47 protein-coding genes and 8 pseudogenes (2 of these 55 running past the window's edge) are annotated in these 57,671 nt (G+C 56.3%); 26 read left to right on the top strand and 29 right to left on the bottom strand.

Features of this window, described 5'->3' with window-relative positions:
- Both GFM02_RS16700 and GFM02_RS16705 read left to right on the top strand, forming a co-directional pair.
- Positions 1-641, top strand: the 3' portion of a protein-coding gene (locus GFM02_RS16700) for a transcriptional regulator (protein ID WP_017991538.1). The gene continues 22 nt to the left of window position 1, outside the view; 641 of the gene's 663 nt are visible here — the last part of the coding sequence; its start codon lies off the left edge, out of view; the stop codon is at positions 639-641.
- A gap of 131 nt (positions 642-772) precedes the next feature.
- Positions 773-1,321 (top strand): hypothetical protein, encoded by a 549-nt coding sequence (locus tag GFM02_RS16705; protein ID WP_003551745.1) that lies wholly within the window; start codon positions 773-775, stop codon positions 1,319-1,321.
- Positions 1,322-1,544: 223 nt separating this feature from the next.
- Here GFM02_RS16705 and rpoN read toward each other — a convergent pair.
- The 10 genes and pseudogenes from rpoN to GFM02_RS16755 all read right to left on the bottom strand — a co-directional run bounded on the left by rpoN (position 1,545) and on the right by GFM02_RS16755 (position 14,311).
- A pseudogene (gene rpoN / locus GFM02_RS16710) lies at positions 1,545-2,989 on the bottom strand (RNA polymerase factor sigma-54).
- A gap of 335 nt (positions 2,990-3,324) precedes the next feature.
- On the bottom strand, positions 3,325-3,648 hold the full coding sequence (gene fdxB / locus GFM02_RS16715) for a ferredoxin III, nif-specific (protein WP_003551748.1): 324 nt from the start codon (positions 3,646-3,648) through the stop codon (positions 3,325-3,327).
- A 369-nt stretch (positions 3,649-4,017) separates the two neighbouring features.
- On the bottom strand, positions 4,018-5,337 hold the full coding sequence (gene nifN / locus GFM02_RS16720; protein WP_168283875.1) for a nitrogenase iron-molybdenum cofactor biosynthesis protein NifN: 1,320 nt from the start codon (positions 5,335-5,337) through the stop codon (positions 4,018-4,020).
- A 53-nt stretch (positions 5,338-5,390) separates the two neighbouring features.
- Entirely contained in the window at positions 5,391-6,812 is a 1,422-nt protein-coding gene (gene nifE / locus GFM02_RS16725) for a nitrogenase iron-molybdenum cofactor biosynthesis protein NifE (protein WP_168322222.1), read from the bottom strand.
- A 50-nt stretch (positions 6,813-6,862) separates the two neighbouring features.
- A complete protein-coding gene (gene nifK / locus GFM02_RS16730; RefSeq protein WP_168322223.1) occupies positions 6,863-8,404 on the bottom strand; it encodes a nitrogenase molybdenum-iron protein subunit beta in 1,542 nt (513 codons plus the stop codon).
- A 97-nt stretch (positions 8,405-8,501) separates the two neighbouring features.
- Positions 8,502-9,998: a nitrogenase molybdenum-iron protein alpha chain gene (nifD, locus tag GFM02_RS16735; RefSeq protein WP_003551756.1), complete on the bottom strand. Its 1,497-nt coding sequence runs from the start codon at positions 9,996-9,998 to the stop codon at positions 8,502-8,504.
- 96 nt (positions 9,999-10,094) lie between these two features.
- The gene (gene nifH, locus GFM02_RS16740) at positions 10,095-10,988 is read right to left on the bottom strand and encodes a nitrogenase iron protein (protein ID WP_003551759.1); all 894 of its coding nucleotides are present in this window, start codon (positions 10,986-10,988) and stop codon (positions 10,095-10,097) included.
- Between the two features lie 589 nt (positions 10,989-11,577).
- Entirely contained in the window at positions 11,578-13,176 is a 1,599-nt protein-coding gene (locus tag GFM02_RS16745; protein ID WP_017991536.1) for an asparagine synthase-related protein, read from the bottom strand.
- A 73-nt stretch (positions 13,177-13,249) separates the two neighbouring features.
- Complete coding sequence (locus tag GFM02_RS16750) at positions 13,250-13,408, bottom strand: hypothetical protein (protein ID WP_003551761.1); 159 nt, start codon at positions 13,406-13,408, stop codon at positions 13,250-13,252.
- Between the two features lie 348 nt (positions 13,409-13,756).
- On the bottom strand, positions 13,757-14,311 hold the full coding sequence (locus tag GFM02_RS16755) for an acyl-homoserine-lactone synthase (protein WP_003551763.1): 555 nt from the start codon (positions 14,309-14,311) through the stop codon (positions 13,757-13,759).
- A gap of 544 nt (positions 14,312-14,855) precedes the next feature.
- Here GFM02_RS16755 and GFM02_RS16760 point away from each other — a divergent pair.
- Positions 14,856-15,551: a protein RhiA gene (locus tag GFM02_RS16760; protein ID WP_003551764.1), complete on the top strand. Its 696-nt coding sequence runs from the start codon at positions 14,856-14,858 to the stop codon at positions 15,549-15,551.
- A gap of 121 nt (positions 15,552-15,672) precedes the next feature.
- Positions 15,673-16,260, top strand: coding sequence for a tail fiber protein (locus GFM02_RS16765; RefSeq protein ID WP_080635933.1), 588 nt, complete (start codon positions 15,673-15,675; stop codon positions 16,258-16,260).
- Between the two features lie 757 nt (positions 16,261-17,017).
- Here GFM02_RS16765 and GFM02_RS16770 read toward each other — a convergent pair.
- Positions 17,018-17,761, bottom strand: a complete 744-nt coding sequence (locus GFM02_RS16770) for a helix-turn-helix transcriptional regulator (protein WP_003551769.1) — start codon at positions 17,759-17,761, stop codon at positions 17,018-17,020.
- Positions 17,762-18,258: 497 nt separating this feature from the next.
- Positions 18,259-18,909 (bottom strand): outer membrane protein, encoded by a 651-nt coding sequence (locus tag GFM02_RS16775; RefSeq protein ID WP_003551771.1) that lies wholly within the window; start codon positions 18,907-18,909, stop codon positions 18,259-18,261.
- A 937-nt stretch (positions 18,910-19,846) separates the two neighbouring features.
- On the opposite strand from GFM02_RS16775, the pseudogene GFM02_RS16780 reads away from it, so the two are divergent.
- The 4 genes and pseudogenes from GFM02_RS16780 to GFM02_RS16795 all read left to right on the top strand — a co-directional run.
- A pseudogene (locus tag GFM02_RS16780) lies at positions 19,847-20,041 on the top strand (SfnB family sulfur acquisition oxidoreductase); the annotation flags it as partial.
- Between the two features lie 313 nt (positions 20,042-20,354).
- On the top strand, positions 20,355-21,209 hold the full coding sequence (locus tag GFM02_RS16785) for a calcium-binding protein (RefSeq protein WP_003551775.1): 855 nt from the start codon (positions 20,355-20,357) through the stop codon (positions 21,207-21,209).
- Between the two features lie 356 nt (positions 21,210-21,565).
- Entirely contained in the window at positions 21,566-21,910 is a 345-nt protein-coding gene (locus GFM02_RS35725) for a Mu transposase domain-containing protein (protein ID WP_373423257.1), read from the top strand.
- A pseudogene (locus GFM02_RS16795) lies at positions 21,831-22,340 on the top strand (ATP-binding protein); the annotation flags it as partial. The gene GFM02_RS35725 and the pseudogene GFM02_RS16795, both read left to right, overlap by 80 nt.
- Here GFM02_RS16795 and GFM02_RS16800 read toward each other — a convergent pair.
- From GFM02_RS16800 to GFM02_RS16835, 8 genes and pseudogenes are all read right to left on the bottom strand, one after another.
- Positions 22,319-22,677: pseudogene (locus GFM02_RS16800) on the bottom strand (IS110 family transposase); the annotation flags it as partial. The pseudogenes GFM02_RS16795 and GFM02_RS16800 overlap by 22 nt on opposite strands.
- 205 nt (positions 22,678-22,882) lie before the next feature.
- Positions 22,883-24,331: an efflux transporter outer membrane subunit gene (locus tag GFM02_RS16805; protein ID WP_168322224.1), complete on the bottom strand. Its 1,449-nt coding sequence runs from the start codon at positions 24,329-24,331 to the stop codon at positions 22,883-22,885.
- Positions 24,332-24,498: 167 nt separating this feature from the next.
- The gene (locus GFM02_RS16810) at positions 24,499-24,984 is read right to left on the bottom strand and encodes a MaoC family dehydratase (protein ID WP_003551781.1); all 486 of its coding nucleotides are present in this window, start codon (positions 24,982-24,984) and stop codon (positions 24,499-24,501) included.
- A gap of 77 nt (positions 24,985-25,061) precedes the next feature.
- Positions 25,062-26,888: a glutamine--fructose-6-phosphate transaminase (isomerizing) gene (gene glmS / locus GFM02_RS16815; RefSeq protein ID WP_003551783.1), complete on the bottom strand. Its 1,827-nt coding sequence runs from the start codon at positions 26,886-26,888 to the stop codon at positions 25,062-25,064.
- 573 nt (positions 26,889-27,461) lie between these two features.
- Entirely contained in the window at positions 27,462-28,034 is a 573-nt protein-coding gene (gene nodL / locus GFM02_RS16820; protein ID WP_003551796.1) for a nodulation O-acetyltransferase NodL, read from the bottom strand.
- 592 nt (positions 28,035-28,626) lie between these two features.
- On the bottom strand, positions 28,627-29,838 hold the full coding sequence (locus GFM02_RS16825; protein ID WP_003551798.1) for a beta-ketoacyl-[acyl-carrier-protein] synthase family protein: 1,212 nt from the start codon (positions 29,836-29,838) through the stop codon (positions 28,627-28,629).
- Positions 29,839-30,117, bottom strand: coding sequence for an acyl carrier protein (locus tag GFM02_RS16830; RefSeq protein WP_003551800.1), 279 nt, complete (start codon positions 30,115-30,117; stop codon positions 29,839-29,841).
- Positions 30,118-30,762: 645 nt separating this feature from the next.
- Positions 30,763-31,695, bottom strand: a complete 933-nt coding sequence (locus GFM02_RS16835; protein WP_003551803.1) for a LysR family transcriptional regulator — start codon at positions 31,693-31,695, stop codon at positions 30,763-30,765.
- Positions 31,696-31,953: 258 nt separating this feature from the next.
- On the opposite strand from GFM02_RS16835, the gene GFM02_RS16840 reads away from it, so the two are divergent.
- The 6 genes and pseudogenes from GFM02_RS16840 to GFM02_RS16865 all read left to right on the top strand — a co-directional run.
- On the top strand, positions 31,954-32,544 hold the full coding sequence (locus GFM02_RS16840; RefSeq protein WP_168322225.1) for a NodA family N-acyltransferase: 591 nt from the start codon (positions 31,954-31,956) through the stop codon (positions 32,542-32,544).
- Positions 32,541-33,191 carry a chitooligosaccharide deacetylase NodB gene (gene nodB, locus GFM02_RS16845; RefSeq protein WP_003551807.1) on the top strand — a complete coding sequence of 217 codons (651 nt, stop codon included), beginning with the start codon at positions 32,541-32,543 and terminating at the stop codon, positions 33,189-33,191. The genes GFM02_RS16840 and nodB overlap by 4 nt, the downstream gene beginning before the upstream one ends.
- Positions 33,192-33,213: 22 nt before the next feature.
- A complete protein-coding gene (gene nodC / locus GFM02_RS16850; RefSeq protein ID WP_003551808.1) occupies positions 33,214-34,491 on the top strand; it encodes a chitooligosaccharide synthase NodC in 1,278 nt (425 codons plus the stop codon).
- Positions 34,492-34,528: 37 nt separating this feature from the next.
- Positions 34,529-35,563: a nodulation factor ABC transporter ATP-binding protein NodI gene (nodI, locus tag GFM02_RS16855; RefSeq protein ID WP_168322252.1), complete on the top strand. Its 1,035-nt coding sequence runs from the start codon at positions 34,529-34,531 to the stop codon at positions 35,561-35,563.
- A gap of 3 nt (positions 35,564-35,566) precedes the next feature.
- Entirely contained in the window at positions 35,567-36,346 is a 780-nt protein-coding gene (locus tag GFM02_RS16860; protein WP_168322226.1) for an ABC transporter permease, read from the top strand.
- A gap of 3 nt (positions 36,347-36,349) precedes the next feature.
- Positions 36,350-36,650: pseudogene (locus GFM02_RS16865) on the top strand (DUF982 domain-containing protein); the annotation flags it as partial.
- A gap of 96 nt (positions 36,651-36,746) precedes the next feature.
- Here the strand turns inward: GFM02_RS16865 and GFM02_RS16870 are convergent.
- The 9 genes and pseudogenes from GFM02_RS16870 to GFM02_RS16910 all read right to left on the bottom strand — a co-directional run bounded on the left by GFM02_RS16870 (position 36,747) and on the right by GFM02_RS16910 (position 45,207).
- A pseudogene (locus GFM02_RS16870) lies at positions 36,747-37,478 on the bottom strand (hypothetical protein).
- 139 nt (positions 37,479-37,617) lie between these two features.
- Positions 37,618-37,824, bottom strand: a complete 207-nt coding sequence (nifT, locus tag GFM02_RS16875) for a putative nitrogen fixation protein NifT (protein ID WP_017991528.1) — start codon at positions 37,822-37,824, stop codon at positions 37,618-37,620.
- A 134-nt stretch (positions 37,825-37,958) separates the two neighbouring features.
- Entirely contained in the window at positions 37,959-38,153 is a 195-nt protein-coding gene (locus GFM02_RS16880; protein WP_003551816.1) for a 4Fe-4S binding protein, read from the bottom strand.
- Positions 38,154-38,168: 15 nt separating this feature from the next.
- The gene (gene nifB, locus GFM02_RS16885) at positions 38,169-39,662 is read right to left on the bottom strand and encodes a nitrogenase cofactor biosynthesis protein NifB (protein WP_017991527.1); all 1,494 of its coding nucleotides are present in this window, start codon (positions 39,660-39,662) and stop codon (positions 38,169-38,171) included.
- A gap of 191 nt (positions 39,663-39,853) precedes the next feature.
- Positions 39,854-41,404 (bottom strand): nif-specific transcriptional activator NifA, encoded by a 1,551-nt coding sequence (nifA, locus tag GFM02_RS16890; protein WP_168283908.1) that lies wholly within the window; start codon positions 41,402-41,404, stop codon positions 39,854-39,856.
- A gap of 195 nt (positions 41,405-41,599) precedes the next feature.
- Positions 41,600-41,896 carry a ferredoxin family protein gene (locus tag GFM02_RS16895; protein WP_003551823.1) on the bottom strand — a complete coding sequence of 99 codons (297 nt, stop codon included), beginning with the start codon at positions 41,894-41,896 and terminating at the stop codon, positions 41,600-41,602.
- Between the two features lie 11 nt (positions 41,897-41,907).
- Positions 41,908-43,215 (bottom strand): NAD(P)-binding protein, encoded by a 1,308-nt coding sequence (locus GFM02_RS16900; protein ID WP_003551825.1) that lies wholly within the window; start codon positions 43,213-43,215, stop codon positions 41,908-41,910.
- A complete protein-coding gene (locus tag GFM02_RS16905) occupies positions 43,202-44,338 on the bottom strand; it encodes an electron transfer flavoprotein subunit alpha/FixB family protein (protein ID WP_003551827.1) in 1,137 nt (378 codons plus the stop codon). The genes GFM02_RS16900 and GFM02_RS16905 overlap by 14 nt, the downstream gene beginning before the upstream one ends.
- A gap of 17 nt (positions 44,339-44,355) precedes the next feature.
- On the bottom strand, positions 44,356-45,207 hold the full coding sequence (locus GFM02_RS16910; protein ID WP_003551829.1) for an electron transfer flavoprotein subunit beta/FixA family protein: 852 nt from the start codon (positions 45,205-45,207) through the stop codon (positions 44,356-44,358).
- A 1,056-nt stretch (positions 45,208-46,263) separates the two neighbouring features.
- Here GFM02_RS16910 and GFM02_RS16915 point away from each other — a divergent pair.
- The 12 genes and pseudogenes from GFM02_RS16915 to GFM02_RS16970 all read left to right on the top strand — a co-directional run.
- Complete coding sequence (locus tag GFM02_RS16915) at positions 46,264-46,935, top strand: hypothetical protein (protein WP_003551831.1); 672 nt, start codon at positions 46,264-46,266, stop codon at positions 46,933-46,935.
- A 3-nt stretch (positions 46,936-46,938) separates the two neighbouring features.
- Positions 46,939-47,772, top strand: coding sequence for a hypothetical protein (locus GFM02_RS16920; RefSeq protein ID WP_168322227.1), 834 nt, complete (start codon positions 46,939-46,941; stop codon positions 47,770-47,772).
- A gap of 325 nt (positions 47,773-48,097) precedes the next feature.
- Positions 48,098-48,244, top strand: coding sequence for a hypothetical protein (locus tag GFM02_RS35165; RefSeq protein ID WP_003551834.1), 147 nt, complete (start codon positions 48,098-48,100; stop codon positions 48,242-48,244).
- 458 nt (positions 48,245-48,702) lie between these two features.
- Positions 48,703-49,194: pseudogene (locus GFM02_RS16930) on the top strand (IS5 family transposase); the annotation flags it as partial.
- 401 nt (positions 49,195-49,595) lie between these two features.
- The gene (ccoN, locus tag GFM02_RS16935; RefSeq protein ID WP_168322228.1) at positions 49,596-51,218 is read left to right on the top strand and encodes a cytochrome-c oxidase, cbb3-type subunit I; all 1,623 of its coding nucleotides are present in this window, start codon (positions 49,596-49,598) and stop codon (positions 51,216-51,218) included.
- 8 nt (positions 51,219-51,226) lie between these two features.
- Positions 51,227-51,961, top strand: coding sequence for a cytochrome-c oxidase, cbb3-type subunit II (gene ccoO, locus GFM02_RS16940; protein WP_003549661.1), 735 nt, complete (start codon positions 51,227-51,229; stop codon positions 51,959-51,961).
- A gap of 8 nt (positions 51,962-51,969) precedes the next feature.
- A complete protein-coding gene (locus tag GFM02_RS16945; protein WP_049732173.1) occupies positions 51,970-52,122 on the top strand; it encodes a CcoQ/FixQ family Cbb3-type cytochrome c oxidase assembly chaperone in 153 nt (50 codons plus the stop codon).
- 1 nt (position 52,123) lies between these two features.
- Complete coding sequence (gene ccoP, locus GFM02_RS16950; protein WP_168322229.1) at positions 52,124-52,987, top strand: cytochrome-c oxidase, cbb3-type subunit III; 864 nt, start codon at positions 52,124-52,126, stop codon at positions 52,985-52,987.
- An 11-nt stretch (positions 52,988-52,998) separates the two neighbouring features.
- The gene (locus tag GFM02_RS16955) at positions 52,999-53,187 is read left to right on the top strand and encodes a hypothetical protein (RefSeq protein WP_168283864.1); all 189 of its coding nucleotides are present in this window, start codon (positions 52,999-53,001) and stop codon (positions 53,185-53,187) included.
- Between the two features lie 209 nt (positions 53,188-53,396).
- Positions 53,397-54,932 carry a cytochrome c oxidase accessory protein CcoG gene (gene ccoG / locus GFM02_RS16960; RefSeq protein ID WP_348643975.1) on the top strand — a complete coding sequence of 512 codons (1,536 nt, stop codon included), beginning with the start codon at positions 53,397-53,399 and terminating at the stop codon, positions 54,930-54,932.
- Complete coding sequence (locus tag GFM02_RS16965) at positions 54,929-55,414, top strand: FixH family protein (protein WP_168322230.1); 486 nt, start codon at positions 54,929-54,931, stop codon at positions 55,412-55,414. Before ccoG ends, GFM02_RS16965 begins: the two co-directional genes overlap by 4 nt.
- Positions 55,411-57,671 (top strand): annotated as a pseudogene (locus tag GFM02_RS16970) (cation-translocating P-type ATPase) (it continues 23 nt past the right edge of the window). The gene GFM02_RS16965 and the pseudogene GFM02_RS16970 overlap by 4 nt, the downstream one beginning before the upstream one ends.

Genomic DNA, 57,671 nt, shown 5'->3' on the forward strand with positions numbered 1-57,671 from the left:
TTGCCGTGGAGTTCAAATCAGGTCGGCGAAAACTGAATTCCAAACCGAACTCGATTTGGGGAGACACCGATCTCAAGTCCGTTGCTCAAGATCTGCAGGACGAGGCAATGCCATTTATGTCACTAGCTCCTCACGCAAAAAGTAGCGAGATGCTTGTATCCGGAGAAGAACAGGCCGGGCCGTTATTGACACTGCCGATTGAGCAGGAGAAAAATGCATCGGCTTTACAGGAGACCATAATGGCCGACGAAAACGATACGATGACCAATGCTAACACGCCGGCCGCCGCGGCGCCCGATGTACCGAAGAAGGTGCGCAAACCTCGCGCCAAGAAGGTGGTCCCTGCAACGGCCCCAGTCACCGTTTCGGCGGAACCGGCAGTTGCTTCGGGTGCCGCAGTTGGAAAACAAAAAAGAGGACGTAAGGCAAAGCCTGACGAAGGTACGCCGAGTGCCAAGCGCGCGCCTGTCAAACGTGCTCCGAAGGCTGTGTCGACAGCGGCGGCACCGTCGGTGGCGGCAGTTGATGAGATCGCGGATCTTCTGCAGCTCGAAGAGGAAAACCAGAGACTGCGCAAGCTGCTGGCGGAAAAGCTCCGCGCTGAAAATGCCGATCTGCGAAAGCGACTGAACCTCGGTTGATCGGCAGCAGACGGTCACGCGCTGGCCGCACTCTCATGCTTATTGAAGTGAATATTTTGGCGGCGGATCCTTCTGCCGCCGACGTTTTTGCTCGCAGTTTGCATACGCAGTAGAATTCGAGGTCGAATAAAATGGCGTCTCCATGGAAACTTCTTGCTGGGCTGGTGTCACGGCGACGCCAGCAGAAGCAAGAACGCGGCTCGACCGATGATGTGAAGCCGGACGTATCATCCATCGCCGAGCTGACTGAAGCGCCGGCCGACAATCGGTTGAGCGCCGTGGATCGTGCGGCCAACGAAAAGCCCTTCATTCACGAAGAACGCGAGGCGGTGTCAGTGGACCCGCATCATGCCGAGGAAGCGGTAAGCATTGTTGACGATACCGCAGATGTCGAAAGCGCCAGGCCCGTGGAAGCGGCTGACCCGGCTTTGTCCAATGAGGCCGATACAGCCGCGCATGCAGCACCAAAAGTCTTTCGAGTTGGCGAAGGTCAAACGCGAAAGCGCATGCGGGGCAAGAAACCGGAAACTATTGCAGTCGTTGTCCCACCCGCTCCCACCGCTTTCGGCGATGCAATCAATCTCGACGAAGAAATCAGGCTTCTCCGGTACCAGTTGGCACGCAAGCTTCAAATGCAAAATGCACAATTGAAGAGGATGCTGGAACGTTTCGAACGCTGAACCTGTCATAAACCCATGCTCCGGACCTTGGGCATGAGCGGCGTGTCAAACGCATTTCCTAGCTTGGCCACAAACGCACTTGGAGGGAAAGCCCAAAGGGGCGTTTATCGCGGTTCAGCGGCGCCTCGTCCTCGGTCAGACATTGGTATGGAACATTTGCGTAGCCGAACACGGAGACCGACGCATTGCGGCAGCAGCAGCTCCCGCGATCTTGGCAAGGGACTCAGAAGCCGGCGAGCTTGGCGAGCGCCCGCTTCTCGCGGCGGCGCTGGACCGAAGAGGCGATGTTCATTGCCTCCCTGTATTTCGCAACCGTGCGGCGGGCGAGATCAACGCCGCCCTTCTTCAGCATGTCGACGATATCGTCATCGGAAAGCACCGCCTCCGGGCTCTCCTGCAGGATCAGCGCACGGATCTTGTGACGCACGGCCTCGGCCGAATGACTGTCGCCGCCCGCGACCGCGCTGATCGAGACAGTGAAGAAATATTTGAGTTCGAAGAGGCCGCGCGGCGTCAGCATATATTTGTTCGACGTGACGCGGCTGACGGTGGATTCATGCATCTTGATCGCCTCGGCGACCGTTTTCAGGTTCAGCGGGCGCAGGCAATCGACGCCATGCAGCAGGAAGGCGTCCTGCTGGCGGACGATTTCACTGGCCACCTTCATGATGGTTTTTGCCCGCTGGTCGAGGCTGCGCGTCAGCCAGTTGGCGCTCTGCAGGCAATCGGAGAGGAAGGCGTGGTCCTCGCCGTTCTTCGTCACACGGGAAAAATAGGACTGGTTGACCAGCACGCGCGGCAGCGTATCCGGATTGAGCTCGACCAGCCAGCCGCCGTCCGAAGAGGCTCTGACGACCACATCCGGCATGATCGCTTCGGAAACACCTGCCTCGAAACCGCTGCCAGGCTTCGGATTGAGCTGACGGATCTCGCCGAGCATGTCGAGAAGATCTTCCTCGTCGACGCCGCAGAGCCGCTTCAACGTGGCGAAATCACGCCGCGCCAGGAGTTCGAGGTTTTCGACCAGAGCCTGCATGGCGGGGTCATACCGGTCCTTCTGCCTGAGCTGGATCGCCAGGCATTCGCAGATAACCGCAGTCGTCGAGCTGATCGACGAAATTCTGCGCGATCAGCCGGTCGGCCATGTCAGGCAGGACGAAGGGGATCTGCTGGGCGAGATGATCACGCAGCGACACCTGGCCGGCGACGAAATCGTCGAGATCGTAATCGGCACCCTCGCCGCTGCCCGGCATCGATTTCCACTGGCTGACGAGCTCCGGCGCATCGAGGCGCTGCGGGGCACCGTCATCAGGAAAGATATTGGTGTAATTGGCGTCGAGTTCGTCGTTCAGCCGGCTCGTGCTGGCGCTGCCGCCATTGTCATACCAGTCGCTGGAGAGCGCCTCGGTGCGGTTGTCGTAACCGTCATCCGACCCGGCATCCTCGGGCTGATGAGCGTACTCTCCATCTTCGGATTCGCCGCGCTCGCCGGCCGCCTCGCCGTCATTCGACGGAAATTCGAGCAGCGGGTTCTTCTCGACTTCCTGGGCGATGAACTGGGTGAGTTCAAAATGCGTCATCTGCAGCAACTGGATGGATTGCATCAGTTGCGGTGTCATCACCCAGGGACTGGGTCTGGCGCAGGAAAAGATTGGCGGATTGTTTCACAATAAAGTTTCACTTAATTCGCGAGGCCATGCCCGATCTTCTCAAGTCGCGACAGTTGCTTTCGGCGACGCTGAGAAATCACCTTACTTTCGGAGAGGTAGGTCGCGGCTTGATGCACACTTCAATGTCTCCTCTCTCTGATCGTCGGCTTTCGACGTGGTGTTTCCAGTAACCACTGCCTCCGAAGCAGATCGGGTACCCCAGAAGGATCTTCGCGTCGCATTTTCCGGATTTACTTTCACGCAAAACTGTCATGCTACCTTCTCCGCGCGTTCGACCGATGCGGTTGTCTCGCACTGGACCGCGCCGGGGGCTTATACCGCTCGGAACGGAATTCAAGATTCGAGCACTGAACGATGATCGACGGCGATATGAGTCTGGCAGTTCTTGGGGCAGACGCGGCCGCACGCTCCGCAGCCGATACAGCGTCCGGGATAATCAATGACCATGATCACGCGACTGAGCTCACCATTAAAGTCGTCTTCGCCATCGCAAACACCGAGCATGTCACCTGCCTCATCGATGCCGTGGGGATGCATGACCTCGCGTGAGCAAACCTTGAAGCAGCGACCGCAGCCGATGCACATCGCAGGGTTGATCGAATTCAGATATTCCGGCATCCATCGGGACCCGTCGCGAGTGAAGGATGAGCTTTTCATAGATTCCTCCGATTTATCGTGTTCTGCCGATGACAAAAGCGCTGAGGATGGCACGCCAATTGTCAGACAAACGCGAGTTGGCAGCTGTCTAACGCCGCAATCTTTACACCAGTGCAGTCCTCCACCTTCGCTTCTGTCTCTTCCGATCTTGTATTTTCGAACCCAGCGGCTTGCACGAAGGTCCTCGAGTTGCATGTCGCGTCAAATCGTCTGACCGATTCAAACTGCGCTGTTAGTCCCTTCATGTCTTGTGTGGCGATGGCTATTCGCGAAGTGCCCACCTGCCTTTTCGTCTGCGTTGATAGTCCGCTTGAAGAGCGAGACGCGACGAATTGATCTCATTATTGCGTTTCCCGGCTGTCGGTTGAGTCAATTGGGCCAGGGGTTCGGAGGGTGATTAGCCTGAATGATGTTCGCGAAGTCGAAGATCAAGTCGCGGGTTCCCCGGTATAACACTGTAAGCTTGTGCTGGCTGCCGAAGCGGTCGAACATGGGGAAACCCACCCGCATCAGCGGAACGCCGAGACGTCTGGCAGCTTCTCGGCCGTGCGAGTGTGTGACGATAAGATCGGCCATTGCGGCGAGACTTTCCAGATCACTGAGATCGCCGACTTTGACGGTTTTCGCCGGTACCATCTCGAGCGCCTTCGAAGTGCCGGTCGTGGTGACCGCGGCCGCAATTTCCGCACCCATGGCAGTAAAAAAGTTGGAGAGCTGGAAAAGTTGATCGGGCTCCGAAGCGATTGCGATCTTCTTGCCTGCCATATGGGAATGTCCGTCGAGCATGGCATCCTGCAACTGCATTCGGTTGCGGCGGACATTGAGCGGTGTCTGTTTGCGTGACATAGCGGCAAGCACGCGAATGAAGCGATCGACGTTTTCTAGGCCCGTCAGCGATCTAAACAGCACGTACGGCACACCGGTCAGTCTCTGCAGCGCTTCAGCCGGTCGCCGCATATGCTCACCGATTGCGATACACTGCATCGTCGCACCGAGATCGCGGATCTCCTGCAATTTCGTGCCGCCATTCGTTATCGGCATCCATTCTTCGGGGATGGAGCCGTCGAGCGCTCCGGATACGTCGGGCAGAATAACCGGGTCGAGGCTGAAACTTACGGCCGTTTCGCGCAGATGTTCTATGTCAGCAACCGTTAAGTTCCAGCCAGGCAGTATCGCGATCTTCCTCCGATTGCGATACTGCTTGTCAGGTCGCGCTATTGCCTCGATCACGGCGGTAACAGCTTTAGACCAACCCTCCTCTATGGCGCCGTCAAAGTCAGGCGTGTTGGCGACTACCACTTCGGTGCCCACAAGTTCTATCGCCCGCCTGCGTTTGATGTTTTCGACGTCACCGACGACATCCTCGTCGCGGGCCTCTACCGATGCGGTCGTGCATATCCCGATCAGTCGTGGCCTTGTGCGGGCTTTGAGGCTGAGAATTGCCTCTTCGAGACGATCCGCGCCGCCGACGATTATCGCGGCTTCGTTCATCGCCGTGGTTTGCAGCGGGATCGCTTCATTGAAGTGCCTCACGAGCAGTGCGAGCGCGAAGCTCGTACATCCCTGGCTGCCATGGAGCAGAGGTATTGCGCCGTCGACGCCCAGATAGGCGAAGGCAGCACCAAGCGGCTGAGACGACTTCAGGGGGTTGACCGCCGCCGACTTGGTTTGAGATACGACGCGTGCCATAGTACGACCTCAACATTTTTTGCGAGTGATCTCGCGGTTTTGGTTCGACGCGCTTACGCATCCCTTTTCGCTCGCTTTTCAACGACCAAGGCCGGCTCCCATGGCGCCGGCTCGCGCACCTGCGGCCATACCGGATTGTGGATTGCCAGGTCAATTTGTCGAGCAAGTTGCACCATACCCTCATAGCCAGCGTAAGCGTGATGACGCTCCTGGTTGATGTCAAGCCAGGGCAGTTTTGCCTTTAGCGCTATATACTGGGTGCGTCCGCCCGACAACATGATGTCAGCCTTTCTCTCGAGTAGAAGCGAGAAAAGCTCGCGCGTCGACATCGACTCGAACAGGAGGTTCTCCTCCTTCAGGGTCTGTTTCACTCGCTCCCTATCTTCGAGCGTCGATTTCTTGACTGATGTGCCGACGATCTCCATGCCGATCTCCATCAAGGCATGGACGACCGACCAGGATTTCACGCCGCCTGTATTTAGAAGCACGCGCTTGCCCTCAAGGCGAGGTCGGTAGGCTTCCAGCCTCTTCCACACCTTTTCCTCTTCTTCCGCTACTAGGATTTCCGTGCGATGCAAAAGCGAGGGGTCAGCACCCTTCTTTACAAGCAGATCGGCGATCCGCCGGAGCGCCTCCGAGGTGCCGGAGATGCCATAGAAGGAGCCCTCGAAAAACGGAATGTCCCAGCGTTCCTGCATCTTACGTGCCAACGTAACGAACGCTGTCGAACACACCGTCATCGCCGCGCGTGAGCGGTGGGCGGAGGCGACTTGCAGATATCGCGCGTCTCCGGGAATACAGGCGCGGACGCGGATGCCGAGCCTATGCAAGAGCGGCTTCACCTGCCAGAACTCACCCGAGAGGTTAAATTCGCCGAGTATGTTGATGTCGCAAAGGCCCGGTTCATCGGGCTCAACCGTACCTATGACATGCTTGAGCAGCGCCTCGCCCGCTAGCTTGTTGCCGAGGTTTTTAGATCCGACAAAACCTGGTGCATTGACCGGCACCACCGGTAAAGCAAATTCGTCCGTCGCTCGCTTGCAAACAACGTCGATGTCGTCACCGATCATCGCTGTAACGCAGGTTGAATAGACGAAGATTGCCGCGGGCGCATACCCATCCTTGATTTCCCGGATCGCTTTAAAGAGCTTCCGTTCACTGCGTCCCATTACAATGTCGATTTCCGTAAGATCAGTCGTGAAGCTCGTGCGCCAAAGTGTTGGACCTGACGACGCAGCGCCACGGTTGTCCCAGGAATTTCCCTCGCAGGCGAGCGGACCGTGAATCAGATGTGCGACATCGGTGATCGGCTGCAGTGCGACCTTGGCGCCGTCGAAAGCGCAACCGCCGACGGCCGTTCCCGGGGCCATTGGCCCCGCGCAATTCCTTCGGCGCTCCTTAGGACCCTTGCTGCCGCTCCTTTCACTCGCTAGTTCGTGGAAGGCATCTTTGATTTTGGCGTTGAGCGCGGACATTCGTCTGCCTTCATATCTGGTTGAGTGAAAGGCCTGACCGGCCGCCTCTCTTAGCGAGTGAGGTCATACGAATAGTCTGTCACACCCGCGTGAATTGTTTCGCGATCGAGGTTGTCGAAGATCTTGTCGAGGATCGCCGTTAAAAGACGCAGTCCGCCCTGGTAGCCCATGAGGGGGAATCGATGATGATGGTGCCGGTCAAAAATTGGAAACGTCAGCCGAACCAGTGGGGTACCGGTGTCCCGTTCGAGATACTTCCCATAAGAATTGCCGATCAGGAGATCCACGGGCTCAGTGAAAAGTAGCGAGCGCATTGCCCAGAGATCTTTGCCTGGCCAAACCTGTGCATTCTTCCCGAAGGGCGAGGATGCGAGGAGTTCCTTCATCTCGGCTTCCCAAGCCGAGGTGCCGTTTGTGGCGAGGCAGTGGGTTGGCTCGCCGCCGGTCTCCATGATGAAGCGCGCCATCGCATAAACGAAATCTGGATCGCCGTAAATCGCGTATTTTTTTCCATATAGCCAAGCTTGGCTGTCCGCCATCGCATCGATGAGTCGACCGCGCTCCAGGCGGATCGCCTCGGGAATTTCTCTGCTGGAAATCTCCGATATCAACATCAGAAGTTCGTCGGTAGCTTCGACGCCGAGAGGGTAGCGGAAGGAGATCGTCGCTTGTCCAACATCTCTGCAGTAATCTAACGTCTTGCGAGTGTTGTAATGCTGCAGGGACAATGTCCACTCCGCGTCCAACGCCGCCTTCACGTCATTGATTTTGGTCCCGCCATCATACATCCGAAATTCGCCATCGGAGGGCGTATCAAACTGATCTGATGCGTCCTGGATAAACATGTAAGTCACTTGCATCAAGTCGAGCAGGCGTTTTAATTCGCGATTGTTCCCAACGCAGAAGCCATCAAATCCAGGAATGATGTTGATAGAAGCGGTGGCTTCACTTCGCGCGGCGCCCTTCCAGAAATTCTCCAGCACACCTTTTACCATGCTGTCGTAGCCATCGACATGGCTGCCGACAAAGGCAGGCGTGTGGGCGAAGGGGACATCGAAATCGCGCGGGACCGAACCTTCACTTTTGGCGTTTTCGATAAAACCATGCAGATCATCTCCGATGACCTCGGCCATACATGTGGTCGACACCGCGATCATCTTCGGGTTATAGAGTTTGTATGTGTTGGCGAGACCGTCGACCATGTTTTTCAAGCCGCCAAATACAGCGGCGTCTTCCGTCATCGATGACGAGACCACCGATGACGGCTCCTTGAAATGGCGCGATAGGTGCGATCTGTAGTAGGCAACGCAACCTTGGCTGCCATGGACGAACGACATCGTTCGCTCGAATCCCGCCGCTGCGAAGACCGCGCCGAGGGGCTGGCAGGCTTTGGCTGGATTGACGACAAGGGCTTGGCGGGCCAAGTTTTTCTCGCGGTATTCCCAGCTCTTCGTGAATTCGCGCTGGTCCGACACGACCTGATCCGTGTGTGGGCACTCGAATTTCAGCTTTTTTTTGGCCAACATCTTCCTGTATTCCGGCTCGCAGAATAGGGGCGCGTGGTCGAGAGTTTTCTCAGCTGACTGCGGCATAGGGTCACCTCTTTCGATCTGGCCGCGGCTCAAGGGCGGTCCAGAAACATGCGTCGCTTAAGCCGTTGCGCGTTTTTTACGCGCGAACGCTATGTTCTCACCCAGCAACCGCCGCCAAAGCGCGGTCATTTTTCCAGGGCGCGTCGTAGAGACCCCAAACTGGATTGTTGATGGCCATGTCCATGTCCCGAGCGAAAATCGCGAAGCCGTCATAACCGTGATACGGACCAGAATAGTCCCATGAGTGCATCTGACGGAATGGAATGCCCATTTTCTGCACCGGGTATTTTTCTTTAACGCCGGACCCGACGAGATCGGGCCGAATTCCCTCAATGAATTTCTCAAGTTCATAGCCAGTCACATCGTCGTAGATCAGCGTGCCTTCTTTTACATAATGGCCAGTGCGCTGATAGTCGTCGCCGTGACCGAATTCGTAGCCGGTTCCTACGATTTCCATCCCGAGGTCCTCATAGGCGGTGACGACGTGACGAGGACGCAATCCCCCGACGTAGAGCATCACCCGTTTGCCGGAAAGGCGCTGCCAGTATTTGTCGATTACGGCCCAAACGAGGGGTTGGTATTTGGCTATGACCTTTTCGGCTTTTTCTTGGATCTCCGGCCCGAAGTGCTTGGCTATGTCGCGCAGCGAGGCATCGATTTGGGAGTGTCCAAAGAAATTGTACTCCATCCAAGGGATGCCATATTTTTCCTCCATGTGCCTGGAGATATAATTCATCGACCGATAGCAGTGAATGAGGTTGAGTGCCGCTCTCGGCGCGCGCTCCACTTCGGCGAGAGTTGCATCTCCGGACCAGTTGCCGACCACGCGCAATCCGATCTCCTCGAGCAGGATGCGCGAGGCCCATGCGTCGCCGCCAATGTTATAGTCGCCTATGACATTTACGTCGTAGGGACCTGGATCGAATTTTATGTCTTTCTTGTCGAAGACCCAATCTCGAATTGCGTCGTTGGCGATGTGGTGGCCAAGCGATTGCGACACGCCACGGAAGCCTTCGCAGCGTACCGGCACGACGGTCGTCGCGTGTTCTTTGGCCTTTTTTCGCGCTACGGCCTCGATATCGTCGCCAATCAGGCCGATCGGACATTCTGATTGCAGGGTGACGCCATTGCTTAGCGGAAAAAGTTCAGCGATCTCATCGATGACCTTTTCCAATTTCTTGTCACCACCGAAAACAATGTCCTTTTCCTGAAAATCGGATGTAAATTGCATCGTTACGAACGTGTCGATGCCCGTCAGGCCGACGTAATAGTTGCGACGTTGCGACCAGGAATATTGACCGCAACCCACAGGCCCGTGTGAAATGTGAACCATATCCTTGATTGGTCCCCAGACGACACCTTTCGAACCGGCATAGGCGCAGCCGCGGATCGTCATCACGCCTGGAACAGACTTGATATTCGACTTTACCTCGCATTCGCTAATCGCGTTTGGGTCCTCGCCGGCGTCCTTTTCGCTCGTTGCCAGGCTAAGGTGTTTACTTCGGCGTTTCGCTGCTTTGTCCGGATATTGCGACAGCACATCCGCTATAAGCTTCGCATGTAAATCACTGTCATTGGCGTATTTGAAGGTCATTAACCCAACCCCTTGGAAAATCCGGCTGAAGCCACATCGGCGAAACCTCCCTCACGGGATGGCGGGCGCCTTGCGTGTCGCTGCGCGTCAGTGTGATCACTGGGCAGCTATCAACTTGGCATCCCTGGCTTGAAGTTCGGCAAGCATCTGCTCATCGGTTTTCATGATCCCGAAATCGAGAAGCATGTCCTCAAGTTCTTCCATGGTGATGGGGGTCGGGATGGTGCCTTTGCCCGAATTGTCATGTATTCTTTGGGCAAGTGTCCGGTACTCGGCCGCTTGCTGAGAGTCCGGCGCATATTGGATCACCGTCATCTTTCTAAGCTCGGCGTGTTGGACAATGTTGTCGCGTGGCACGAAATGAATGAGCTTAGAATTGAGTTTGGCAGCCAGCGCTTCGGCGAGGTCGAGTTCGCGATCGGTTTGACGCTCGTTACAAATGAGGCCGCCCAGGCGTACGCTGCCGCCTGCAGCATATTTCAGGATGCCCCTGGCGATATTGTTGGCGGCATAGAGCGCCATCATCTCGCCGGACATGACGATATAAATTTCCTGAGCTTTGTTTTCACGGATCGGCATCGCGAAGCCGCCGCACACAACGTCACCGAGCACGTCATAAGACACGTAGTCGACATCGTTGTAGGCGCCGTTCTCCTCGAGAAAGTTGATCGACGTGATAACGCCGCGTCCCGCGCAGCCGACGCCTGGCTCCGGGCCGCCAGACTCCACGCATTTGATACCTTTATAGCCTACCTTGAGCACGTCTTCGAGTTCAAGATCTTCAACCGAACCTCTCGTTGCAGCGAGATCAAGAACCGTATCCTGGGCCTTCGAGTTCAAGATCAGGCGCGTAGAATCGGCCTTAGGGTCACAGCCGACGATGAGGATCTTCTGCCCATGGTCCACAAGGGCGGCTAGCGTGTTTTGGGATGTAGTGGACTTGCCAATGCCGCCCTTTCCATAGAATGCGATCTGACGCAGAGCTGCCATGTTTGGCGTTCCTTCATGTGTTCGAGGCAATGCGGTTATCCCGCAACGTGGATGCGGAGGCCGTTCCGCTGCCTCGCTATAGCTCACAAGATTCGTGCCAAGCAGGCCGATAGAGATGACGAACAATAATTTACTGCGATTCCAGTTATGTGGGCGCAAAGATGCGGGATTGAGAACAGGAACGCTTGTCACGTAACCGACAAAGGTGATGACAATGTCGAATATCTGACCAGCCGACAGGATGTCTCATTTATCCATGTGTAGCTTCTAGGACCATTGTTCGAACAGCCTGTATCCCATCACCAGACCAGCAGTAACGAATTCTGATCGCTTGCCGCAAAGGGCTGTTTCCGGCGATGATCAAGCGTCATGTCACTCGACTACGCCACGGCTAGCGATCCACTTCACGAGGAAGATGTCATTGACGCGGCGTCTGGGCGCGAGCGATGGCAAATGTTCATATAAGTCTCGCTCCAGAAGCACGACATTTCAAAGTGGCAGCGAACCCATCGGCCTCGTTCCGCGGCGATGCACGGGTTACCAATTCCAGGCGTGTTGAGGTCCCCGCTGCGTTAGCGGGTGATCTCCTTCAAGTTCCGTCAATTCGCCGAAGCATGTGTTCAACGTTAATTGCGTGGAAGATAAAGCCGAGCTCGCCAAGCGGAGAATCGTATCGGATGTCGTCTATTGTGGCGATCAGGCGGTCAGCATCGATCAGTCCCAGTTCATGCAGCAGGCAACGGCGGGATAATTGACTAGTGATCTCGCTAGCACCGATAGTCAGCGAGCCGGTCAGATAGTGTTCGAAATTTTCTCTTGTAGAAACTCCGAAGAACCGTTTTGGATATCCAAGCCGTTCCAACATCCGGCGATGCAGCGCCTTTTCGTGCCTCCAGGCCAAAGGCAAACTCCGATAAAATCGTACGGCTTCTGGCTGGGCGAATGGGCTAATTGGCCATATGCCATGGCTCGCAAACAAAGGAGCCCGCGCGGCGTGTGCCTCCAGTACCGAGATCGGCAGAATAGGAAAGGGTGCCCGATCGCAGCTTGCTGCATAGTCGGGCAATTGGTTTTTGAGCACCAGCGTCATGGCGGAGGGAAAGATCGCAGGAAGGAATGCATCGCTAACATTACGAGCGAACTGCTCGTGATTTTGCTCGAAAGCATGGGCCATTAGCAACTCATCACCGCCTGTACCGGTTGCGACCGCCCGCGGGGCTGAGGCAGTTGCGAGCGACTTCAATAGTTGATGGAGAGGCCGCTGCAGATCGGCATTGTAGGGAGCGGGGACGTAGTCGCTACTCACTTCGAACCCACACGGAACCATTGGTATCGTGTCAACACGCAGCGTTTGGTCGCGAAAGCCGAAGTGCTCGATTGCTATTTCGCGCCGCGAAGTCTGTTGACTACGAGCTGGTCCCTCGACCTCCAAGGCATAGGTTTGCAGGGCGTCAGGATGCTGCCCCGCCAAAATGGCGGCAACGACCGCCGAATCCAATCCTCCGCTGAATTCGCTAGCCGTGAGAGCGGGCGTGAGCGGCCAGCGACGCAGCAGGGTGTCGATCAAATGGCATGCTGCGGCGGCAACATCGGCCCCATCCACAAGTGGGGTCGGAATGAAATACGGTGCCGGAGGGGGATATTTCGTCTCCACGGCTCCCATCCTGTCGATGCAAAGTGACGCGCGCTCCGTCAGCATGAAAACACCGCGAAACATCGTGGTTGTTGCATAGGGGAGCGTCCCCACAAGACGCAGGCCAGCTCGGTCCGTGTCGACGTCGGCGAGAGTCATGCCCGAATAAAAGTCCGCTATCGACCAGGAGAGATCAATGCGCTCGCCGCTGACCTTCATATAAAGTGGCGCAACACCCCCATGTCCGGCGCTGAAGGTCACCGTGCCGGAATGGCGATTGATCGAAATTGTCTGATAGTCCAATGGCCATCGCCCAAAAGCACAGAAATCATGCGCTCGTTCTATCGGCCAATCCCTGAGTGCCACAACCTGCCCATTCGCTTCGGCGGAACGCTCGCGACAGATCAGGACGATTTGATCAGTGGTGTCCCACCGGAAGCTCTCGAGCAAAGGATGGTCTAGGATCTTGATAGAGATGTTGGGGTAGGGCAGCGAGTACATCGGGGGCTCAGCCACGCACTCGAGATGACCTCGGTCAATCGTTCCCTTGAACATGAGTGATCGCTTATTTGATGAAAATCTAAAGGGGCAGTGACCGCCGCCTTGGCGACGGTCACACGGACGAAACTTAAACGTCCAGTTTGTCCATGTCGCCTGGCTTGCCCCCCTTGATCATGGCAGCAATTTCTGTAGTCGAAGGGGTCGATCCGACGCGCGGCGTCTTGGCAAAGACGCTCAACTCGCTGCCGATTGGATCAATTGGCTTGCGGGTAGTTATCGTTTCCATGTTATGACTCTCCTTTGGTTTTCCTCGCCGTCCCCCTAAGGGGCCAATGACGCGATTGACTGAGGTACACTGTCGCATGCCGTTCTAGGGTGGCATGGACTGCGAAATTATTTGGCTGCAATCGATCCGGGCGGCTACGCGGTTGGCTCTCTGACCTAAGCATTGAGCGTACGACAATCGCCCGGTAAAGAAGCGGGTCTGATTGTGATGTGGCGCCGCTTGTACAACAGAAATCCAGGCAGGGACTCGTGCTCGCTTATGAGCCGGACTGGCGGCGAATTGGTGACCAAAACTTCCTGAGCCGTAAGGTTCAAACATCGAGCGGAATTCCCTATGCTAGCTAATTGCCTAAAACGTCTGCGGAGAGGACGATGGGATGACTTCGAGCGGCACGACTAATTCTTTTTCGAAAATGCTAGGCTCTGAGAGGATGTGTGTTCGCCACCCATTGGTGCGCAACGAGTTTATCAGCTTTGGGTGCGTTTCGCCGATGAGCGAGGTGATTCCGGCAGCACGGCAAAACTCCATCAACCCGATCATCAGAACACGCGATATTGGAATCCCGTCAATCTTTTCGTCACCGCTTGCAATCGCCCACCGCGTCCATTCGAAAACGTCGTGCGACCTTGGCCACTTTTGACCTCGCATGATTTGCGGGTAGACGGTTGATAGAAGATGTGGCTGCACAGTAGGAAGGAGCCGAGAATACCCGATCACCGCATCGTTCTTGAGAACGCTAAAATGAATAGCGCAATCGTGATCAAACTGATCTATTTCCCGTCTGTCACTCTTGCGTAACGCCTCCCACCCACGTCGTTCCACAAATTGCTGGTGTCGAAATCGCCAGATTTTCTCCATGATTACGGCGTTAGCCCGAGAGTGCCCAATGCAAATCTTGATCATCGCTCGCTGACCCCCGGATCACTATGCACGATCTTACTGTCCTTCAAAATGAGTAGAAATACTCATCTCTGCGCCAGGTCGCGGAACCATAGTTTGAAATCAGACAATCCCGCGCGGCATGGGAAATGGCGGTAACGGAAAGATCGCCAAAACGGGCTCAAGAATGCCATCATCTCGTACCGCTAGAGTAAATTTGCAGAGCATATGGTGTGCGTCAAAGACGCCAGGGACTCGATCAAGCCGCCTCTCAGGCCGCTTTTCGTTGATGGGATCACGTTAGAAAGCCATCTCGGCCGGTGCTTATCTGCTACCGACCAAATAGACTTCGGCCGCTCTTACCGTCCCGGGTTTCGGGGGCATGCCTATGGGTTAATCGTGGTCTGTCAGGGAGTAAATCTACTCATTTACGTCACCCGGAAATGATTATAGCTGAATTGGTGTCTCCAATAACACTCGCCTCAGTTGGAGCTGGGCCAAGAAGCGGTCCAAGCGATTGGACCAGTCCTGGCGTGAAGACAGAAAATCAATGGAAAGGGAGAGTTAAATGTCCTTGCATGTCAGCTACGTAGACAAGGAAATGACGGATCATGCCCGTGCATCACAGCCGGGAAGCGCAGCGCTTGCCCAAGGAACGCAATATTCGTTATTGCTGAAGAATCAATCGGCGCAACCTTGGACCTTCTATGTCTATCAAAAGATGCCTCAACCTGTTGCCAATGTCTTCTCCTTGGCATGGTTCTGCTCTCCGTATCAAATTCGGGTTGGCAATCAAATCAAGTTCACTTGGGAGCTCGCCTATAATTTCGTCTGGAGCGACACGGGACAACTGATTCCTGGCGTGGACTTTTTTGCCTCCGGGGTGGAGGACTGCAGCCCCAGCGGGAGAAACACCACTACTTTTTCATTAAGCGATGGACCTGGCCTGACCGCGCCGATCAAGGGGGATCCTGCAGGATCACTGGTCATCAACGATGCTGGCAATGTGCCAAACAACCGGTTCTCCGTGGGCATCGGCATGTCCGGAACAGGGACTTATGTTGCACAAGCGGGCACCAATCTGCTCCACACGTTCACGCCAACTCCGAGCTATTGGATTGCGGCGGGAACGAATGTCACTATCGGGTCGGTGCTCAGCATCGACACGATCACCCAGACCAGGGAAGCCAAGTTTCCCTCTGCCGTCTTCAATCTCGTAGGCGTGCTCCAAGAGGACAATACCTGGGACGTCAACCCGGCTTGATGGCTGGGTGAATTGGCTTCAGCTCCACCCGTCAGGGCGGAACTAATACATGGGAGTGCCTGTTGTTGCTGATAATTGGCACTCCTTTCCTCACACACCAATATTGCCCGAGGAACCAACGATGTTTGCAGGGCCTCCAATCGGTGCGATTTGTCCCTTTGCGGGGCAAGTTGCCTCTATCTCGAGCTCGGTCAATACGATCTGGAGCAACACACCCTGCGCAAGCTCTGGCGTGGCTGCGGGTACAAATGCGGAAGCTCCTATCAGCTACGTCGAAGCCCAGGGATGGATACTTTGCGATGGGCGCTATCTCAAGGCAGCCGCCTATCCAGAACTCTACGCCGTTCTCGGTGGACTCTATGGAGAGCGGAATTCTACGGCCGATCTGGAATTTCGGATTCCAGACTACCGTGGACTGTTCCTGCGCGGTTTCGATGCCGGTGCCGGTATGGACCCCGACGCGAAACGACGGCTAGATCCAACTGGCAATAATGTTGCAAATGTTGTTGGATCACTCCAATGCGATGCTCTGCAAATTCATTCGCATCCCTATGAGATAACGACGCCGTCGGGAATTTCGCAACAGGGCAGTGCCGCGGGAACTTCCATTTCAAGCAAATCGACAGGCGCGCCGGAAAGTCCGGCACGCACCGCTCTTGAGACGCGTCCCAAGAACGTGGCCGTGAACTACCTGATCAAATTTCGGTAACTTGAAAGGGGCGCAGGTCCTTTCATTCGATTCAGAGACATCGGTCCGGAAGCGACATCTTGCCGGCCGGCAAAAGAGGAGAAGTTTTAATGACTGCTACTTTGAGAGCTTTCGGATGCCTAGCTGCTTTCGCTCTGACGGTCACCTTCGCGCAGGCGGCCGCGGCTGAGGAGCATCAAAAAGGCAAGGTCGCAGCGAAGCCCGTAGAAACTGGCGTCGTGATCCGCGGCGTCACACTTGCCGGTCCGGTTGGAAATCCGGGAACGTCAACCGGGAAAACATGCGACTTCAGCGGTGAGCCCGTGGATCCATCGGGGCGTTTGGAGGGGGCAAGCGTCAACTGCAGGCCAAATGGCAACCAGGCGAATACAACGCCAGGGCTACCCGCACGCTTTAACGCGTATTGCATGATAAATGCGCCAGTCAAAAGTGCGCGGCTGATCGAAGCTGCCCGACCAGAAAATGCCAACCACTGCGATCTGTCGGGGATCACCCCAAAAGACGCGACTGGTCAATTCGGGGGGGCCGTCTGGCGGTAGGCGGTCATTGGACGACTTCTGGGGAAACAAATTCAAAGCACGTCCTCGCAGCCACCCAATCGATGCTGCCTGCTCGACCTACCGAAAACTGTGTTGCGCCTGTCTATCAATTCAGACGCAGATTTAGCTCTGCATTTCAACGGGGCTACTATCTGATCATGATGGCTGTCGTGATCCAACAGGCCCGATCTTTGAAGTGGCCGAAAACTCCATATGCTTCAGCGAATGATTCTGAGACGAAAGCTTTCGGCAATCATCTGAGGTGTATTAACCACATTGAGCTTTCGCTGGATGTTCAAAATGACATTTTGAATGGTTCGATGGGATCGTCCGAGAATCGTTGCGATCTCTATTGCTGTTTTGCCTGCGGCACACCAATGGATGATTTCGCGCTCTCGCGTTGTGATCATGGGTAAGGCCTGAATTTTTCGACTGGCATCGTTCCCAATTTGGGCGCGGAGCAAGCTGTGCGCGTAAGCCGCCATCAGATAGAGCGCGCTTCGGTCGCAGGTTGAGAGCTCTACCTTTTCCGCTCCAAAACTGACAATCGATTGAAACCCAGCGGCAGTGTGTAAAGGAACGCTGAAGCCGTCAATCAACTTGAATTCGCGTGCCTCATCCATGACACGACGGCTCTGCCGATCGAGTTTTTGATCTCGCAGAGCTTCCGACCAAACAAATGCGTGATCGCATGTCTTGCTAAGATGCACTATGGGGTCGGCGTGGACATAATTGTTTTCACGATAGCGATCAAACCACCCGACTGACCAATTGCCCAAAACGAAATAGGAATCAATTCGCTCAATAGGCGAGGGGATGCCGGATATCGCGAAATAACTAAACCCGAAATATTGTGAAATTTTTCCAAATAAGAGTAACACATCGTCTTTGCTCTTTGCGCTGGCTGACTCTGACAGGAAATCGAACACCAGATTCGAGACCGCTGAGGATTCTTCCTTCACGACAACCTCCCGGTTCGGTGCAAGATTACCTTCCTCACATCTAAGCAGTGAGTGTCCAGTTCCGTGGGCAGCTAAACTCTGAAAACCATATTATATACCCTTGATGCATACAACCAAAAAGCGCATCTTCAGGCGGGATCGTCCTCGGCAAACCGTCTGGCGCCGCTCGTCTGAAAAACAGTTCGAGCCGTCAATTTTAACCGAGTGCGTCAGCCCGATCGCCATAGCTTCGCATTCACTCGGAACCGTACGGCAGGCGACTGAGAACTTCAAAGTAGGGCCTGTCGCAAATTTTGGCACTCAACGGTATGTTGACATGGGAAGATGATTGCCGTTCCGAAAGTTGTGGAGCGAGCCGATGATTCTGAATGCTATTGCCGAAAAGCTGAAGCGGTAATCGATGGATGGTTTCAAGGGCCGGCATTGTTCGAGGCATGGCCGATCGTGCGGGCGGTTGCCTTGTATTCGGGTTTTGCTCAAGGCTTCAGACGAGTTCGTCAGAAGCGAAAGTTAAGGCCCGCCTCAATTACATTATCGTTGAGGTCGGACTTCGAGCTGATGCCTCCGCTCGTGGTCGGGACGGCGTTGTTAATGACGTAGTTGTACTCGATCTTTGCCGACACGCCGCCCGAAAACGCGTGCTCGACGCCGCCACCGAAGAGGTAGCCCTGTTTCCAGCTATCCGGTCCGGATTTCCATTTGTCGGATCCGGATACGAGGCGGCGGCCCTCGAACTCGGTCGTTGTGACGCCCGCGGTGCCGTAGACGAAAGTGCGATCAAAGCCCAAGCCAGCCTTCGCTTTCGCGCCACCGCGGAAGCGGCTTTCCACGTTGCCGCCGGGCACACGCACTTCGTTGTTCAAGTAAGAGCCTTCCAGTTCGGCGCCGAAAACGCCCGATCCAGCCTGGAAATTGTAACCTACCTGAGCGCCCACCGCTGGGGCGCGACCATTGTTGAACGGGTTGAATTTGGAGGCTGCGACACCTCCATGAAGACCGGCGTAAGCCCCGGCCCACGAGAAGGTTCCCGGTGCGTCATAAGAGGGGGCGCTCGGAACGCTGTGGTCAGCTAGATCGGCCGCCGACGCGCCGCATGCCATTAGCGTCAAGACACCTACGGAGAAGATTTTTCTTTTAATTAGCGACATATGTAACTCCATAACGAGCGAAACTAACATCCGGTGCTGGGCTGGACGCCCAAAGTCTGCAGGCCCCGCCTTACCCGCGGAGAGGGCATCATCAGCTTCCATGAGAAAAGCCAAATCGCTCGACTGGATCAAGTTTCGCATCGCGTCCGCTGGGTCTTGGGTCGACCCGACGCTCTTTGGGACATAGGAGGCGTTGTCCCTGCTGTGCTGGAGCCTTCCTCCTGGACCATAGCCGACGTTCCTCCCTGCGACAGCCTTCGCCTGTTGAATATTTCAGCATTGTCATACCTCTTTCATAAGCAGACTCTCTACAATTACCTGATTTAAGACAAGAGACGCAGAGGATATATTTAAGAATATATTCGTTTATGTTATATCAAAAACGGGAATGGACTGATACTTCACCGTTTAAAGGAAAATATACGACAATATATTTTCATATATATTATGGTTTATTTTCCAGCTGGTGGCACAAGCATTTGCCGCGCCAACAAAATTAGGCTCGCACAACGAAAGCGCGACTGTAGCTGAGCTTATGCCACGACAGAATTCACGACGCTCGTCCGGGCGGCCAGATCCGCAGAGCGTCCCTGCCACTCCTGGTCCAGGAGCCTGTAATCCGCAGCGAGTCCAGGAGCCTGTATTTCGCAGTGATATGATCGTCGGTCAGCCACTGGGTGGGGCCGAGCGGCTGCCGACCCTGCGGTGCCATGCCCGATCCCGAGGCCGGCTCTGCCGTCTGGGCAACTCGCGAGTGATGGGTGAGACGCCCGTCCGACTCCCACCCAGCCGTGTTGGGCTCACCGTGGTGGAGAAGCGTGTCATAGGGACGCGTCGGGTCGGCTTGAGGATATTCACAACATTGACGGCGTCGTCGAGACCAGTATCTCGGCGCTGTTCCTGCTGGTGATCAGCATCGCCAATTTGTTCTTCCTGAACCGTTGCGGAAGCCCAGATCGTTACCGCCGAAGCGAAGATACTCAACGCGCTCAAACTTACAGAGCACGGGCTTGATAGCCACTGGCGCAACGCCCGCACCCATACTCTGCACGACCCGGTCCGCTGGAAGTACGCCATTTTGGGTAAGTATTTCCTGAATGGCGAGAAGCCACCGCTCCATGCCTGGAGCTGACGTTTTCGACCTGCAAAGCACCCTGAGATCAGGTGCTCTGCAGATTTGTCTGCAGCGTATACGAGGGAGGAAGTTTCGCCTTCGCCACGAGGCGTCTCGGACAGTGTTGCCACTGCTTGGCCGCCGATTGTCATTGCCCCAAGTCTTTTTCATATTCCCGGCCATCCACGAAGAGCGCACCGTTCGGCCGAGATAAACATTGCGGCATCCGTCATTCAAATCGTTCATATCAAAACAATGGATTTCACTAAATCGCTCTTGGAAAAGATAAGGGGCACAGGCGGCACCCGTTGCCTCATAAGGAGTATTTGAGATGATGATCAAAGGCACTGATAACAGCCCCTTTATTAACGGATCCGATGACGACGACACAATCTATGCACGCAATCTTAATGACTGGATCAAAGCCGGTGGCGGCGATGATCGGATTGTGGCTCGAAGCGGCCACGACACGATCGAGGCCGGTGACGGCCATGACATTGTCTATGCGGGGGATGGCTCAGACATAGTCCATGCTGGTCCTGGTGACGACCTCCTGTATAGCGACGGCTCAATCGAAGCCTTCAACCCCTTCGAAGTGCGCCGCGTAATACCACATAGCGGCGAGAGCGACGACAGGCTCGACGCCGGTAAGGGAAGGGATACCCTGGTGGCCGGCGACGGCGCAGATGTTCTGACTGGCGGCGAAGACGGCGACGCCTTCGTGTTCCGGTTCCACGATCCTATGGTTGGAACAACGCACTGGTATACGACTGTGACGGATTTCGACCCGAAGCAAGACCGTTTTGTCATGGACGCCGGTGACTTCGGCAAAGGGGATCTGTTTGGCGCAAATTTCATCAACCACTCGAAGGGTTTCCCAGGCGAATTTGTGGACACTTTCTACAATGGCGAGGCCGCGAAAGCGCACGGTCAGCACGTCGTGGTAATCACGGATCGAGGGTTCACGTCTGGCTCTGCCGCCGCGACCGCTATTCACGACGAAGTCCCCGGTGACATCATTGTCTACCATGACGAAAAAACTCTCGGTCAAGATGGCAAAACTCACGGTGCGACACTAGCCTATGTCGATTCTGCGAACCACGCGCATGCCTTCGCTCATGTCGACAATCTGCACGACATGTCGGATCTTACCTCGCTTACGGCGGAAAATTTCGGCTTCATTTAATTCGAAGATCCGAGGAGCGTTCCACCCTTGGGGCGCTTCTCTTTCCCAACGTGGCGCAGGGAACTGAAAATAGAAACGACGTGATTTATTGATCGACTGCACCAGTAAAGGTACGCCATTGAAACAAGTTCTCGTCGCCGATGACGACGGCGCCATGCGCCACCTGCATCCTGGGGCGGTTGCGCAAGCTGACTTTCTTCTCGCTGGCTGAGGCCAATGCCGCTATTGGCACTTGATCGCATCAACGATCACCTCATGCGTCGATTGGGTGTTACCCGGCGGCAAGTATTTGAACGTGTCGAACGTGCTGCGCTCGCTAGCCTCCCGGGTGAAACTACGAATTCGCCGAATGGCGTCTGGTCCGTGTCTCGACCGATTATCACGTCGAGTTCAAAAGCTTCTTTTATTCCGTCCCCCATGCCCTCATTCGCCAGCAGGTCGATCTTAGAGCAACGGCGCGAACCATCGAGATCTTTTACCGCGGCAAGCGCATCGCCGTCCATCAGCGCCGCTATGGCGGCTGTCGTCATGGAACCGACCCAGATCACATGCCCAGTTCCCACCGGCGATACGCTGAGTGGATACCAGATCGCTTTCGGCGCTGGGGCGCATCCATCGGTCAAAGCATGCCGCGAGGATTTCTCCGTTGCATACCACCGCGTTCCCCGGCTGTTCGCCACGCTCGCGCTTGCAAGGGGTGACGGGCGATACGGCAGAATCCCCAAATCTATCGCTAAGACCGACCTGCTGATCCTCGATGACTGGGACCGGAAAAATTCAGCGATGATCAGCGCCGCGATCTTCTCGAGATCATCGAAGACCGCTACGAGCGTCGCTCGACGATCGTCACAAGCCAGGTGCCCCTGGATCGCTGGTGGGAAATTATTTCAAACCCAACGCCGCCGATGCGATACTGGATCGCCTCGTTCACAACGCCGAGGCATCGATCTCATTGGCGAAAGTATGCGCAAACAGCGTTCACCGATGGCGCTTGAAACACAGCAAAGCTTGACGTGGCACAAAACCCGATCCAAACATCAAACAGACCCAGGATCAGCCCGAAAAATGGCCGGCTTCAAATCGGAATCGGTGGCCGGTTTCATCGGAATACGCACCCAATGCAACATCTGAAGATCGACCTGATCGGCTTGCTTAATGCCAACGAAGCGCATCGTCGGTCGCCTTGCAGCTTCTGCGATCGCCGCAGCATCGATGATGTCATTCTTGTTCGATTTTACATAGACTTCACTGCGCCGGGATGATGCGGACGGAATGCCCCATCGTCTGCAACTTGGCGCAAGCCATTGGGAACCCGGACGGGATTCCATTCCGACAAGCGTTCTGTTCGCTCGTTCGAAGAACTGCAGTAGCGTCTCGCGCCGGAACTATCCAGGCCGACCACGTGGAAGAGGTTCTTTCCGATATCGATGCCGAAGACGGCGCATTGGCGCAGTTGGTTGCGATCCATAATTTCAGCCCTCCTTTGCCCACCTCCGTTATGCTCTCGGGAGACAGGGCGGACCATCCCATTAGCTCTAAGCCCTGCTCGTAAGCGGGAGGTGGTGAAGGGCATGTGCCGCGATTGGACGACCTCCCGGCCGGCGCCAATACAACTCAGGCCCTGGCGCGCTAATGACGTGATCAGGTTAAACCATCCCGCATCCAGCGCTCGGCTATTGCGAATGTGCGGATTGGATGTTTGCGTTTGCGGCTGCAACCGTCGAGGCCTCCCTGGGTGACGCGACTTTGGGAGCCGCAAAACCACCGCGGATTGCTACATTCAACCGCACGTGATCCTTGGCCAGTTGTTGGATCGCCGCAGCGAGGCTCGCCTGAGCGCTGGACACCTGCCTTTGCGCTTCGAGAACATCGAGGAGAGAAGAGGCGCCATCCATGTACGAGGCCGTCGAAAGCTTCAGTGCTTCTTCGATCGTTTCTACTTGCCTGCGACGTGAGTTCTCTGTGTGAACGTCGCGTCGGACGGCTGTCAAAGCGTCCTCGACTTCCTGCACAGCTGTCAGGACGGTTAATTTCCAGCTTATGTAGGCTGCTGCGGCGTCCGATTTAGAAGTCTCCACGTTTGCCCGCAAACGGCCGCCGTCCAGAATTGGTAGGTCGAGGCTCGGCCCGAAGGACCATTTCAAGATACCCCCGTGACGGCCGCGCTGCTTGGTATAGGAAGGGGTGATCGAGCCGGAGAGCGTTATCGCGGGGTAAAGCTGTGCTTCCGCCACGCCGATCTGTGCAGTCGCGGCGGCGAGATCCCGTTCAGCCTGGCGAATATCGAATCGATTGCGAATAAGATCGGCGGGAATGCCGGCATTGATCTTTCCGCGATAGACCGGCTGCCCTTCACTTTTCTGCAGTTGCTTGATCACTGTTTCCGACGGCAAAGCGAGGAGGGCCGCAATGTGATGCGCCGACACGCGAAAATTCAGTTCTAGCCTTGGTATTTCGGCAATCGTCGATCGGACAAGTCCTTCGGCTTGCAAGACATCCAGCCGGGAAGCCGCTCCCGCTTCGACTTGAAAATTCGTGAAATCGTAGGTCTCCCGGCGCGACTTCAGGTTCGCTCGGGAAATCGAGACGCGCTGCTGGTAGTACCGGGCGTCGATGTAGGAGGAAACAAGATCTTTGATTAGAGCTAGCTTTGCGGCGTCGACAGCCGCATGCGCAGAATCAAGAGAAGCCAGTGCGCTTTCAGTGCTGCGCCGGTACTGACCGAATACGTCCAGCAGCCAGGTCAACGATAGTTGCACGCTGGAGATATTCTGTGTGCTCGTGACATCTCCCCCTTTGCCGATCTCGCCGCTTGTCGTGTGTGATGCCTTGGGAAGGCCCCCGGCGCCAGCGATGGTGACGTCCGCGGCGGCGGCATTAACCCTTTCGAGCGCCTGCTGAACACTGAGGTTCTCATCCAGGCCGAAGGCAACGTACTGGTTGAGCGTACGATCTGAAAACGAATCCCACCACGCCGACACCGCAACATCGCCGGCGCTCTGTTTTGCACCCTCGGAAAACTTCTCCGGCAAAGGCGTTTCCGGCGGTGCATGGTCGGGCCCGAGCATGCAAGATGACAAAAGTAGCGGCAACACCGCAGCGGCCATACGGAACGAATGCAATCAATCAGCCTCCATTACAGCGAAATTCAAGTCAAACTCGTTTCGCCTGCCCGAAGGATGATGCCAGCGCGCAATTGCCGACGCAGCAGATCGAGAATTCCGGCGTGACACTACGAAATCGCGTGCAGCCAAAATAACAAGTCGACACCCGCTGGCGCGAGCTGGCGTCAAATCCCTTTAGGCCTGTCGTTCGGATCAAACTGAATGATCGTGATCCAATTGGCGGTGAGTGCCGGTCGGTTCTCGTTCTCGATCTCGACTGTCACCTCGTAGGTGGTCACCAGCATGCTTGCGCCGCGAAATTGACATTCAGAGAGAACGAAGCGACCGCGCACACGGCTGCCGGTCTTAACCGGTGACATGAAACGCACCCGGTCTAAGCCGTAGTTAAGGCCCAAGGTTTGCTCGCGGATCCTTGGCATGCCGCTGAAGTTCATCGCCGACAGAAGCGAGAGTGTCAGGAAGCCATGAGCGATGGTGCCACCAAACGGGGTTTCGACTGCCGCGCGTTCCGGGTGCACGTGGATGAATTGATGATCGTGTGTCGCATCGGCAAAGAGATCGATTGTAGTTTGATCGACGGTGATCCATTCGGACTTACCGAGTTCCTGGCCAATTCGCGACGGCACGTCGGCGAGCGAAAGTTCGTGCATACGACCTCACTTATTTGATGTCTGATCAAGTCGTGGATTTTCTCGGAGGCGATTTGCGATCTAACCAATCGTCACAATCATTCGACTGTGACTGATTTAGCGAGATTCCGCGGCTGGTCCACATCTGCCCCCATAACGACCGCGGTATGATACGCAAGAAGCTGCAGCGGCAGAGAAAAGATCATCGGCGCGATAATCTCCGCAACATCGGGTAATACGATAGTGTGCATGGTGGGAAGCTTTGACATCGAAGCTCCCGTCTCGTCGGTGATCAGAATGATGCGGCCGCCGCGGGCGGCCACTTCCTGCATATTGGAGACAGTTTTATCGAAGAACCGATCATGTGGCGCGATGACGATGACTGGCATATTTTCATCGATCAGGGCGATCGGACCGTGTTTTAATTCTCCTGCCGCATAACCTTCAGCATGAATATAGGAAACCTCCTTGAGCTTCAGCGCACCTTCCATGGCCAATGGGAAACTCGTGCCGCGGCCGAGATAGAGCACGTCGCGGTAATTCGACAATTCCCGTGACAAGAGGTCGATCCCCGGCTTGATGTCGTTCAGCACCTGTCGCATAACGCTCGGCAACGTCGCCAAACTTTGGACGAGCACTTGTTCCTCGTCGACTGTGATTGTGCCCCGCGCCTTGCCTGCGCCGATGGCTAGCGCAGCGAGAACAGCAAGCTGGCAAGTGAATGCCTTGGTAGAAGCAACGCCGATCTCTGGCCCGGCGAGAATCGGAAAGATGGCATCTGCCTCGCGGGCAATGGTTGATTCTCGGGTGTTGACGAGAGCGCCTATTCTCAAACCTTGTGCTTTGCAGTAGCGTAGCGATGCGAGTGTGTCAGCCGTCTCACCAGATTGAGAGATGAAGAGTGCTGCCGACCGCGTCGACAACGGCATTTCTCGATAACGGAATTCAGAGGCGACATCAATTTCAACAATTAAGCGTGCGTAGCGCTCGAACCAATATTTGCCAATTAGTCCCGCAAGATATGCCGTGCCGCAGGCGGCGATCGCGAGGGTCTCAACCCCGGCGAAATCGATGTCGGTTGAAGGCGTTGTGACATGACTATCGTTGACATTGATGTAGTGACCAAGAGCACGGGCAATGACCTCCGGTTGCTCGTAGATTTCCTTCTCCATAAAATGCGGGTGATTGCCCTTGCCGACCAGGTCTGCGGTAGCAAGCGATATGTGCCGTGGGCGCGTAACGACTTTGCCTTCGATATCGAAAACCTGGACACTCGTTTTGCCTACAACAGCCCAATCGCTGTCGTTCAGATACGTGATGTCATTGGTGAACGGAGCAAGAGCGATCGCGTCGGAGCCCAGAAACATCTCACCATCGCCATGGCCTATCACTAATGGTGGTCCATTGCGCGCCACCATAATTGTCGCGGGATCATCTTCAAAGAGGATGGCAAGAGCGAATGCGCCCTTGACGCACTTCAGCATGGCATGCATGGCCTCAATGCATCCCATGCCATCCCGACGGAATTTTGTCAGGAGATGCGCGATCACCTCGGTGTCCGTGTCGGTCTGGAACTTTGCCCCTACCGCTGCCAATGCGTCCTTTAGCTCGGAGAAATTTTCGATGATGCCGTTATGAACAACGGCTACGCCATCGGCAAAGTGCGGGTGAGCGTTGCATTCTGTCGGTGCGCCGTGGGTCGCCCACCGCGTGTGGGCGATGCCGACAGCGCCGCTCAGGGGCTCTTTTTTCAGTCTCGTTTTAAGGTTCCGGAGCTTGCCTTCTGCGCGGCGTCGGTGCAATTCTCCCTCGAAGATCGTAGCAATGCCGGCTGAATCATAGCCGCGATATTCAAGCCGCTCCAAGGCTTCTACCAGCCGCTCCGACACGGGCTTATGTCCCACTATGCCAACAATCCCACACATGCTCGTCACCCATGTCCCAAGAGCCCCCGACCGGTGATCAGGAAGGCGGACGCCGCTCGGTGCGTGTCCTCCAGCGGGTGCTATTAAATCCAAATAGATTAGTAAAATTGATTGTTGCGATAGCTATCATCCACGATATGGATGTCGCCCACTCGGGTTGCGTCGATTAGACGCTGTAGGCAGCGCATGATGCCTTCTGCAAAGTGTCGACTGATAAGCTACGACCGGGGCGTGGGCGCCTGCCTCTGAAAATGTTCGCGCCAACAGGAATTGTTATTTGCCGACGACATGCCGCCAATTGTTTTTCATCGGCGCACGGGCTGAAAGGCAATTCGTTTTTCTGCAGGTGAAGCGGTATGTGTCTGCGGGCTGACCCTAAGGCGTAGTTGCCCCTTTGCATGCAAACATGATCACGAATCGGTCAGCAGGACTGCGCAGCCGCATTTGCAAAGAGGTTGGCGTCAGAGTGAAAGTGCCGACAGTTGGAACCGAAAGGGCCATGGCGGCCAGAAGTCCGTTCGCAGAAGCAAAGAAACTAGCCCTTTACCGCCGGATTTACCCCAATGCCTGCTTTTATGATTTCGGCAAGCGTCCACCAGCCTTGACCCGAGCTGGATTTCCCATGGCCGTGCTTCCTGCAGGAACATCTCGCGTGACCACACTACCAGCGCCAATGACAGCGTGATCGCCAATTGTCACGCCCGGGAGAATGATTGCTCCACCGCCAATCCAGGCGTGCCTGCCAATGCTGACAGGTCGTCCCAACTGCAGTCCAGCCTGGCGCTGCTCTGGATCATGTGGATGGTCCGCGGTGTAAATCTGCACAGCAGGGCCTATTGCGGTTCCGTCACCGATAGTTACCGCTGCCACGTCAAGAATGACGCAGTTGTAATTGATGTAAACCCAAGCTCCGATCCGGATGTTGAACCCGTAATCGCAGTGGAACGGAGGACGAATAACCGCTCCAAGCCCGACTGCTCCCAATCGTTCTAAAAGGAGCCCATTCCACCGCTCGGCGGAGTCGCCCAGCGTGTCATTATACCGCTTCAACCAAGCCCCGGTGAGGAGCAACTCGGCTTGGATCTCGGGATCCGCTGCGTTGTACATTTCGCCTGCTAGCATCTTCTCTTTTTGGCTGCGTGTCATCGTATCTTCTCAGATCTTGTTCGTGGGGGTGGTCGGTGATTGCCGCTGGAATTCAACTAATAACGGCAGAGCTCACAGAGGAGTAAACAGCAATCTTTCCCCTTTGGCGGCCGGTTGAAGTCGTCTGCTCAAGCGAGGCAAATCCTGCACAGGGGCTGACGACACCAGCGACCTTGCGTTTCACCAGCTTGGGGAGGGCACAATCAGATGTGCGGATTCAACTTGGCAGGTTCCGTACTCAGCGGCAAGCGCCCCAAAAACACCGGACCAGCGACTAATTCGCGATCACGCTAGCACCTGGCGGGATATCGGGTGAAGGCAGAGGTGGAATCGAAAGCAACACTCCTTATTCGCGGGCAGAAAAGGTGAGGCCTAAACTTTGGTCGCCGGCGAGCCGCGTGAGAGCTCCCGGCGTCGAAAAATAGCGGGCTCCAGCTCCCCGCGACACGTGGTGAATTCGGTGTAGCGTGAGCTTTCAGATGCCTGAGTATCTGCGGAATTGCAGCGAAGCCTTGCTGAAGGGAATCGGCGGCGCCTGGTTCAGGCATTTGCTGTTGGCCCTACAAGGGGTTCAATCGTGACGGTCTTAACTTCATGGCACCTGCTTGAACGCAAGGACAGCATTCATGCCGCCCATGGCGAAGGCGTTGCTCATGGCCACGCGCACCTTTCGCTCCCGGGGCACATTAGGGGTCACATCCAGGTCACAATCGGGGTCTGGCTCGCGATAGTTGGCGGTGGGCGGCACGACACCTTCTTGGATCGCCATCACGCAGGCTATCATTTCGAGCGCACTTGCTGCCCCGAGGCAGTGCGCGTGAGTGGATTTGGTAGAAGAGATGGACATCGATCGAGCATGGTCACCAAAGACGCGCTTAATCGCCGTCGTTTCGATCTGATCGTTGGCCTTGGTGCCGGTGCCATGGGCGTTGAGGTAGTCTACATCCTCGGCATTTAAACTCGCATCAACAAGGCAGGCGCGCATCGCCGCCTCCGGCCCATGCACAGCTGGTGCAGCTATGTGGTAGGCATCGGCGGAAAGGCCGATGCCGGCGACCTCGGCAAGCATCGTTGCACCGCGGGCGGCGGCATGCTCATAGCTTTCCAGCACGGCCATGCCCGCACCCTCGCCCAAAACTAGTCCTTTCCTGTCGGCCGAGAATGGCCGGCAAGTATCTGGAGCGAGTACGCGCATTGCTTCCCATGCCTTAAGCACGATCCACACGAGTGGCGCGTCGCTTCCTCCAGCTAGCATAACGTCCGCCCTACCGAGCTTGATCTGATCTACCGCTGAAGCGATCGCATGGTTGGCCGAGGCGCAGGCAGAGGTGGCACCGAAGACTGGCCCCCGCAGCCCGAGGTTCATGCTTACCTGACAGGCAGCCGCGCTAGGCATTGCCTTTACCCCAGTGAATAGCTCAGTGCGAGTCGCGCCGCCCAATAGGAGGGTGCGGTAGGCCTTCTCGGTAGCGTCCCAGCCGCCAAAGCCAACGCCCACTGTCGCGCCGAAACGGTGGGCATTTCCTTCATTGCACGAAAGGCCGGCCTGTAGCATGGCTTGTTTAGCTGCAAGCACGGCTAGCAGGCTGAAGCGGTCCATGGAGATGAGCTGTTTGCGATCAATGTCGTGTTGAGGCAGCACCTTGATCTCGGTCCCGATCATCCCCTTCAGCTCATGAATCTCTGAGTTTGAGATCGGGCCGATGGCGGAGCGGCCTTCGCGCATCTCCGTCCAGATAGAGGAAGCATCGGTGCCCAGTCCGCACAGTCCGCCCAATCCGGTGATAACGACGCGCCTGTCCATTCAGACCTCCCTGGTGAGCAAGCCACGGACGGCTTCCACCACGTCGCCGATATTGTTGAGGTTCGACCAGGCATCGGCCGTATTCATCTCGATCTTAATGCCGTAGAGCTGCTCCAGATCCCAAAGGACATCGGCCAAACCCAGCGAATCGATGCCAAGTGAAGTCAACTCAGTGTCAGTCGTTATTTCGCCGAGGGCTACGGTCGTTCTTTCGCCGTTTTCAGCTTTGACGAGCTTATTGATCGCACTGATAATTTCCAGTGTGAGTTGATCAGCCATTTGTATTCCTCTCCATCATGCCTAATTTCGACAAGCCGACGGCCTTGCGAGAAGGCTCGATCTAATTGCTGCGAACATCGGAAGATGTTCCGGCTCGTCTGCGAAGTGACGACAGAAACCAATAAAACTTACCGGAATCTCGCCGCGCGGCTGCCCTGCTATGGATCATATGGCATCATTGGTAAAATTGATTGTGTGGATCAAAAGCATCCACACTATGGATTGTGGCTCGACATATTGCCGCGGCTAACTTCTCGCGCCGGCGCCGTTGCAAATCCTCAAGAACAAGTATTGCGGGATCGAAAGTAGAGCTTCGGCTACTATCCCGGGTCGGCGCGTTGCTCAATTTCGCGCAGAAGGCATGTGCGGAAGGTCGTGGAAGTCGCCGCAGCTGGATGCTGGTTTCCGCGATGGGCCGAACATAAGTTACAGGAATAAAGTTTTGAATCACTTTTGCATGAGGCCAGGGAAAGCATTACGAATCGCACCTTCTCAGATAGAAACGATCGCTCTCGGCAATAGCTTCGATTGCTAGCTGAGCTGAGGCGGCGGGGGGGCCGCCTGTAACGTAATACCTCCTTTGGGAACACAGCCAATGCGTATGGATCTAATTACTGGGGCTGTGAAATGAGCCGACGGTGCCGCTTACGACGTACAACTTTCCATCTCAGATTCCATGCGCAAAGCCTCTTGGATCATAATCTCGCGCATCCAGATGTTTCCAGGATCAGTGTTGTGAAGAGCCGGCCATTGGACAGCCTCAGTGAACGAAACAAGCGGCAAAGGATGCTCAATGATTCTTAGTGGGATAGTTCGTTCGTAATGTTTGACCAGCCGCAGGGGGATGGTTGCTATTCGATTAGTGCCAGACAGCAATGGCGGGATCAAGTTAAACCCCGGGACGACGAGCTCAATACGCCTCTTGAGGCCGTGCTGCATCAATAGCCATTGCTCTACGGAAGGCTTGAGACCACGTCCGAACTTAGCCGCAACATGTCCCATGGACATATATTGCTCCAAGGAGAGCTGCCCTTGTAACTGCTCGTTCGTAGGGCAGCCGACGCACACCAGTCTCTCTTCGAAAAGCCTTGCCTTCGGATGGGCGCCGGACATGAATAAGTCCGGGAGGATCAGAAAATCGACATCACCACGGCGGAGAAGCTCCTCCGGATCGTCGTCAAGTGGCAGCAACTCGAAGCTGACTCCTGGCGCCTCCCGAGCTAAGCGCAGTATTATCTTGTCGAAGAAGACCAGTGCCATGAAGTCTGAGAGGATAATTCTGAATCGGCGGTCGGACTCCGCTGGGTTTATTGGATCCCAAGCGATAACGGAGAGCTGAATATGCAAGAGTGCTTCGCGAACAGCGGGGGCAAGTGCCTCTGCACGCGGGGTCGGAACTAGCTCCCGTCTCTGCATGATAAAAAGGTCGTCGCGGAAATAGTCGCGCAACCTAGAGATGGCAGCGCTCATGGCGGGTTGGCTGAGGTTGATGCTGCGCGCCGCTGCTGTGAGCTTGCGCTCGGTCATTAGAGCGTCGAGTGCTACAAGAAGGTTTAGATCTAGGCCTTTAAAACGCATGGGTTGAATATCCATTCCATAGATGATTGCCATCCAAACAATCAATTTTACCAATCTTTCGGATCACTTATAGAAAACCCGGAACTTGATCAATATCAGGACCAGGAACTAAAAAACGAAGCGCCGGGCAGGGGCCCGATTTGAGACTCTTACATCTCTTAACCGCTCGATTGCCTAACCGGCAATCCAACAAGTATGCGCAACAATATCGCGCAGCTCTGATCGTGGTTGGGCGAAGAAACAACTTGGAGCTTTTGCATGTCTTCTGAAGTGCTATGGAAAATATGCTGGGAAAATGAGCTGGAAGCTTCCGACCACGCGGAACTCGCCGATTTTTTTTGCAAGACCTATGGGCCGACGGGAGCGTTCAATGCCAAGCCGTTCGAGACTGGCCGAAGCTGGGGTGGTGCGAGGCCCGAACGCCGCGCAATCGCATATGACTCGCACGGCGTCGCTAGCCACATGGGCTTGTTACGCCGCTTCATAAAAGTCGGTACGACTGATTTGCTTGTGGCCGAGCTAGGCCTGTACGGAGTGCGACCGGATCTAGAAGGATTAGGCATCGCTCACTCGGTCCGCGCTATGTTTCCGATTCTGCGCGAGTTGAGCGTTCCATTTGCTTTCGGAACAGTTCGCCACGCCATGCGGAATCATATGGAAAGATACTGCCGAGACGGTACCGCAAATATCATGACCGGGCTGCGTGTGCGCTCGACGCTTCCAGACGCGCATTCCGACCTGCCAGCCACGCGCACTGAAGATGTCCTCGTATTGGTGGTTCCCGTCGACCGTCCAATGACTGAGTGGCCCGCGGGCTCGTTGATTGAACGAAACGGGTCGGAACTATGAAGCGGCCCGCATATATGAGCGAAGTACCGGTCAATCACACAAGCGGCCAGGAAGCTAGCTGCGTTTACTTGACGTTCGACGACGGTCCTAATCCATTCTGCACGCCGCAAATCCTGGATGTTCTAGCTGAGCACCGCGTTCCGGCGACATTTTTTGCTATCGGCTCATACGTGAAGGATCACCCCGAACTCATTCGGCGTCTTGTGGCGGAAGGTCATGATGTCGCCAATCATACCATGACGCATCCCGACCTCGCCACCTGCGATCCCAAGGATGTGAAACGTGAAATAGACGAGGCGCATCAAGCTATTGTCTCGGCCTGTCCCCAAGCCTTGGTCCGGCACTTACGAGCGCCTTACGGGGTTTGGACTGAAGACGTCCTTTCAGCATCGGTGAGGGCTGGACTTGGAGCCGTTCACTGGTCGGCCGACCCTAGAGACTGGTCTTGCCCGGGCGTCGACGTGATCGTTGATGAGGTGCTTGCTGCTGCTCGGCCTGGGGCAATCGTGCTTTTGCACGACGGGTGTCCTCCCGATGAGGTGGAGCAATGCTCGCTTGCCGGACTCCGTGACCAGACGCTCATAGCACTCTCTCGAATTATTCCGGCACTGCATAGCCGCGGATTCGAGATTCGTTCACTTCCCTGAAACACTGGACAAACGAGAAACCATGACCCTGCTCGCAACAACCAGCATCGCCGCCATCTCGCTTTATGCAATGCTCTCCACCGTTTACAAGAGCGCGCAGGTCTTTCATGCTAGGCGGACAACGATCTCAACAACACCTGCGAAAGACATTGAAACCAACCCCGTGCCAAGCGTTGATGTCATCGTGCCGTGCTTCAACGAGGACCCAATCGTTCTTTCGGAATGCCTCGCGTCGCTTGCGGAGCAAGATTATGCCGGAAAATTGCGCATCTATGTAGTCGACGACGGTTCCAAAAATCGCGACGCGGTTGTGGCTCAGCGCGCTGCCTATGCAGACGATGAGAGATTCAACTTCACAATTCTCCCTAAAAATGTTGGAAAGCGCAAAGCGCAAATCGCCGCTATAACCCAGTCCTCTGGGGATCTCATTTTGAATGTGGACTCAGACACCACGATCGCCCCCGACGTCGTATCTAAGCTTGCCCACAAAATGCGGGATCCAGCAGTCGGTGCGGCGATGGGCCAAATGAAAGCCAGTAACCAGGCGGACACCTGGCTAACTCGCTTGATTGACATGGAGTACTGGCTTGCCTGCAACGAGGAGCGCGCGGCACAAGCTCGCTTCGGTGCAGTTATGTGTTGCTGCGGCCCATGTGCGATGTACCGTCGGTCTGCTATGCTTTCGCTGCTCGATCAGTACGAGACGCAGCTTTATCGCGGCAAGCCGAGTGACTTCGGCGAAGATCGCCATTTGACGATTCTCATGCTGAGCGCAGGCTTTCGAACTGAGTATGTTCCGAGCGCCATCGCGGCGACAGTCGTTCCAGACACGATGGGTGTTTATCTACGCCAACAACTACGGTGGGCACGCAGCACCTTTCGGGATACTTTGCTTGCGCTTCCTGTACTGCCTGGTCTCGATCGGTATCTCACGCTGGACGCAATCGGGCAAAATGTCGGCCTGCTACTTCTTGCGCTGTCGGTATTGACAGGAATTGGCCAGTTTGCGCTGACCGCCACACTGCCCTGGTGGACGATCCTGGTCATTGGATCCATGACTCTTGTACGCTGTAGCGTGGCTGCCTATCGCGCCCGCGAACTTAGGTTTTTGGGTTTTGCTCTCCACACGCTCGTGAACATCTTTCTCTTAATTCCCTTGAAGGCCTATGCCCTTTGTACCCTATCCAATAGCGACTGGCTGTCGCGCGGATCAGTCGCGATTGCGCCCACTGTTGGGCAGCAGGGCGCTACCAAAATGCCAGGGCGGGCGACATCTGAAATTGCCTATAGTGGCGAGTGATGAACGCGTCACTGCAGCTCAAAATCTGGGACAAGAAATGAACGGGCAATTAACGAATTTGAAGACGACGATCGCTGATCGGCACCAGGATCATCTCATCCTATCGGAGCGGCAGCACCAATCGAAATTTAAGGCAATGGATTCGCCTTCTGGCTCATTGTCCCCAGTCGCAATCGACCTGGCCGGCGTTTCGAAATCATATGGTGGTAAAATCGTCGTCAATGACTTGTCGTTTACTATCGCCGCAGGAGAATGTTTTGGTCTTTTAGGACCGAACGGCGCAGGTAAAAGCACGATCACCCGTATGATCCTAGGAATGACGTCGCCGAGTGCAGGCAAGATCACTGTACTCGGAGCGCAGGAGCCGGGCCAGGTTCGCTTGGCGCGCGCGAAAATCGGGATCGTGTCTCAGTTCGATAATCTCGACCTGGAATTCACGGTCCGTGAGAACCTTTTGGTATACGGCCGCTACTTCCGCATGAGCACCCGAGAAATCGAAACGGTCATCCCATCGCTGCTTGAATTTGCGCGACTTGAAAGCAAGGCGAATTCGCGTGTGGCAGACCTATCGGGAGGAATGAAGCGGCGCCTCACTTTGGCGCGTGCGCTCATTAATGACCCGCAGCTACTCATTTTGGACGAGCCGACCACCGGTCTCGACCCACACGCGCGCCACTTGATCTGGGAACGACTTCGATCGCTGTTGGCACGCGGCAAGACAATTCTTCTGACGACCCATATCATGGAAGAGGCGGAGCGCTTGTGCGACCGGCTGTGCGTGCTTGAAGCTGGCCGAAAGATCGCCGAAGGCCGACCGCATGCCCTGATCGAGGAGCAGATTGGCTGTCCCGTGATCGAAATTTATGGTGGCGATCCGCAGGAGCTAAGTCTTTTGATCAGGCCAAATGCTAGGCGACTGGAAATCAGCGGAGAGACCCTGTTCTGCTACACGCCTGATCCAGAGCAGGTGCGCGCGCAACTGCGTGCATATTCGAACCTGCGCTTGCTGGAGCGTCCACCAAATCTAGAGGATGTCTTCTTGCGGTTAACCGGACGCGAGATGGAGAAGTAGACGATGGACGTAGCAACATTACCCGCCGGCGGTTTAAACTGGCTCGCAGTTTGGCGCAGAAACTATCTGGCTTGGAAAAAAGCGGCGCTGGCATCCATTCTCGGAAATCTAGCCGATCCCATAATATACCTATTCGGGCTCGGCGCTGGATTGGGAGTGATGGTAGGGCGCGTTGACGGCGTATCGTACACTGCATTTTTGGCGGCCGGAATGATCGCGACAAGCGCGATGACTGCTGCAACCTTCGAGACTATCTATGCGGCCTTTGGCCGAATGCAGGGCCAGCGCACCTGGGAAGCAATGTTGTACACACAGCTCACGCTAGGGGATATAGTCGTTGGGGAAATGGCATGGGCGGCAACTAAGGCGGCGCTGGCGGGCACCGGAATTGGTATCGTCGCCGCCACGCTGGGGTACACACACTGGTTGTGCCTTCTCTATTCGCTTCCGGTCATCGCTCTAACTGGCTTAGCCTTTGCGAGCCTTGGAATGGTCGTAACGGCCCTCGCGCCCAGCTACGATTACTTCATATTTTACCAAACCCTTGTCATCACACCGATGTTGTTTTTGTCAGGCGCAGTCTTTCCTATAGACCAATTGCCCGTAGCATTCCAACAGATAGCGGCCTTCCTGCCCTTGGCACATTCGATAGATGTTATCCGCCCGACGATGCTGGGCCAACCAATCGCCAATGTCTGCCTGCATATCGGCGTTCTCTGCATCTACATAGTCGTACCATTCCTCGTGTCGACCGCATTGCTTCGGCGGCGACTAATGCGGTGATGAATGCCACCTCACATCATCATCAGCACTCACGCCGGTTGGGGGCGAGGCCTGGCATCCCGCAAGATCGCATGGACGCTGGGCGACACGGCGCGTCTTCTGATCAACGCATGGCCTTGCGATGACGGCGAGGAATACGTGGTTGCTATCAAAGCTAGCGTCGACGCATTGAGCGGGAAGATTGCCTCGGAACAATTCCCCGAATCGCTTCTGCGTGCGGCCAATGAGGCGGGTATCGCCCGCTCTTTCGCTCGTCCAGCAGGGAGTTGGAGAGCGACCACCGAATCTGCCTCAAGCGTGCAAAGATAGTCCGAATTTCAAGGACTATCCGCTTTTCGGCGTCATGTTTGCACCGAGAACCTGCACATCTGGCTGGACCCCGACCCGCCACTCCTTCTCATCAGGTCGCCTCGAGAACCATGTTGAGGGGCGTGGGCTGAGCGCCGGACATGAGTGAAACCGCCCGACCGGATCACTTCCGTCAATCGCTTCTCTCCCGCTTGCGCACCAAGCGCGAGCCCTGTCTCTTGTGCGATGGAGGTCGGAACGCAGATCATCGTCGAGGCTGAGTAGTAAAGCAGTAAAGCCCCTCAACCGGATTGATGTTTTCTCCGTCGGCAACCGTAGCACCGGTTTTCCACTTGTCGATCACACCATCGAGCCCCGGCAGCCACTCCAGGACGAGGGCATCGACGTAACCAGGGCGGAACAGCCGCGCGACGGCGCAGAACATGCAGCCAGCTTGGTCGCCCCAGGCAACCCCCGGCCGTTTTTGAAGGCGGCTTGCAGTTGGTTCTCGACCATCGCGGCAGCCGTATCGAACGCGCCAATCAGGTCGACCGGGCTGCCCGGCTCGGCGAACACGTGGGCCCGCTCGGTTGCCAGCGAGAACAATCCTCGCTCATGGTGCACACAGCCTGAGGCGGCCCGTGCCGCCAGCCACTCCCGCACATAACGAGTGCGCATCCGAGGCATCGGCAAGTTCGTCGGCCTTCACCGGCCCGACTGCCTTCAGCGTCCTGTATAGCCCGTGAGCATCTCCGATCCGCACCAGCGGCACGCTGACAGCTCCGCCAATATCGCTAAGGATGGGGACCACGGGGTCCTTGAGCGTTGTTTCGTTGAATTGCATTATATCGGATTCCTGCTGATTTACGGGCGGCCTCTTGCCGATGGCCGCCCTCAAGGGATCGGGAACTCGATGCCCTCTATTTGGGTTGTATGCCCGCTTGCGCTTGGCATCGACGCTCATCTATCAACCTGCGCACGCCCTAACTGGATAGCCTCCTCGCGTCGACAGTAACGGGCAGGCGCCTGTTCTGCGATAGGTCGGGGAGGGCTATCCGCCATCCATTCTTCAGCAAAATAAAGCCGCCCCATAGGTTTTTGTGTTCAACCGAAATGATCGGTTCCTCAAGGTCTTTCTTGTGAATATAGGCCGATAAACCGACGTCAGTTCTGCTGATTGTCACTCTCATGCATGTCCCTTCTCGCTGCGGCGGCTTTGGAGCTCCGGAAGTCGAGCGCTATCAAAGCCGCTATTTTAGTACGACATATGCGCAGGCCGATATCTCCGTTGTGGCTCTGTCTTTGCGCTTTAGTCCGGTGGCGATCAGGCAGGGACGCAGGTCTTCGGCATCGGACACACCGAAGCGCATTGTTGCGTGTCAAACTCACCCCTGCACTCGGTACATTTTTTTGGATCCACAACATATCCCTCACCTTTGAAACTGATCGCATCTGAGGGACATTCAAATTCGCAAGCGCCGCACTGGGTGCATTGGGATACAATGATCTTGAAGGCCATGTTTTAGCTCCTGATTCAATTAGAGGGGCCTAAAGCCGTCGGCATTGCCGGTTTGCCGCCAAACTCGGCGGCGTATAGCGCGCCAATCGCAGTCTCGATGTAATCATAGGAAAATGCGTCACTGGTTCGCACGCCAGTTTCTGCCAACCGCTTCTTTGGGCAATCGCCGATTTTGGAAGAAAGCAGAATGTCGATGCCGTCGAGTGCAACGATGGTGTGATCGAGAGTGGCCTTCTCGCCTATACCACCGAGGCAATACTGCTCGACCTTGCGGTGTCCCACCAAGTTGATCCCCTTTCGTGAGACTGCATACACTTGGAGTTCCCTTGCCTGACCGAAATGTTCGTTGATCCGGCCGCCACCTTTAGTAGCCACGGCAACTGCAAGGGTTCCCGAAGAACCCAATGACTTGACTGCTTTGTTCGCGTCCAATTTTGCTGCCAGTTGATCCCCTCGCTCATGCTGGACCAGCTTGCGATAGGCCTCGCGCTTGCTGGTGTCGAATTCAACTTTGGTGGAGATCTGGTCGAGGGCAAACTCTCGCTCGCGATCATCGCCCAGCAAACCGATGGCGTCGGCCCGGCACTGTTGGCAGTGTCGCATAAGCTTAACGTTGCCATCGAGACAGTCTTGAAGTGCCTTCAGTTCGAACGGCTCCGGGCAACGCTGACCCGTAAGACCGTAATAAGTACCATGTGAACGCTTGGAAATCAGGGGCACCACATTGTGCATGAAAGCCCCGCGGTCTCTAATCCATCGGTTAACTTCCACGAGGTGCGTGTCATTGACGCCTGGAATCATAACCGAATTGATCTTGGTGAGAATGCCGCGTTTGGTCAGCATTTCCAAACCCAGCATTTGGCGCTTGTGAAGGATCCTGGCACCTTCTATCCCAGTGTATCGACGATGCCTGTGGAGTATCCATGGATAGATCTTCGCCCCGACTTCCGGATCCACCATGTTGATAGTGATCGTCACGTGATCGACGTTCATGTCAGCTAGCTCATCGACATGGTCCGGAAGCGCCAACCCATTTGTCGAGATACATAGTTTGATGTCAGGAATTTCCCTGGCAACTCCTTCAAACGTCGCTACTGTTTTCCTCCAGTCGTAACAAGCGTCGCCCGGTCCGGCGACGCCGACTACCGAAAGCTCCGGCACTTTGCGGGCGACGGCAAGCACCTTGCGTAGTGCCTGGTCGGGAGTTAGCTTTACTGATGCGACCCCGGGACGGCTTTCGTTGGTGCAGTCGTATTTGCGATTGCAGTAGTTGCACTGGATGTTACAGGCTGGCGCGACCGCGACATGCATGCGAGCGAAATAGTGATGGGCTTGCTCTGAAAAGCAGGGATGGTCTTTGATTCTCTCCCAGATCCGCGCATCTATGTCATCCGTCACCGAAAGGCCATGGGACGAAGATGCGCGGCCACCGGGCATAGCGGGAGCCATCGGCGCTCGGTCGAAGAGAGCACTGCTGGTCGTCCCGACCTTTATTTCCGGTTCCGACATCGCATTGTTCCATTGGTGAGGAAAGGTTAAACCTCCAAAAGCAAGATAGATTCCGGTCGACATGTCGCCTTTACCGCCCGTTTCCGCGCTCGCTGTCGTAGATGTTTTGTAGCAATCAAGGCAGGATCGCGCCCGAAGTCGCTTCTCCAGCAACCAACCAAAGCTTACGATGTTCTTGACATCGCTCACCTTCACTCTTTGATCACATCGATACCAAACCGGCGCAGCGCATAGCCGACCTGCCGCGGCGTTTTACCCAGAATACGAGCCGCTTTGGCCTGTACCCAACCAGCCTTCACCATTGCCTTGATCAGCCGATCACGCTCAGTGAGACCCGGCGCCTCGATTGTGGCTGCGGAACCGCTGGGAGTACCTGCGTTGGCCCCCAGTCCGCCTAACATTGTATCTCGCGGGTTGAGACTATGCACCGGGTAGTCGTCGGGGGCGTCTTTCCAGAGGAGCGCTGAAGAACACTGGTCTTGCTGACAGGCAAAATCTGATGAAGCGATGGTATTTGAACTGGCGAGAGTTGCGGTCCTTTGTACGCAGTTGTCCAGCTCGCGAACATTGCCGGGGAAGGCGCATTTCGACAAAATGCCTATTGCCGACGGCGCGAAGTCGAAATTTCGATCATTTGACTTGTTGAATTGCTCGAGGAACACTTGCGCTAGAAGCGAAATGTCTCCGTCGCGCTGCCGAAGTGGCGGCAAAATGATGGGCACCACATTGATCCGGTAATAGAGGTCGGCTCTGAACTCCCCTCGAAGGACGGCCACTTCAAGGTCCTTGTTGGTGGCGCATATAACTCGAACGTCTACTTTCAATGTCTTCGTTCCGCCGAGACGTTCGAATTCGCCTTCCTGTAACACGCGCAATAACTTTGCCTGGAATTGTGGTGATACATCGCCAATTTCATCAAGCAACAGCGTTCCGCCATTGGCCAGTTCGAAACGTCCAGCTCGTTGAAGCAGAGCGCCAGTGAAAGCGCCCTTCTCATGGCCAAACAATTCGGATTCCAGAACGGTCTCCGACAGCGCGGCGCAATTCAACTTAATAAACGCCTTGCTTTTCCGTATCGATAACGCGTGTATTGCTCTTGCAAAGCATTCCTTGCCAGTGCCGCTCTCTCCTCTCAAGAGCACCGCGGAGTTCGTCGCGGCCACGATCTTGGCCGTCGCTAATACCCTCTTGAGCGCGGGGCTTTCCCCGACGATCCAGTCGATTTTATCGAGTTGGGTGGGATGAGGCTTCGGCCCGATTTTCGGAATCTGTCCTGCTTGTTGTTCCTCGGCGACTGAGCCGCCATCGCTGCACAATTCGCGATAGCGCTGGCAGGTTAAGCCGATCAGGACGGCAATCATTGCCAGAAGGGTTTCGTCCTGATCTCCGCTTTTCTGCGCGAAATCAATCCACAATGCGCCGATTGTCTTCCGGTTTACTTTAACGGGGAGAACGACAGAATTTTTCCCAAAGTGCTTCTCTCCGCTAGCGATGACACGATTTATTGTGTCCGCCTGTTCAATCGTAAGCGAACGTGAGCGAACGTCGTGCCCAATGGGAGCCCGTACGTTTATCCAGGGCTCTCCTCCGGAGCCGTGAATCACGATTCCGCCATCGCGCAATCGCAGATGCTCGACGAGGGCGTTCATCGCAGCCTTCAGCACGTTGTCTAGAGGAAAAGAAGAGATAAGCTCTTTGGATATGTCGTAGAGTATATGGAGCCGCGCCTCTGGTTTAATCATGCCTACAAACAGGGGAGGGTGCACTGTTTTTTTCCCTGGTGCGCGAAATATGCTAAACGCATATTCCTAAGTCAAAATCGTGTTCCCGGCGGCATAGAAAATTTGCCTTTCGAAAGGTTGAGTGGATGCACATTCAATCGCCGCCGCTAATGCAGCTGCATCGGTCGCTGCTATCCCGCCGGAGGTAGGGACTCCTCATCCGAATTTGAAGAGGACCCCGAACCCGCCCCGGGGATAATTCCACTTTATGTCCCCACTCGCTTCGCATAACACTCTGCATGTGCCGCATTCCAAGCAGCCATCGGGAACAATCGCCACCTGACCAATTTCGTTCACCTCGTAACATTTGGCCGGACAGATTTGCGTCAAGGCGAGCAGGTTCGGGCTTGGCGACCGGTGCGGTCGCACTGTTATATGCGGACGTCCAGTGTCGACGAGATATCGGTTTTGGTACAGCTTGTCCTCAATGCGCTCAATGATGGTCGCCTTCATCGAATTTTCCTTTAACGCCAAGATGCGGCGGAGCGGACCGCGTCGCTAATCAACCCCCAACGGGATCGTGCCTTGATAAAGGAGGCAGCTGTAGCCTTCTCCCTGATGATTTTAGGTGCACCGTCGACGCGCACAAAATTTTGCGCTGCTTGAGATATAAGCGTTGGATAGGTCATGAAAAAATTGTGACTGTCGGTGTGGAGGAGGCTTGGAAGATCTTTGTGTTTGATCAGGTCTTTCATGACGAACGACTTGTCCAGTATGCCCTTATAGAGAGAGAGATTGCGTTTCGTCATCAGACCGCCACGGCTCTTTATCTGGAAGATCGCTTCACCCGCCATGAGGCCGGATGTCATCGCAAGGTTCGATCCCTCCCTATGCACGGCATTGTTTAGTTGCGCCGCGTCGCCCACGACGACCCACCCGTTGCCAAAGAGCGGTGGGATTGCCTTGAAGCCGCCCTCAGGAATAAGATGCGCGGCGTATTCTTTGATCTCTGATCCGGCCAGTAATGGTCGGATCGAGGGATGTTGCTTGAAGGCTTCAAGGATGCGGTACGGATTTTCCATGCCTTCCGCTAAACCGGAGACGAGGCAGCCGATCCCCAACGAGATTGACTCCTTGTTGGTATAAAGGAAGCCCAGTCCGGCCATTCCGCGTGAGATCGTGCCGCCGGCTTCGATCACACAGCCTTCGCTACCGCTGAGGCCGAAGCGCTCTGCGATCACCTCTTCCGGCATGAAATGCATTTCCTTGACAGCGAGGGCCACATTTTCTGGCTTCGGCATATCGCGTAAGCCGGCTCGTGTTCCAAGCAGTCCGTTCACGCCCTCGGCAAGAACGACCACGTCCGCGAGGATCACACCGCCCTCTCGGTCCGTGTGAACGCCTATTACTTTACCGCTCAGATCCCAAGCGAGTCTGGTCGCTGTCGTTTCACAAAGGACTGTGCCACCCGCCTCGCGCACCTTGCGTGAGAACCATTTGTCAAACTGGGCGCGGATGATCGTATACCGGTTTGGCTTCAGTTCATTGAAGTCATCAGAGCGATAGTGCACGCCCGTGTGCGACGAGTCATCCATTAGCCAGAATCGTTGCTCGACTAGATGCCGTTCAAGAGGAGCGTCATCGCGGAAGTTTGGGATAATCGCCTCCAACATGTTGGCGTACAATATAGCCCCTTGAACATTCTTAGAGCCCGAATGTTCTCCGCGCTCCAGCTGCAGCACTTTTAGACCGCGACTAGCCATCGAATAGGCTGCTGCGTTGCCGGACATACCGGCACCAATCACGATCGCGTCGAACTTACTCTTGGTCATCTAGCCTTCCTCGGTCCATACCCTTGATAGAGTTGTGCGGTGGCATTCGCTTGGCGAAAGCTTCTGTCAACGCCGGCAAGAACTCCAGCGCGCAAGCGACAACGCCGATGTGGGCGAAGTCAAAGATCGGAGCGTTCTGGTCGAGGTTGATAGCGACAATCAGATCGGCTCCTTCGACTCCAACGCGATGCTGGACCGCGCCAGATATTCCCGCCGCGATGTAGAGCTTGGGTCTAATGGTATGGCCGGACTGACCAATTTGTCGATCAGCAGGCATCCAGCCTTTTTGGACCAGTGGGCGCGAGCACCCGACACCCCCGCCGATCGTCGTTGCCAGGTTTCTCAAGTATTGCAGGTTTCCTGCAGCGCCGAGGCCGAGACCGCCCCCGATCACGATGTCGGAGTTGGCCAGATCGGATTGCTCAGACCCGCTGTTACAAAGGAACGCGAGCACTTTGGTGACGATCTCCTCCTCAACCATTAGGAGTTGATGTTGGATAACGCGTCCAATTGGCTTATCCGCACGTTGCGGCGTCGCCATGACCCTGGACCGCACCGTTGCCATTTGCGGCCGGCTGGTCAGCGTGTAGATCGTGCACAACAAGGACCCGCCGAAAGTTGGCCGCGTCGCTGCGAGTGAACCATCTCCATCAACATCCAGCTCGGTGCAATCAGCCGTAAGCCCTGTTTGTAAGGTCGTTGCTACAGCACCGGCGAGGTCGCGGCCGAGCGTGGTCGCGCCGAGAAGGAGAATTTCTGGTTTGTGAGTAGTGACCAGATCCGTCAAAGCCTTGGTAAAGGGTTCGTTTCGATAGTCGGCGAGGAGGGGCGACTCTACCAGATAGGCGACATCAGCTCCGTAAGCGAAGGCCTCTTCGATCGCAGGCTTGGTGCCCACGCCTTCAGACGAACCGAGGATTACCCCGGCCAGTTGGACACCCAGCTTGTCAGCTAGTCTGCGGCCTTCGCCGAGGAGTTCAATCGATACGGGATGAACATTGCCGCGCTCAAGTTCCATGAAGACCCAGACGTGCCGGTGATCTTCGAAACACTTAAGCAGCTTTTTCCCTGAGCTGGCGCGGCCGACCGCATTTGCCGGCGTTTCATTTTTTCTAGCGACCAAAATCTACTCCTCGCTGCTCACCGATTGCCATGGGACGTGAGCTTGCGTTCCAAAACAGGCTGGCAGGCAAAAATTGCAGCGACCGTGTCCGCGGCGACCTCCGCCAATGTTTTGTCGTTAATGTCCATTTGCATAGCTTTTTCGGCGCGCGAACCAGGGGCGAATACTCGCTTCACGACCGTCGGCGATCCCCTTAGGCCGCATTTGGTCAACTCCCCAATGCCGGCGTCAGCGGCCCCCCATTTAAGAACCGGGCTTCGCGCGGCACGGAAGGCGTCATCGAGAGAGCCCCGGCGGATAGCATTGACACCTTCCAGCACGGTGATGAGACATGGAAACGTGCTCTTCAGCATCTGCGTGCCGCTCTCCGCGTGCCGTTCAACCATGAGCTCGCGCGAAGTGGGATCAATGGAGACAATCTTCGTTACGTAAGTCAGTTGCTGGAGGTTCAGCCTCTTTGCAATTCCGGGTCCGACCTGGGCCGTGTCGCCGTCAATTGTCTGCTTTCCCGTAAAGACGATATCAGGCGCCCCGTAGCTCTCGCCAATCTTCCCTACTGCTTGAGAAAGAGCATACGACGTCGCCAGCGTGTCAGATCCAGCAAAGAGGCGGTCGGTCAGAAGCACTGCGCGATCTGCGCCGTGGGTAAGGGCTTTGCGTAGCGCTTGCTCAGCCATGGGCGGTCCCATCGTGAGAACGGTCACCTCGCCCCCATAGCGGTCACGAACTTGAAGTGCCTCTTCGAGAGCAAACAGGTCGTAAGGGTTAATGATGGTCGGTACGCCTTGGCGCATTATCGTATTTGTCACCGGGTGGACGCGTATCTGCGCAGAGTCCGGCACTTGTTTGATACAGACCACGATGTGCATAGTCGTTTAAGCTCCCCAATCGGATTCGGGCTTCAGGGACCCGGCTAACTCTGAGCACTGCTCGTGCCAATAAAGTTGCGCCGGTAAGCCTTCGAGATTGCACATGTTTCGTTGTCGCTATGCGAAGGGGTTTTGTAGGGTTGCCGACATGTCGTGTCGCAATCCGCCCCGGAGGGGCGGTTCGATAGCCTTCAGGTCGGACAAGTCCATGATAGCTGCGCCACGAGTTGGAAGATTTCAACGCCGAATAATCCCCCGGGAGATAGCACGGGGACTGAAGCTCTGGTGCGGTGGGCGTGTATCGCGCTTCGGTTTGCCGTTGATAATCTGACTAGCGACACCGTATGCGCGATCAGAAGCACAGCGATCGAGAAAATAACGCTGCGGGCGCCTAGTGAGGCTTGGACAAGCGGTTTAGCTGATGTTGCGGGCGTGAACAGGATGATTGCCAGAAGCGTCGAGTAACCCTTGCTGGAAATATCAATCGAAAGCCGTCCATAAAAGCTGCTGCAGCGCGTCGAGGTCTTGGCTTTTCTCCGCCTCAATCGTTACATCAACGCCGTTCTGATCGGTTGGGCGAGCTACCGCATAACCAAAGCCGAAGCCACTTGATCTGACGCGCCTTACTGCTGAGCCAGCGCCAGCTTGTGGTCCTTCAGACGCATACAACAATTTGCGACATTGTCATCACCTTTGTCGTTTACGTGACAAGCTTTCCTGTTCTCAATCGCGCATTTTGCGCCCACATAACTGGAATCGCAGTAAATTATTGTTCGTCATCTCTATCGGCCTGCTTGGCACGAATCTTGTGAGCTATTGCGAGGCAGCGGAACGGCTTTCGCATCCGCGTTGCGGGATAACCGCATCGGTTCGAACACGTGGAGGAAAATAAATGAGAAGGAGGATCGGGTGCGGCATTTAACACCCCACAGCACCTGAAACGTGTCGCAGATCAAACAACAGGAACGAAACATGCCACGCCGACCAGCCGTGAGTATCTCACAAATCGACTGTTGCACGTAAGTGCAAAATCCCTCAGGCAGAAGGGTTGCCGACATGTCTACAATGCTGACCATCAACGTGAAAAATTGCGAACCCCAGACGCAAACCTTCTACTTCTTCCAGCAGCCGGCCATTTATACCGGCGGGGGGCGAGTCTATTCGAATAGCCTTTTCTCGCAATCGCTCGGCAACTATGACAACACGGGCGCGATCCTGACCTTCCAGGTTAACCTGCAATATTATGCCGGCATCCAGCCGGCGAACACACCGCCGCAAATCGGCGCCTCTTCCGGCTACTCGTCAGCCAGCCGCGCCATCGATCTTGCTACGAGTTCCGGTAGCAGCGGCAAACCGAACGATTGGACGACCGCGACGGTTAATCCGCTCGGACTATCCTCGCCGATCTACGGGGAGGGTGTGCAGCCTGGCGCCTTCCGCATCACCACGCCGGTCTTCAACGCGCCGCCCTATTTCAATGTCGGCTCGGCGGTTGCCGTCAATGGCGGCATCGTGCTCTCCAACTTCGTGCAGGCAAACCCTGCCAGCAATACCGATTGCCAGCCGATCCTTAAATATTATGTCCAGACCGGCGCCTACACGCCAGGTGTCGTGATGAACTTCACGCAATCGAGCGTGAACGCGGCGCTTTCCGATTTCACCGGCGGCTATTCCGTCTGCAACGTCAGCCTGAAATCTGACGGCACCTGGACCACGCAGCTCCAGTAAGCCTTGGCACCCATGCAGGTGAAGAACCGTCCCCTCTTCACCTGCGCACCATCCTCGCGGTTGCCACCGCCGCCCGGGCGCGGACAGGCTGGATCTCTAAGGGGATTGTCACACGCAATGACCAGTTCGTCCTACCAGATCATCGTTCGGAACTTTTCGCAGACGACGCAATATTTCTATGTGTTCCAGAAGCAGGCCGCATTTCCGTTGCTGCCGAGCCCTGGTCTCGTCTTCAGCGGCAGTCTCGGCTGCCAAAGCATCGGCAATTACGCAAGTTCGGGAGCGCAAGTCAATTTCGGTTTGGACAGTCAGGTCTATGCAGGTGCATTCAGCACCAAACAGGCGGCGTCGCCCTCGCAGCTGATCGCGCTTCTCTCGCTCAATGCCGCCACACTATCCGTGGTCGGTAGCACATCGGCGTTCCGACCGGTTACGCTCACCACGGTTGACGGTTCGCCGGACAACTGCACGACCTTGACGCTCGATCCGCTCGGACTTTCCACGCCCGCCAATCAAGCCGGAATTGCGATCGGAGGGTTTGGCATGAACGTGCCTTCCTATACCCCGTTGCCGCATCCCGAACTCTATTGCGGCGTCGTCGCCCTGAACAACAATCACGCGGTTATACTCTCGAGCTTTGTCGCTCCTGTCCCCAACGCCGTCATGAACTGCATACCGAAGCAGATCTTTTTCGTGAAGATGGGCTACCAGCCGGTCGGAAGCACCGTCGCTTATGACGAGAGCAACTCGGCATGCTGCGATTTCACCATGGGCTACGCGGCCTACACCGTGACTTACAAAGCTGACGGAACCTTTTCGGCGACAGGAGGACCATAGACCCAGAGATCCGGATCATCACTGACGCTTGAGCAAGCCAATAAACCCTTGAACAAAAGGAATATAGCAACGTTACGTATTACATTGAAATCCGCTGGCCAAAACAGCACGTCGCGGTAAAATCGCTGCCGGGCTGCCATTGCCACCGTCTCTATCCTCGCAACAGCGCTGCCCGACGCGGCACAACTCGTATTTTCGTCCGATTGCCGGAACTACCAGGCCATTGCGGTCGCACCGCCGAACGATGCGATCCTGTTCACCAAGCAGCCGGTGCCCCATCCGAATGGAACGGCCTCCGTCTTTGCGATCGTCGGAGCGGACACCTATGTCATTCCGGCTGGGGCCAACTCCTGCATCGTCGCCGCACCTCCCGCCGATGAATTACTGCTTCATTGTCCGTAACGACAACACGATCGACGGCGTCGGTTTTGCCGCCATTCCAAATCCGGGCGGCCTGACCGCCTGCCAGTAAGGGGTTTCCTACATCCACAATTCTCTTCTGGTCTTGCGCGAAGGTTGAGGCGGAAAGTCGAATATCCACCTCCGCCCGCTGTCGCGCGCTCGTCATCCTGAGGCCCCAATTCTGCACGCTACGAAGCAATCGGCGGATGAAAGAAACTGCAGCTAATCAGCAGTTCATAGGCGGTGGCCGGCGTGCATGTAATCTTGCCTGCTCCGAGGGTCTTGTTGACAGCGGCCTCCGTCGGTCAACCAGCCCTTCGTCATGCGCGCCGCCCAGACGCTGACGATTTGCATTCCCGCCAGCATTGGGCGGCCATAAAGCTTAGAATAGAATAAAGCTGGCAGTGATTTGAGTAAAAGTTCTCATAAGAACATTGTAAGGATCTCTAAGAGCCTGACCGAAAAAGAGTTGAGTGAAATCAGCCAGTTGTGGTTCTGTTTGTTTGCTTAGGACGAACGGAGACCACAATGGGCTGGACTGATTTCACCCGTCGGCAATATGCCCGAGGCGCAATGCGGTATGCAAGCGATCTGACGGACCGGGAATGGGGATTGATCTCGCCTTGCCTGCCCGAACCGAGGCGGCTGGGCAGGCCGGGTAGCACCGATCTTCGCGAGGTCGTGAATGCGTTGCTTTACATCGCCACGACGGGGTGCCAATGGCGGATGATGCCCAAGGATTTTCCGCCTTTTACAACTGTGCAGTCCTATTTCTATGAATGGCGAGCGACAGGGTTATGGGGTCGGATCAACCATCATCTTGTGATGGAGGCGCGTAAATTGGAAGGCCGGGAAGCCTCGCCGTCTGCGGGCGTGATCGACAGTCAAAGCGTAAAAACCACGGAAAGCGGCGGCATTTCTGGCTATGACGCGGGCAAGAAGATTAAGGGACGCAAGCGTCATATCGTCGTCGACACGCTTGGACTGATGGTCGGCCTGGTGGTTCACAGCGCCGATATTCTAGGTGAAACATAAAGACGACCATTGTCAAATTCGGAGAGTCGAGTTTTCGAGATCTTTGTCATTACGCTCGAGTTGTTCGGCATTTAGCTGAGTTGCGGTGCAGGAAGAAATAAGATTATCGCCGTGGTCAGCGCAATGTCTGGAATGACCGACAAGCTGAAAGCAACATGCTTCCGGCAATCCAGAGAACTGATCCACCAGCAAAACGCGAGATCGAACCAAGAACACCCTGCGTGACGGTATGACAGTCGGAATGTGCCAACGACTTAAGACGCGTAGCGCTGTCCCATTTACCGGCCCTCTCGTTGACGCAGATCAAGGTGCAATTTGCCGCTTCATGACAGTCCTGGCGAGAAAGACGGCCGCGACGCGGTCGTCGGCGTACTGGGGACGACATCATGAATTACACAACGGAAACGATGGCGATCGCGGTCGCGGCGTTTCTAGCGCTGCTACTAGCCGCATTCGCGCATGATCATCTCTTTGCGGTCCATATGGGGATACTTTGCTTCTGCCTTGCCGCGGGCGCTGCTGTGCTGATCAGGAGAGTTGATTTTTCGCCGGCAGGCCGGCAGCAGAAAGTCGACATATCAGGCTATTTCGACGAGGTGATACGGTATGGCCTGATCGCCACGGTATTCTGGGGCGTTGTCGGCTTCCTGGTTGGCGTGGTCATCGCGCTGCAACTGGCCTTTCCCGACCTCAACATCGCCCCTTATCTCAATTTCGGAAGGCTGCGGCCCGTTCACACATCGGCGGTCATCTTCGCCTTTGGCGGCAATGCGCTGATCATGACGTCGTTCTACGTGGTGCAACGCACCTGTCGCGCACGTCTTTTCGGCGGTAGCCTGGCCTGGTTCGTATTCTGGGGCTACCAGCTTTTCATCGTGATGGCTGCGACCGGATACGTTCTCGGAATCACCCAGGCCCGTGAATATGCCGAGCCTGAGTGGTACGTCGACCTCTGGCTGACCATCGTCTGGATCGCCTATCTCGCCGTGTATCTTGGAACGATCCTGAAGCGCAAAGAGCCGCACATCTACGTGGCAAACTGGTTCTATCTCAGCTTCATCGTCACCATCGCGATGCTGCACGTGGTCAACAACCTGGCGGTTCCCACCTCGTTCCTTGGCTCCAAGAGCTACTCTGTCTTCTCGGGCGTCCAGGACGCGCTGACCCAATGGTGGTACGGCCACAACGCCGTCGGCTTCTTCCTCACCGCCGGCTTCCTGGGAATGATGTATTATTTCGTTCCGAAGCAGGCCAACCGACCGGTCTATTCATACCGGCTTTCGATCATCCACTTCTGGGCGCTGATCTTCATGTACATCTGGGCCGGCCCGCATCATCTGCACTACACGGCACTGCCCGACTGGGCCCAGACGCTCGGCATGGTCTTCTCGATCATGCTCTGGATGCCCTCCTGGGGCGGCATGATCAACGGCCTCATGACCCTTTCGGGCGCCTGGGACAAGATCCGCACCGATCCGATCATCCGTATGATGGTCGTCGCCATTGCCTTTTATGGCATGTCGACCTTCGAAGGCCCGATGATGTCCGTGAAAACCGTCAATTCGCTCAGCCACTATACCGAATGGACGATCGGTCACGTGCATTCCGGCGCACTCGGCTGGGTCGGGATGATCACCTTCGGGGCGATCTACTACCTGACGCCGAAGCTGTGGGGGCGCGAGCGTCTCTACAGCCTGCGGATGGTCAACTGGCACTTCTGGCTCGCAACCCTCGGGATCGTCGTCTACGCCGCCGTGCTTTGGGTTGCCGGCATCCAGCAGGGGCTGATGTGGCGCGAGTACAATTCTCAGGGCTTCCTCGTCTATTCCTTCGCGGAGACAGTCGCGGCGATGTTCCCCTACTACGTGCTGCGCGCGGTCGGCGGAACGCTTTACCTGGCAGGCGGTCTCGTCATGGCCTGGAACGTGTTCATGACGATCCGCGGCCACCTGCGCGACGAAGCTGCAATCCCAACCACTTTCGTGCCCCAACCACAGCCTGCCGAGTGAGGTGAGACATGGCATCGATACTAGATAAACATCAGATCCTCGAGAAGAACGCGACGCTTCTTCTCGTCGGCTCGCTGCTCGTCGTGAGCATCGGCGGCATCGTCGAAATCGCACCGCTTTTCTACCTGCAGAATACGATTGAAAAGGTGGAAGGCATGCGGCCGTATACGCCGCTCGAATTGGCCGGCCGGAACATCTACATCCGCGAAGGCTGCTACCTCTGCCACAGCCAGATGATCAGGCCCTTCCGCGACGAGGTCGAACGCTACGGCCATTACTCGCTCGCGGCCGAGTCCATGTACGATCATCCTTTCCAATGGGGATCCAAGCGAACCGGACCGGATCTGGCCCGTGTCGGGGCACGTTACTCCAACGAATGGCATGTCCAGCATCTCGCCGATCCACGGGCAGTCGTGCCGGAGTCGATCATGCCGAGTTACGCCTTCCTCAAAGAGCAGAGGGTGACGGTCAAGGACGTGGGAATGGACCTGAAGGCCAACGAAGACGTGGGCGTGCCTTATAACGACGACATGCTGGCGAACGCGGAGGCCGACATGAAGGCTCAGGCCGATCCGAATGCAGATACGACGGCCCTGCTTGCCCGCTATCCGAAGGCGAAGACCGGCGATTTCGACGGCGATCCTGCTGCGCTGACCGAAATGGATGCCCTGGTGTCCTACCTGCAGATGCTCGGAACGTTGGTCGATTTCTCGACCTACGACGACGCGACCGGCTACCGATGAGGTGATCCATGGAAACCTACACTGCAATGAGACACTTCGCCGACAGCTGGGGCCTTTTGGCAATGGCGGCATTCTTCGTCGGCGCGGTTGCGTTCACCCTTCGCCCAGGCAGTAAGCAAACGGCGAAAGAAGCCGCCGATATTCCCTTGAAGGACGATTGAGATGTCGGAAAAACATATCGATGAATTTAGCGGCGTCGAAACGACCGGACATGAATGGGACGGCATCCGCGAGCTCAACAATCCGATGCCCCGCTGGTGGGTGTGGACCTTCTACGCCACCATCGTCTGGGCCTTGGGTTATGCGATCGCATATCCCGCGATCCCGATGATGACCGACGCCACGAAGGGCATGCTGGGTTTCTCCAGCCGCGCCGAGTTGCAGCAGAACCTGGATCAGGCCAAAGCATCGCAGACGACGCTGCGTGATCTGATCGCCGCCAAGACGGTGCACGAGATCGACTCCGATTCAGCCCTTCGCGAATTCGCGGTCGCCGGCGGCGCGTCTGCATTCAAGGTGAACTGCGCGCCGTGCCATGGCTCGGGAGCAAGCGGCGGCCCGGGATTTCCGAACCTCAACGACGACGATTGGCTGTGGGGTGGAGACCTGGATGCCATCCAGGCGACGATCGCGCATGGAATTCGCTTCAACGAGGATACGGACACTCATGCTTCCGAGATGCCGCCCTTTGCCGATGTTCTGGATCCCCTCCAGACAAGGCAGGTCGCGGCTTACGTCTGGGGACTGACCAATACACCGTCGGACCCCGGTCTCGCAGAGGCCGGAAAACAGGTCTTCGTCGATAACTGTGCCGCATGTCACGGCGACGACGCCAAAGGAAAAGCCGAAATGGGGGCGCCGGATCTCGCCGATGCGATCTGGCTGAAGGCACGCGGCGAGGATGCGATCATCCTTCAGGTGGCCGCTCCCAAGCATGGCGTCATGCCTGCCTGGGCAGGGCGTCTCGGCGATACGACGGTCAAGGAACTTACGATTTTCGTCCATTCGCTTGGCGGCGGGACGTGAGGAGAAAAGCCATGGCAGCTCACGGCCACAACCCGATCCTCGATCTCTATGGCACGCCGCGCGCCACCACACGATCGCGTGTGTCGGCGCGCGCCAAGGCCACGCCGCCCCCTTCCGATCAGGACGACGACCCGGCAAAGATCGGCAGTTCGATTGTCAGTTTGACCTGTCTCAAAGACCACGGGCAGACAAGCCGCTAGCTGTAGACTTGTCGAGGACGTCCCTGCGGTGGTTGTTCCCCCGCAGCTCCTGCAGGCCGCGCCCTCTCTCCAGGGCGCGGCCTTTTCCTTTCGCGGGAAGGCCTTGTCTCTTGATCTGCATCAAGGAACGAATGCGTGGCAGATGGGACAAGGGTGGGTGAAATCGGATAGGTCCCATGAACCTCTAAACTGCACCAGATCCCGATAACATCGAGCGGCTCAATGTCGAGCCGGTCAATGCCCGTCGCAACCGGCAGCCTCTCTACGCACCTCGGAGGAAGGTTTTTCCCAAACGTGCAGAGGGACAATTCCGTCGGTTCAAGTGGATCGTCATGCTGGTTACGCTCGGCATCTACTATCTCGCGCCATGGATTCGCTGGGATCGCGGTCCTTACGCGCCTGACCAGGCAATCCTCATCGACCTTTCCTCACGGCGCTTCTTCTTTTTCTTCATCGAGATCTGGCCTCAGGAATTTTATTATGTAGCGGGTCTCCTGGTCATGGCCGGGTTCGGGCTGTTTCTCGTCACTTCCGCGGTTGGCCGTGCATGGTGCGGCTACGCTTGTCCGCAGACGGTCTGGGTTGATCTTTTTCTCGTCGTCGAACGTGCGATCGAAGGCGATCGAAACGCGCGAATGAAGCTTGACGCTAACCCCATGAGCTTGGCCAAGCTGAGGAAGCGTGTCGTCAAACACTCGATCTGGCTGCTGATCGGCATCGTCACAGGCGGAGCGTGGATCTTTTATTTTGCCGACGCGCCGAGCCTGCTTGTTTCGCTGTTCACCGGCCACGCTCCTGCAGCCGCCTACAACACCGTCGCCATCCTTACTGCGACGACCTATGTGCTCGGCGGTCTCATGCGCGAGCAGGTGTGCACCTATATGTGTCCGTGGCCACGCATCCAGGGTGCGATGCTCGACGAAAATTCTCTCGTCGTCACCTACAATGACTGGCGGGGCGAGCACCGGTCGCGTCACGCCAAGAAGGCTTTGGTCAATGGCCTATCGGTTGGGGATTGCGTGGATTGCAATGCCTGCGTGGCGGTGTGTCCGATGGGAATCGACATTCGCGACGGACAGCAGATGGAGTGCATCACATGCGCGCTCTGCATCGACGCCTGCGACGGTGTCATGGACAAGCTCGGAAAGCCTCGCGGCCTGATCGCCTACGCCACGCTGAGCGAATACTCGGGCAACATGTCGCTTGCCACGGACGAAGGACGAACGGCCGTCCAGCCATCCAGGGTTCGAAACGAGGATGGCACCTTCGTTCCGGCGATCCGGCACTTCAACTGGCGTATCATCTTTCGTCCGAGAACCGTGTTTTACGCAGTCGCCTGGGCGTCGGTCGGCGTGGCCATGCTCGTCCATCTCACCTTTCGGGAGCGCCTTGAACTCAACGTCGTTCACGACCGAAACCCCCAATATGTTCTGGAAAGCGACGGCTCTCTGCGGAATGGCTACACGCTTCGTGTCCTGAACATGGTGCCGACGCCGAGGGATATGAACATAAGCCTGGTCGGGCTGGAGGGGGCGACGATGCGCATTCCCGAGTTCGGCAAGGAAGACGCTCGCAGCTTTACAGTCCATGCCGAACCCGACGTGGCCACGACGCTGAAGGTCTTCGTTACGCGCAAGCCTACCGGAGCGGCGATCAATGAATATCTGTTCGTTATCGAAGATACCGAACATGCCGATCGGGCAACCTACCGCGCGGCGTTCAATGCACCGGGAGACATCAAATGAAGACCTCCGCTCAAGGTTTTACAGGCCTGCACATGCTGCTTGCGACCTCGGCATTCTTTGGCGTGGTGATTGCGGTGAACGTCACCATGGCCTTCTATGCTTCTTCCAGCTGGAGCGGTCTGGTCGTGGAAAACACCTATGTCGCCAGTCAGGAGTTCAACCGCAAAGCGGCGGCGATGAAGGCAATGGCCGCTTCCGGCATCGAGGGCAACCTCTCCATAAAGGGGCACGAGATCCGCTACGATATTCACGACAAGAGCGGATCGCCTGCGATCGTCGACGACGTCATTCTGAATTTCAAACGTCCGGTCGGAGACCACGAGGACTTCCTCCTTACGCTCAGGAAGACAGCCGCGGGGCGGTTCGAAGCGGAGCATGATCTAGCCGACGGTGACTGGATCGTCGAGGCCATCTCGCGAAACGGCGGCGTGGTCGTCATGCATGAGGCAAAACGCATCGATACCGCGGAGTTAGGCCAGTGAGCTGCTGTACCATGGACGCGGAAAGCGTGCTTGCCCTCAGCACGACATCATTCAGTGCCGAAGAGGTTCGCCTTGCCAGCCAGCCGCTCGGCGAAGGATTGCGCCAGTTGGACCTGAGCGTCCCCGACGCCCACTGCGGTGGCTGCATTTCGACCATCGAAAGGGCGTTGTTGGCGCTTTCCTTCGTCAAAACAGCGCGAGTCAATCTCACGGCTCGAAGGGTGAGCTGCGTCTACCAGGAGGAGATGGAGACACGCGCAACCGATCCGTCCAAGATCCTCGCAGCGATCAACTCGTCCGGATATCGCGCGCATCTCTTCACGCCCTCAGCTCCCGAGAACGACAAGACGAGAAATCAACTTCTCCTCGCGATCGGCGTGTCCGGTTTTGCGGCCGCCAACATCATGTTGCTCTCGGTATCGGTCTAGTCGGGCGCAGATGCTGCGACGCGCGACATGTTTCATTGGATCTCGGCGATGATAGCAGCGCCCGCGCTGGTCTATGCGGGGCGCTTCTTCTTCAAATCGGCCTGGAATGCGCTGCGGCACTGGCGCACCAACATGGACGTTCCGATTTCGCTCGCCGTGACGCTCTCCTATGCCGTTTCATTGTGGGAGACCGTCCATCACGGCGAGCATGCCTGGTTCGACGCTTCGGTCTCGCTGCTCTTCTTCCTGCTGATCGGCAGGACCCTCGATCATGTCATGCGGGAAAAGGCTCGGGCGGCGATCAACGGACTCGCAAGACTGGCCCCGCGCGGAGCATTGCTGATCAATCCGGACGGGTCGCGACGCTACATTGCGGTAGAAGAGATCGCGGCGGGGGATGAAATCTCGATAGCCGCAGGCGAACGGGTTCCCGTCGATGGCATCGTCGTCAGCGGAGAAAGTGACTTGGATCTCTCCATCGTCACCGGCGAGAGCAGCCCGGTCGCCGTCGCCAACAACAGCGAAGTGAGTTCCGGGGCGATGAATCTGACTGGCTCCCTCGTGTTGCGGGCGACGAGAATTGCCAAGAATTCGCTTCTCTCGGAGATCATCGGCCTCATGGAAGCCGCCGAGGGCGGAAGAGCTCGCTATCGCAGGATCGCCGATCGCGCTGCGACGCTCTATTCTCCGGTCGTGCATCTGCTGGCGCTGGTCTCCTTCCTTGCCTGGGGCCTCCTGGGCGGAGACTGGAAACGGGCCATGCTGGTCGCCGTTGCGGTGCTGATCATTACCTGCCCATGCGCATTGGGTCTTGCCGTACCCGTGGTCCAGGTCGTCGCCGCGGGCGAACTTTTCCGGAAGGGCATCATGGTGAAGGACGGCTCAGCACTCGAAAGACTGGCCGAAACCGACACCGTGGCCTTTGACAAGACGGGCACCTTGACGATCGGCAGTTCGCGCCTTGTCAGAGTGGATGCCATGGACGAGAGCGCCACCGCGATCGCCCGTGGATTGGCAACGCATTCACGGCATCCCCTTTCTCGGGCCCTGGTACGGGACACCGAGACCGACCTCATGTCCTTCGACATCGTCACGGAAATCCCCGGCGGGGGACTGGAAGCCAGGAACGGAGCAGATGTCTATCGATTGGGCAACGCGGCGTTTGCCTGCGGAACCAGCGTCGTGCCCCGCACCGCCGACAGTCCGTTCTCGGAAGTGGTCCTGTCGAAGAATGGCGTCGATCTTGCTCGCTTCTTCTTCGATGACACGCTTCGTCCGGGTGCTCGCGAGGCCATTGACCGGCTCGATGCAGGCGGCCTTGAAACGCTGATCGTGTCCGGAGACAGGCAGACCGTCGTCGACAATACGGCGCATGCCCTGGGTATCGACAGGCTTTAGGCTCTCTGACGCCGAAACAGAAGGTCGAGGAATGCCAGAGGCTGAAGGGCGAAGGTCGTCGCGTGCTCATGGTTGGCGACGGGATCAACGACGCCCGGCACTTGCTGCCGCGCATGTCTCGATGGCGCCGGCCACAGCCTCCGATATCGGCAGACAGGCGGCCGACCTGGTTTTCTTCAACGATCGCCTTGACGCTGTTCCGGAAGCGATCGCCGTTGCGCGACGATCCGCCAGCCTCATCCGGCAGAACTTCGCTCTCGCCATCGGTTACAACGTTCTGGCGGTGCCGATCGCCATCGCCGGATTGGCGACGCCGCTGATAGCGGCGGTGGCAATGTCGACATCTTCGATCATCGTCGTGACGAACGCCCTGCGCCTGAACGCCTTCGGCAAGCGCCCGGATATGCACATTCGAGGGCGGATCGGCAGGA

The sequence above is a fragment of the Rhizobium leguminosarum bv. viciae genome (genome assembly GCF_012276115.1).
GTDB classification, from domain to species: domain Bacteria; phylum Pseudomonadota; class Alphaproteobacteria; order Rhizobiales; family Rhizobiaceae; genus Rhizobium; species Rhizobium leguminosarum_T.

Coding starts and splice junctions, on each gene's coding strand:
- GFM02_RS16705 (WP_003551745.1), top strand. CDS start 773: ATGGCGTCTCCATGGAAACTTCTTGCTGGGCTGGTGTCACGGCGACGC.
- fdxB (WP_003551748.1), bottom strand. CDS start 3,648: ATGAAAAGCTCATCCTTCACTCGCGACGGGTCCCGATGGATGCCGGAA.
- nifN (WP_168283875.1), bottom strand. CDS start 5,337: ATGGCACGCGTCGTATCTCAAACCAAGTCGGCGGCGGTCAACCCCCTG.
- nifE (WP_168322222.1), bottom strand. CDS start 6,812: ATGTCCGCGCTCAACGCCAAAATCAAAGATGCCTTCCACGAACTAGCG.
- nifK (WP_168322223.1), bottom strand. CDS start 8,404: ATGCCGCAGTCAGCTGAGAAAACTCTCGACCACGCGCCCCTATTCTGC.
- nifD (WP_003551756.1), bottom strand. CDS start 9,998: ATGACCTTCAAATACGCCAATGACAGTGATTTACATGCGAAGCTTATA.
- nifH (WP_003551759.1), bottom strand. CDS start 10,988: ATGGCAGCTCTGCGTCAGATCGCATTCTATGGAAAGGGCGGCATTGGC.
- GFM02_RS16745 (WP_017991536.1), bottom strand. CDS start 13,176: ATGTTCAAGGGAACGATTGACCGAGGTCATCTCGAGTGCGTGGCTGAG.
- GFM02_RS16750 (WP_003551761.1), bottom strand. CDS start 13,408: ATGGAAACGATAACTACCCGCAAGCCAATTGATCCAATCGGCAGCGAG.
- GFM02_RS16755 (WP_003551763.1), bottom strand. CDS start 14,311: ATGATCAAGATTTGCATTGGGCACTCTCGGGCTAACGCCGTAATCATG.
- GFM02_RS16760 (WP_003551764.1), top strand. CDS start 14,856: ATGTCCTTGCATGTCAGCTACGTAGACAAGGAAATGACGGATCATGCC.
- GFM02_RS16765 (WP_080635933.1), top strand. CDS start 15,673: ATGTTTGCAGGGCCTCCAATCGGTGCGATTTGTCCCTTTGCGGGGCAA.
- GFM02_RS16775 (WP_003551771.1), bottom strand. CDS start 18,909: ATGTCGCTAATTAAAAGAAAAATCTTCTCCGTAGGTGTCTTGACGCTA.
- GFM02_RS16785 (WP_003551775.1), top strand. CDS start 20,355: ATGATGATCAAAGGCACTGATAACAGCCCCTTTATTAACGGATCCGAT.
- GFM02_RS16810 (WP_003551781.1), bottom strand. CDS start 24,984: ATGCACGAACTTTCGCTCGCCGACGTGCCGTCGCGAATTGGCCAGGAA.
- glmS (WP_003551783.1), bottom strand. CDS start 26,888: ATGTGTGGGATTGTTGGCATAGTGGGACATAAGCCCGTGTCGGAGCGG.
- nodL (WP_003551796.1), bottom strand. CDS start 28,034: ATGACACGCAGCCAAAAAGAGAAGATGCTAGCAGGCGAAATGTACAAC.
- GFM02_RS16825 (WP_003551798.1), bottom strand. CDS start 29,838: ATGGACAGGCGCGTCGTTATCACCGGATTGGGCGGACTGTGCGGACTG.
- GFM02_RS16830 (WP_003551800.1), bottom strand. CDS start 30,117: ATGGCTGATCAACTCACACTGGAAATTATCAGTGCGATCAATAAGCTC.
- GFM02_RS16835 (WP_003551803.1), bottom strand. CDS start 31,695: ATGCGTTTTAAAGGCCTAGATCTAAACCTTCTTGTAGCACTCGACGCT.
- GFM02_RS16840 (WP_168322225.1), top strand. CDS start 31,954: ATGTCTTCTGAAGTGCTATGGAAAATATGCTGGGAAAATGAGCTGGAA.
- nodB (WP_003551807.1), top strand. CDS start 32,541: ATGAAGCGGCCCGCATATATGAGCGAAGTACCGGTCAATCACACAAGC.
- nodC (WP_003551808.1), top strand. CDS start 33,214: ATGACCCTGCTCGCAACAACCAGCATCGCCGCCATCTCGCTTTATGCA.
- nodI (WP_168322252.1), top strand. CDS start 34,529: ATGAACGGGCAATTAACGAATTTGAAGACGACGATCGCTGATCGGCAC.
- GFM02_RS16860 (WP_168322226.1), top strand. CDS start 35,567: ATGGACGTAGCAACATTACCCGCCGGCGGTTTAAACTGGCTCGCAGTT.
- nifT (WP_017991528.1), bottom strand. CDS start 37,824: ATGAGAGTGACAATCAGCAGAACTGACGTCGGTTTATCGGCCTATATT.
- GFM02_RS16880 (WP_003551816.1), bottom strand. CDS start 38,153: ATGGCCTTCAAGATCATTGTATCCCAATGCACCCAGTGCGGCGCTTGC.
- nifB (WP_017991527.1), bottom strand. CDS start 39,662: ATGTCGGAACCGGAAATAAAGGTCGGGACGACCAGCAGTGCTCTCTTC.
- nifA (WP_168283908.1), bottom strand. CDS start 41,404: ATGATTAAACCAGAGGCGCGGCTCCATATACTCTACGACATATCCAAA.
- GFM02_RS16895 (WP_003551823.1), bottom strand. CDS start 41,896: ATGAAGGCGACCATCATTGAGCGCATTGAGGACAAGCTGTACCAAAAC.
- GFM02_RS16900 (WP_003551825.1), bottom strand. CDS start 43,215: ATGACCAAGAGTAAGTTCGACGCGATCGTGATTGGTGCCGGTATGTCC.
- GFM02_RS16910 (WP_003551829.1), bottom strand. CDS start 45,207: ATGCACATCGTGGTCTGTATCAAACAAGTGCCGGACTCTGCGCAGATA.
- GFM02_RS16915 (WP_003551831.1), top strand. CDS start 46,264: ATGTCTACAATGCTGACCATCAACGTGAAAAATTGCGAACCCCAGACG.
- GFM02_RS35165 (WP_003551834.1), top strand. CDS start 48,098: ATGTCATTCCGGCTGGGGCCAACTCCTGCATCGTCGCCGCACCTCCCG.
- ccoN (WP_168322228.1), top strand. CDS start 49,596: ATGAATTACACAACGGAAACGATGGCGATCGCGGTCGCGGCGTTTCTA.
- ccoO (WP_003549661.1), top strand. CDS start 51,227: ATGGCATCGATACTAGATAAACATCAGATCCTCGAGAAGAACGCGACG.
- GFM02_RS16945 (WP_049732173.1), top strand. CDS start 51,970: ATGGAAACCTACACTGCAATGAGACACTTCGCCGACAGCTGGGGCCTT.
- ccoP (WP_168322229.1), top strand. CDS start 52,124: ATGTCGGAAAAACATATCGATGAATTTAGCGGCGTCGAAACGACCGGA.
- GFM02_RS16955 (WP_168283864.1), top strand. CDS start 52,999: ATGGCAGCTCACGGCCACAACCCGATCCTCGATCTCTATGGCACGCCG.
- GFM02_RS16965 (WP_168322230.1), top strand. CDS start 54,929: ATGAAGACCTCCGCTCAAGGTTTTACAGGCCTGCACATGCTGCTTGCG.